Here is a 56,853-nt window from a genome sequence, read left to right as displayed (position 1 = left end):
GGCACCGCCTCCGCGCTGGCGATTGCCGCGGCCAGCCCCGCGCTGGCGCAGGACGCCGCCGCGACGGAAGAGGATCCCGCCGCCACGCCCGCAGCAGAGCCCGAGGCCGAGATCATCGTCACCGGCTTCCGCGCCTCGCTCAAGGGCGCGCAGGACATCAAGCGCAACGCCGACACCTTCGTCGACGCGATCACCGCCGAAGACATCGGCGCGCTGCCCGACCGTTCGGTCGCCGAAGCGCTGCAGCGCGTGCCCGGCGTCAATATCGGCCGCTTCGAGAAGCCCTCCGACCCCGACCGTTTCTCGGTTGAAGGCACCGGCGTGATCATCCGCGGCCTCGGTTTCGTGCGCTCCGAGCTCAACGGCCGCGACATCTTCTCGGCCAATGGCGGCACGGTGCTGAGCTTCAACGAGGTCTCGCCCGAACTGCTCGGCTCGGTGCTGGTGTTCAAGAACCTCACCGCCGACATGGTCGAAGGCGGCATCGCCGGGACGGTCAACCTGCGCACCCGCAAGCCGCTCGACCGGCGCGGTTTCCACATTTCGGGCACGCTCGAAACCAATGTCGGCGACCTCGCCGAAGAGTGGTCGCCCGGCGGGTCGGTGCTGCTTTCGAATACCTGGGAGACCGATGCCGGCACGCTCGGCTTCCAGTTCGGCTATGCCCGTTCGGAGCTGGTCAGCCGCACCGATGCCTCGCAGGTGGCCGACCCCTGCTACCGTCCGGCCAACCTCACCGGCTCGTGCTTCCGCGTGCGCCCTGTGGGCAGCGGCGGGATCAACAATGGCGTCAACCCCAACTTCACGCCCGACAACTTCCCGCCGCCCGGCGCGCTGGTCGTTCCCAAGGGTGCGGGCGTGCGCACCACCGATCTCGAGCGTGACCGCGAGGCCTTCTCCTCGGTCATCCAGTACGAGAGCCCCGATCGCAGCTTCCTGATGACCTTCGAATGGCTGCGCGCCGACACGACCTTCTTCACCAAGGAGAACGCCGCGATCGCGCTGGTCAACGACGATGCGCTGTTCCCCGTGCCCGCCGCGGGCAGCACCTGGGAGTTCAACGATCAGGGCCAGTTCGTCCGCGGCGTGCTCAGCCAGCGCATCGGCGATGCCTATGCCAACCCCTTCGGCCGTGGCGGCATCCCGCTCGAGCTGCTGCGCTTCGAGCGCGAGACCCGCTCCTCGACCGAGGACTTCTCCTTCGACGTCGACTGGAACATCACCGATCGCCTGCGCGTCAACTTCGAGGCGCAGCACATCCAGTCCGAGCTCGGGCAGGATTCGATCATCGCCAACATGGCGACCTGGGCGAATATCGACCTCGACCTGTCGGGCAAGGTGCCGCAGGTGCAGTTCCTCGCGCCTCCGGGCGCGCCGGCAGATTACTTCACCTCCGGGCGCAACACCTATTACTGGTTCCTGCTCGACTCGATCGCCCGCAACGAGGGCGAGCTCGACACGCTGCGCGCCGATCTCGAATACGACATTTCGGAAGACGGCTTCTTCAAGCAGGTCAAGTTCGGCGCACGCTGGTCGGATCGCGGGCAGACCACGCGCGACACCAATTTCAGCACCTGGGGCAACCTGTCGGCACCCTGGGCGGGCCGCGCGGGCTGCGCGCCCTGGGGTCAGGGCAACGGGTGCAGCGCGACTGCTCCGGGCGTGCTCGTCTATCCCGATTTCGATCCGGGCCGACGCTTCCCCGACCAGCGCACCAACGGCTTTGTGCCCGGGCGCTTCTTCACCGGCCTTCCCGGCCAGGAATTCGCGATCGCCGGCGGTGCCTTCGTCGACGACTTCCCGAACTACGCCAACCTGCGCTCGCCGTTCGATAACGGCTTCCAGCGCGGCAACGGCCCTTCGCCGCTGCCGGGCGGCGCGTTCTTCTTCGGCGGCGACAACTTCCTGCAGGAATATCTCTCGGGCGCTTCGGCCGAGCAGGCGCGCGAGATCAACACCTTCTCGCAGACCCCGAACCCCTTCTTCGGGGTGCGCAACCGCAGCTTCTTCAACAGCGTGACCCGGCAGACCTCTGCTTGCGATCCCTTCTGTCAGAACGAGATCAGCGAGGTTTCGGAAACCACCAAGGCGGCCTACGCCCGCGTCGATTACGGCACCGATTTCGACAACGGCTGGAAGCTCACCGGTAACTTCGGCCTGCGCTATATCGAGACCGAAGTGCTGGCGGTGGGCGAGGTCGGGTTCCCCAACCCGTTCTTCTTCGACACCGGCCCGGGCGGAAATCGTGACGGGGTTGTGCAGATTTCCGAGGTGAATGCGGCCTGCGCGCAATCGGCGCAGCAGCCGCCCGAACTGCAACCGGCCTATTGCCGCCTCTCGCCGCAGCGGCTCGCCCAGTTCGCGGCAGCACATACCGGCGAAGTCCTGATCGATGATCGCTCGGTCACCTTCGACAACTGGCTGCCGAGCTTCAACGCGCTGCTCGACACCGGCAACGGCCTTCTGTTCCGCGCCGCGGTCTCCAAGGGCATTTCGCGCCCCGACCTCGCCGCGTTCCGTTCGGGCGGCGGCATGGGCGACAACACCGGCGACCTGCGGTCCGAAGGCACGCTCGAGACCGGACCGCTGTTCCAGCTGTTCACCGGCAACCGCAACCTGCGCCCGATCGAGAGCTGGAACTACGACCTTTCGGTCGAGTGGTATTTCGACCGGGTCGGTTCGGTAACGCTCAATGCCTTTGCCAAGGACATCAAGGGCATCGTCAACAACGGGGCCGACATCGTCGACTTCACCTCGCCCAGCGGCGTCACGCTCGATGTCGAGGTCAACGGGCCGGACAACCGCCAGGACGGCCTGCTCAAGGGTGTCGAGCTGAGCTACCAGCAAACCTACGACTTCCTGCCCGGCCTGCTCAGCGGTCTGGGATCGCAGCTGACCTACACCTATGTCGACGGCAGCGATTTCCAGAACACCAACCTCGCCAACAACCAGAGCGATTTCGCGGCGTTCCAACCGCTCGCTGGCATCTCCAAGCACACCGTCAATGCGGTGCTGTTCTACGAGAAGGACTGGCTCTCGGCGCGCGCCGCCTACAACTGGCGCTCGGCGTTCCTGATCACCCCGCGCGACGACATCTTCCCCTTCTCGCCGATCTGGGGCGAGGAGACCGGGCAGCTTGACGCCTCGATCTTCGTCACCGTGCGAGACGGGCTCAAGCTGGGCGTGCAGGGCGTGAACCTGCTCGACGAGGTGTTCCGCACCAGCCAGGTGATCGACTTCGACGGGACCCGGGTGCAGCGCTCGGCCTTCCGCAACGACCGCCGCTTCACCTTCCTTGCCCGCTTCGACTTCTAAGAGGGCAAGGTCATGACAATCGCAGGGCTGCTGAAGGCGGGGACGCTGACGGCGGCCCTGCTGCTTTCGGGGGCCTCCTCGCCCCCGCCCGAACAACCGCTCGCCCCGCTGGAGGGCGCGGGGTGGGAGCTGGTGTGGGCCGACGAGTTCGAGGGCACCGCGCTCGACCGGACCAAGTGGACACCCGAGCAATCCTGCTGGGGCGGCGGCAACAACGAACGCCAGTGCTACACCGACCGGCCCGAGAACATCGCGGTCGAGGGCGGGATGCTGCTCCTGAAGGCGCGGAAAGAGCGCTTCGCCGGCCCCGCGCGCCCGCCCGAAATCGCGGAAGCGGTCAATCCCACGCAGGTCCAGTCGCACACCTCGGGCAAGGTCCGCACCATCGGCCTGCACGCCTGGCGCTACGGCCGGATCGAGGCGCGCGCCAAGGTGCCGCCGGGGCAGGGCACCTGGCCCGCGATCTGGATGATGCCCAACGATCCCGCCTACGGCCCCTGGCCGCGCTCGGGCGAGATCGACATTCTTGAAGCGGTCAATATCGGCGCCAAGTGCAAGGATTGCGCGGGCGGCGTGGGCGAGAACCGCACGATCAGCGCGCTGCACTTCGGCGATTTCGCGCCGCTCAACCGCTATGTCGACCACCGCAATGCCCTGCCGACCCTCGCGCTGCCCTCGGACGATTTCCACGTTTACGCCGTCGAATGGGGGGAGGGCGTGATCCGCTTCCTCGTCGATGACCGCGTGCACCTCACGGTCACCGCCGATCAGTGGAGCACCGCCGCGCGCAATGCCAAGGGCAACCCCGCCGCGCCCTTCGATCAGCCCTTCTACATCATGGCCAATCTTGCCGTGGGCGGGCGCCTGTCGGAAGAAAACAACGCCAAGGGGGTTGCAGCGAGCAGCTTTCCCGCGCAATTCGCAATCGATTGGATAAGGGTCTACCGCTGCGCCAGCGACCCGACAACGGGGCGGGCCTGCATCAGGTAGGCGGGACGGGAATAGGCGGGCCATGGCGCGGGTGCGCAAGACAGTGACGATCAGGGACGTCGCCGAGGAGGCGGGCGTCTCGCTCCAGACGGTGAGCCGCGTGGTCAACGGCGGCCCCAACGTGCGCCCGCAATTGCGCGACAAGGTGCAGGCGGCGATCGACCGGCTCGGCTATGTTCCCAGCCTCGCGGCCCAGCGCATGAGCGGTTCGCGCTCCTACATCATCCTCGCCATCAACGACCGCGAGCGCACGCTGGCCGACTGGCGCGAGCGGATGGGCACCGACTGGGTCGACCAGATGCTGCTGGGCGGAATCCTGACCTGCTCGAAGCATGGCTACCGGATGATGGTGGAACTGGTCGACACCCATTCCGACCATGTCGAACGCGAACTGGGCGCGGCGCTTTCGGCCTTGCAGCCCGACGGCGTGATCCTGACCCCGCCGCATTCGGAGAACGCGCTGATCACCGATCTGCTCGCAGCGCGCGGCATTCCCTTCGCCCGGATCGGCTCGGATGCGCCCGGGGCGGGGATCCGACTGACGATGGGCGATGAGGGCGCGGCACATCTTGCCACCACCCGGCTTGCCGATCTTGGCCATCGCCGCATCGCGATGATCGCGGGGCCGGCGCAATACAGCCTCTCGGGCTGGCGCATCGACGGCTGGCGCCGCGCGCTCGCCGAACGCGGGCTGGCGCACGAGGGCCTGCTCGAGGTGGGCGATTTCGGCTATGACAGCGGCACCCGCGCCGCTCACGCGCTGCTTGATCGCAACCCCGATCTCACCGCGATCATCGCCTCCTCCGACCAGATGGCGCTCGCCGCGCTCGAAGTCGCGCGCGAGCGGGGGCTCGAGGTGCCGCGCGATCTGTCGCTGATCTCCTTCGACAACACCCCGATCGTGCGCTTCACCCAGCCGCCGCTCACCGCGATCGACCAGCCCATCGCCGAGACCGTCAGCCGCGCCGTCGAGCAGCTGATCGCGCGCTCTCCCGATGCCGAAGACAGCGCAGTCATCGAGGTCGCCGCCGCGCTGGTCGAGCGCGCCTCGACCGCGCCTGCCCCCGGCCACGCTTGAGCGCGGAGCCTGCGCCCCCGCCCGAGCGCCAGCCGGTCTGGTTCCTCGCCCTCTTCGCGCTCGCCGCGGCGGGCGGCGCGGTCGCCTATGTGCCGCTGCTGACCGTCCTCCTACCCCAGCGCATCGTCGATCTGCGAGGCGGCGAAGATGTCGCCGCGCTGGCGCAGGTCAGCTTCCTCGGCGCGGTGATGGCGAGCATCGCCAATATCGGCATCGGGATGCTGAGTGACCGCGCAAGGATGCGGCGGCCGTTCATCATTGCCGGACTGGTGTTGTCGAACCTGCTGCTGCTTATGGTGGGAACCGCGACGAGCGTCGCGCAGATTGTCGGGCTGGTGATGGTCTGGCAGGTCGCGCTCAACCTGATGCTGAGCCCGCTGATGGCCTGGGCGGGCGATTGCTTTCCCGACGAGCAGAAAGGCGTGCTCGGCGGGGCGCTGGCGCTGTCTCCGGCGCTGGGGGCGCTGGCGGGCTCGCTGGTGACCTGGGACGGGTTGGTGGCCCCTCCGGCGCGGCTGGCGCTGGTCGCCGTGCTGGTGAGCGCTCTGGTGCTGCCTGCGGTGCTGCTGGGCAAGGGGCGCATCCGCCCCGCGCTGGTCGCCCCGGTTCCCGCCCCTGCCGAGCCCGTGCCGGTGCGCGAGCGGGTGGTGGCACGGATGTGGGCCGCGCGGCTGCTGGTGCAGGTCGCCGAAGGGGGAATGTTCGCCTTCCTGCTCTACTGGCTGCGCTCGATTGCGCCGGGCTATCCCGAGAACGGGGCGGCGAACATCTTCAGCCTAGTGCTGGCGAGCGCGGTGCCGCTGTCGCTGCTGCTGGGGCGCTGGTCGGACCGCCATGCGCGCCCCGTCGTGCCGCTGGTCGCCGCGGCGCTGCTGTGCGCCTGTGGGATGCTGGTGATGGCGGCGGCGCAGAGCCTCGCCTTTGCGATAGCGGGCTATGTGCTGTTCGGCCTCGCCGCTGCGGTCTTCCTTGCGCTCCATTCCGGCCAGACCCTGCGCGTCCTGCCCGCCCCCCAGCACCGCGGGCGCGACCTTGGCGTGTTCAACCTCACCAACACCGTTCCGGGGATGGTGATGCCGGGTTTGACGGTGATGCTGGTCCCGCAGTTCGGCTATGGCGCGCTGTTCGTGCTGTTCGCGGGCCTTTCGCTGGGGAGCGCAGCGCTGCTGGCCGGCTCGCTGCGCCGCACCTGAACGGCGCTGCTTGACGCTTGCCAAAGCGGGCGCGCGGCGGCATAGTTTGATAACGTTCTCAAGAAAAACAAGCAGGGTTCTGGGAGGGACTGGCGAGATGGCGCTTAAGGCAGTGGGTCAGCTGGTGTGCGGAGCGGCGCTTGGGGCGCTGGTGGCGGGTTGCAGCACGCAGGAGCAGGTCCGCTCGGCCAGCGCGCCCGTCGCCGAGGCTCCGGCGGTAGCGGCGGACACCCCCGAAGCCCTGCTCGCGCGGATGAGCCTCGAGCGCAAGGTCGCCCAGATCGTCCAGCCCGACATCGGCTCGATCACCCCCGAGGACGTGCGCCAATACCGCTTCGGCACGATCCTCAACGGCGGCAATTCCGGCCCCTTCGGCAACGACAAGGCGCCCGCGGCCGACTGGCTGAAGCTCGCCGATGCCTTCTGGGAGGCCTCGACCGCCCCGCTCCCGGACGGCGAGCCCGTGATCCCCGCGATCTGGGCGACCGACGCCGTCCACGGCCATGCCAATGTTCCCGGAGCGACCGTCTTTCCGCACAACATCGCCTTGGGCGCGACGGGTGACGCCGACCTCATCCGCCGCATCGGCGCCGCGACCGCCATCGAGATCGAGGTGACCGGGCTCGACTGGACCTTCGCGCCCACCGTCGCCGTGGCGCGCGATGATCGCTGGGGCCGCACCTACGAGAGCTATTCGGAAGACCCGGCGCTGGTGACGAAGCTCGGCGCGGCGATGATCGAGGGCCTTCAGGGCCGCCCGGGCGAGCCGGGCTATCTCGGCCCCGGCAAGGTCGCGGCGACCGCCAAGCACTATTTCGGCGACGGGGGCACATCGCAGGGCGTCGACCAGGGCGACGTCAACGGCGAGCTTGCCGACCTCATGGCGATCCACGCCGCGCCTTACCCCGCCGCGATCAACGCCGGGGTGGCGAGCGTCATGGCGAGCTTCAACTCGATCAACGGCACCAAGATGCACGGCAACAAGCCGCTGCTGACCGATGAGCTGCGCGGGAAGCTCGGCTTTGGCGGAGTGGTGGTCGGCGACTGGAACGGGCACGGCCAGATCAAGGGCTGCACCAATTCCGATTGCCCGCAGGCGCTGCTCGCCGGGCTCGACGTCTACATGGTGCCCGAGGACTGGAAGGCGCTCCATGCCACCCTCGTGCGGCAGGTGAAGGACGGCACGATCCCGATGGCGCGGCTCGACGAGGCGGTGCTGCGGGTGCTGCGGATGAAACAGGCGCTGGGCATCCTCGACGGCGAGGTGAAGCCCTCGGCGCGGCCCAATGGCGGCAAGTGGGCGCTGCTCGGCTCCCCCGAGCACCGCGCGCTGGCCCGCGAGGCGGTGGCCAAGTCGCAGGTGATCCTGAAGAACGCCGGTATCCTGCCCTTGAAGGCGGGCGCGAAGATCGAAGTGGCGGGCGCGGCTGCCGACAATGTGCCCCAGCAGGCTGGCGGCTGGTCGGTGACGTGGCAGGGCGGGGGTGATCTCACCGCGAAGGACTTCCCCGGCGCAACCTCGATCTTCGCCGGGATCGCCGAGGCGGCCCGCGCGGGCGGGGGCGAGGCGCGCCTGGCGCCCAAGGGCGATGCGGCGAGCAAGCCCGATATCGCGATCGTCGTGTTCGGCGAGCCGCCCTATGCCGAGTTTGTCGGCGACCGCAAGGACCTCGCCTTCCGCGACGAGGAGGGTCTCGCCCTGCTCAAGGCCTACAAGGCGCGCGGCGTGCCGACGGTGGCGGTGTTCCTCTCAGGGAGGCCCTTGTGGGTCAACCGCGAGCTCAACGCCGCCGATGCTTTCGTGGCCGCATGGCTCCCCGGCAGCGAGGGCGCGGGTGTGGCCGACGTGCTGTTCGGCAAGGCGCAGCCGACCGGGCGCCTCTCGTTCAGCTGGCCCGCGACCTGCGACGGCGCGCCGCTCAACGGGCCCGAGGGTGCGCTGTTCCCGCGCGGCTACGGCCTCGGTTTCGCCGCCCCGCGTATCGCGCAGATCCCGCTCGACGAGACCTGCAATGCGCTGACACAGGATGCAAGCGCGGCGTGGTTTGCCAGCGGCAAGCTCGGCGCGCGGGTGCAGGCGCTGGCCGACAATGCGCTGCTCCCCGATCTGCGCGGCAGCGGCAACGGCATCGTCGCCACCGGCGTCGACCGCCGCGCGCAGGAGGACGCGCGCCGCATCGCCTTCGGCCCGGGCGCGAAGCTCTCGCTCACCGGCCCGGCGAGCGGGGCGGCCTACCGGATCACCTATCTCGTCGCCAGGCGCCCGGCGGGGCCCGTCACCGTGACTGCGGGGGGCAAGGCGCTCGACATCACGCAGGGGCTCTCGGTCGCCGAGGGCAAGGGCTGGCGCGAGATGGTGCTGAGCGCAAAGTGCCTCGGCGAGACCGGCGGCAAGCTCACGTTCGCCTCCGAGGCGCCCTTTGCCTTCCAGATCGGCGAAGTCACCCGCGACGACAGCGCCGCGAGTGCGGAGTGTTCGTTCTAGCTCCGGATGATCCCGGATAGCGGCTTCGCGCTGCGTCCCGGGAACAGCCGCGCCATCGCCCGTTCGGGGTCGAGCCGCAGGTGCTCGGCGACCGCCCCTGCCAGCACGCTTTCGAGGGCGGTGGTCGGGGCAAGGTCGCGGCCCTCGAACAGCTGGCGCTCGGCAAGGCCGGGCCAGTCGGCGATCACGCGACCGCCGCGCACGCCGCCGCCCATCAGCAGCGCCGCGCCCGCCGTTCCGTGATCGGTTCCGCCCGTGCCGTTGAGCCTCGCGGTGCGGCCGAATTCGGTCGCCACTACCACCAGCGTATCGGCCCAGGCCGCGCCCATGCCGGTCTTGTAAGCCGCCAGCAGCGCGTCGAGCCCGCGGGCCGAACGGGCAAAGGCGCCGCGTTGGTTGGCGTGGGTGTCCCATCCGCCCAGTTCGATCATCCCGATCCGCGCGCCCCCCGCATCGCGCATCAGCGAGGCGGCAAGCTCTCCGGCAGCGCTCGCATCGCGCAGGTTCCGGAGGCCATCGTCCTCGGCCATCGCCTTGGTCTCGAGCGCGCGCTGCCATAAGGCGCCCAGCTCCCCGTCGGCGGCGTAGAGCTGGCTGACCCGCGCCAGCAGATCATCGGAGGCCGCGGGCAGGGCCGAGGGGGCGTAGTTGGAGACCGGCGCATCGCCGCGCAGGGCGAGCGGTACGGCCTGCGCAATCGCCAGCGCGCGCAGCGGCGTGGGCGCGCCTTCATTGAGCAGCGCGGTCAGCCGGTTGAGCCAGCCGTCGCGGGTGGCATAGGGTGCCGTGCCGCCGGTCTCGAGCAGGTTCTGCCCGTCGAAATGCGAGCGCTCGCGATAGGCGGTGGCGGCGGCGTGGACGAACAGCGCTTCGCCCGATTGCGCCGCGGCCGCGACTCCGGCGAGCGCTGGGTGGACGGCGAAGAAGCTGCCGAGCCGGCCTGCGCCCTCGTAATCGGCAAGGCTGGCACCGCGCAGGGCCTCGAGGCCCGGATCGCCCACGGGAGCGAGCATCGCCATCCCGTCGGCCGCGCCGCGCAGCAGCACAAACAGCAAGTTGCGGTGGCCAGCGCCTTGCGCAAAGGCGAGGCGGGGGAGGGCGAGGCCGCCTGCCCCCAGCACCAGTGATCCGGCGAGCAGACTGCGACGGTCGAGAGCGGTTATCATCGGGTTATCTCCGCATCATTTCGGGCGAGACCAGCAGCAGCGCGAGCGCCTGATGGCCGCTCTCGGCGCGCTTCAGCTGGGTGCGGGTCGCCTCGCCCAGCGCTCCGGGGAAAGCGGCTTCGGCGCGGGCGAGGATGTCGTCGGCAGGCACATTGCCCGCGATCCGCTCTGCCAGCTCGACCCGGCGCACCAGCGCATCGGGCCCGGCCCAGCTGGCGGCAAGGTCGTCATAGCCCGCAGGCGAGGGCGCACGCCACGGCACCTGGCCGAGCTGGTCGAGCGCGCCGACGATCCGCTGCGCCGGCAGTTTGGCGGCGCCCGTCAGGCGCAGGGCGCCGACCAGCCATTCAAAGGGCGTGCGGAACTTGACCGGCCCGGGCATCCACACCTCGGGGGCATCGATCAGGGTGCGCGTCAGGCTGGCGAGATCGCCGCCGGTCGCAAGGAAATCGGCCTCGAGCCGCGCCACCAGCGCAGGCGGGGGCGTGTCGCCGGCGAAGTGCCGCGCGAGCTTGGTCGCGATGTGCCGCGCGGTTGCGGGATGGGCGGCGAGGGTCTCGAGGATCGCCAGCGCCTGCCTGGCCTCGCCCGCGGGGTAGGTGCGGCCCAGCACCCGGCGCGCGCCGGGCTCGTGCACCAGCGCAACGAAGGCCGCGCCGCTCGGCTGATCCTCGGCAAAGCGGCCCACGCGCCCGATGCCGGGCACCGTCCAGCCGGTGAGCGCGCGCGCGAGCTCGGTTACGTCGGCCTGCGAGTAGCCGCCATCGACGCCGAGCGTGTGCAGTTCCAACACCTCGCGCGCGAGGTTCTCGTTAAGGCCGCGCGGCCGCTCGGGCCGATCCCCGCCGCGTCGCGTGCGCCTTTGCGCGAAGGGGGCATTGGGGCCGATCGACTGGAACTGGTCGAGATAGAGCAGCATCGCGGGGTGCAGCACCGCGGCCTTGAGCATGTCGGAAAACCGCCCCAGCACATGCGGCCGGATCGCGGTGAATTCGTGCGGGCCGACTTCGAACTGCGTGCCGAGCTTGCCGACCGAGACGCTGAAATGGTTCGACCAGAAATGCACCAGCCGCTCGACCATCGGGGTGGGGCTGGCCACCGCCAGCTGCGTGCGCGCGGCGACATCTGCCACCAGCACCTTGCGCGCTTCGGCGAGCTTGGTGCGATATTCGGGAGGAAGACCTTCCAGCGCGGCAGCGCGCGGGTCTTCGGCGGGTGCGTTCATCGCTTCGGGCGGCTCGGTCATGGCCATCGCCGCGCGGCGATCCTGCCGCAGCGATCGCACCAGCTCGACCATTTCGGCGGTTTCCCCGCGCGAGCGCATCCGCCCGGCGATTGCGACGGGTGCCGGATCATAGGCCTCGAGCTGCGCGAGCAGATAGCGGCGCGGGTCACCCGGCGGGGTGTCTCCAGCGGCGAGGCCATAGCCGAAGCGGCTGAGGGCGATGCTCGGCCGGCTCATCGCTCGCTCGTGCAGGGCAGGGTCACAGGCATGGGGCGGCGTACCTGGTTGCAGCAAGGGACAGGCGGGAGTGTGCCGTCTGCCACCTTGTCAACGCATGAACGCAGGCAACCCTTCGCGCTGCCCGCCGGATTGTCTCACGGCATCACGATATCGAAGCCGTGGGGCAGCGGGTCGAGGTTGTCGACCAGCGCCTGCAAGGTGGCCAGATCGCCCTCGATCGTGACGCCCGGCATCTTGGCCACAGTCTCGACCGGGACCTTGACGAAGAACAGCGCCAGCATCGCCCGGCGCGGGCCGCGGATGGTGACGGCAGGCTTGGCCGGCAGCACCCCTGCGCGCCCGATCATCACCTGCGTGCCGACATCCAGTGTCGCCGTCTCGCCGCGGTCGGGAATGTCGATCGCGACGGTGAAATTGCGCGGTCCCGGCTTCTCGGGGGCGAAGCGTGTGGCGGCGGAATCGAGCAGTTCCTGCGTCGTGATCGCGGCGACCATGTCGTTGCTTTGCGCCGCGCTGCTCTCTGGCCGCCCGCGCCTCAGGTCGTTCGCCGCCGAGAGGAACTGGTTGCGCCAGATCGCGCTCTCGGCCTGATAGCCCTGCTGTTCGTAGCTTGTCGCGAGCAGCGCCTTGGCCTCGGCGTTGGCGGGCTCGGCGAAGACGAGGTTCTGGAGCAGGTCCGAGGACCAGCGGTAGTCGCCCGCGGCGATGGCGTTGCGCGCCAGCGCGAGCGTGCGGTCGGCGCCGCCGAGGGCCTCGACCAGCTTCACCGCGCGCTCGACCGGCGGATAGGCGTGGAGGTTCGCCGGGACCGCGTCGTACCAGCCGAGATAGAACTGGTAGATCGCCTTGGCGTTGTGGCTGATCGTCCCATAGTAGCCGCGGGTCGACCATTCCGCACTGTTGCCCGGCGGGGGAGAGTTTTCCAGCGCCTCGGCGATCTCGGCCATGGTCTCGCCGCGGTTCATGCGGCGCACGGTCTGGTCGTGGAGCCAGCGGTAGTTATCGCGCTGGGCAGAAAGCCACGCGGTGCCTGCCTCGCGCCCGAAGATCGGCCAGCAGTGGCTCGAGATCACTGCATCGGATTGCGGTGCATAGCGGATCGCCGCCTCATCGAGATAATGCGCCCAGGCCCGCGCATCGCGCACCTTGGCCCCGCGCGGGGTGAGGATGTTGTGCAAGGAGCAGGTGGCGATCTCGGCCGCAAGGAAGGTTTTTTCCGGGCGGATCAGAACGTTGAATTCAGCCGGCGCCTCGGTGCCCGAGACGATCTGGAATTCGAGCGCGACGCCGTCCACCACCCGCGTCTCCCCGGTGGCGGCGATGGTGTCGGTCGGCGGGATCAGCGAGAGCGTCCCTACCGAAAGCCCCATGCCGATGCCGCTGCCCATTTGCCCGGTCGCGCCCGGCGTGAGTCCGGTGCCGAACTGGTAGGCGGCGCGCCGCTGCATTGCGCCGCCTGCCATGACGTTTTCCGAGGTGGCTTCCTCCATGAAGCCCTCGGGCGCGATCACCGGGACCCGCCCGGCCTTGACCTCGGCCTCGTCCACCACGCCGCGCACGCCGCCGAAATGGTCGCCGTGGCTGTGCGAATAGAGCACCGCCCTGACCGGCCGGGGCCCGAGCGTCGCATTGACCAGCTCCATCGCCGCCTTGGCCGCCTCGACGCTGGTGAGCGGGTCGATGATGATCCAGCCCGTTTGCCCGCGGATGACGGTCATGTTCGAAACATCGAACCCGCGCACCTGCCACACGTTCTTGGTCACCTCGAACAGGCCATGGCGCTTGAGGTGGCTCATGTGCCGCCACAGCGAGGGGTTGACCGTCTCGGGCGCGGGGCCGATGACGAAGGCATAGGCGTCGAGGTTCCAGACCGGCTTGCCGTTGGCGGCGAGGATCACCGGGTCCTTCCGCGTGGCGAGAAAGCCGCGCTGCGAATCCGCGCTGTCGCGGGTGCCCTCGGGCGGGAGGGTCTGCGCGACGGAACGTTGTTCGCTGCGGGTTGCCTCGCTGGCGGGTGCGGGGCCAGTCTGGGCCGTTCCGGTGCTCGCGGCGACGACGAGAGCCAGCGCCGCTGCGGCGCGCAAGCTTGCTGTGTTCATATGTGTGTTACCCCTCTTCTCCCGCTGCCGTGATGCCTGCGCGCGGGCGCGGTTTCAAGCGGGGCGGGGAGGAGACCGGCAGCGGCATCTTCTTACATTCAGAATATGGAACGTTTGCAAGCAAAGATTGAATTTTTCCGATTGAGCGCGCGCCGCTATCAGCCGGGTCCGCCTCTTCTTCCGCCCTCGCAAAGGATCCGGCGCATGGACCAGACAAGCCCGATTTCGGACGCCCTGTCGCTCGCCTCGCCTCGCGTCGTTCAGCATGGCCGCCCGCAACTGGCGCTGGTCGAGACGCGCTTGCGGCTGGTGCACCCGGCCGGAGAGATCCCGCAAGATTGGCGCGCGGCGCTGGGCGACCTGCTCGGCTGGGCCGGGATCGACGCCGAGATCATCCCTGCGGAGCGGCCGCGCGGCCTCAAGCGCCTTGCCGACTGGGCGGTCCCCGGAGGCGCACCCTTGTTTGCGCCCTGGCTCGGCTGGAGCCCTGCGGCGTTCCAGCACGGCGGCCTTGCCCACCTTCCCAAGGCGCAATTCGTTGTCAGCTACCTCGTTGACCACCTGCGCGCCGCGCCGCCGGGGCTAGGCGGGCTCGATCTCATGCTGATGAGCCCGCATCCGGCGCAATGCGTGGCCGAGGAGGCCGGCGGCGTGCCCGTGCCGCGGGCGGGAGCACTCACCGCGATGATCCGCGCTGCCCGTGGCCAGCAGCGCGAGCGGCTCGCGATCATCGTCACCGCCCGCCAGCGCAACGCCGTCGCCACGCTGTTGCTCGCTGCGGGCAAGGGGCTGAAGGGCGACGGGCTGACGCTCGACCTGCTTACGCTCGAAGAGGCGCTGCCCGCTCTGATGGGCGCGCGCTCGCCGTGGGATGCGGTGATCACCATGCCCGATCTGCGCAGCACGGTCTTCACTCTGCTCAGCCATGGCAGCGGCCTCTGCCGCGCCTGGCCGATGCTGTGGTATGCCGGCGAGGGCACGCGGGGTCTGCGGATGGTGACCAGCGAGGCGCCGGGCGAGGGGGCGAGCCACCTGCCGCTCGATGCCCACGCACTGATCCACACCCTCGCGCTGACGCTCCAGGCTGCCGGCGCCGCGCGTCAGGCCGCCCGGCTGCACGAGGCATGGGCGCTGCTGCGCGATGGCGGAGTGACCACTCCCGGCCACGGCCAAGGCGGTGCGCCCTATTCCAGCGAGGTTGCCGACAGCGCCTTTATCGGAATGCTGTGCCGCGGCGAGGCAGTCAGCAAGCGGCCGCAGCAGCCGTGGCGCGCCCTGCACAACGGCAAACAAAATGACAAAAATGCAATCGCCGGGAGCCAAACCGCATACTTGCGCGTTATCTCATCACAACAAAACATCATCACGGGCTAAAGGGGCACCATCATGCCAAGTCGTAAGATCGTCGCAACGGAACTGGCTCACGTCCTGCGGCAGATATCGCACCCTGATCGCATCCGGCTGTTGCTGAAGTTGCAGGCCGGCGAGCAGACCGTGAACGAGCTGGGCGACCTGCTCGAAATCTCGCCCACCCGTGTGTCGCAGCACCTCGGCGTGTTGCGTGCGGTGGCGCTGGTGGCGACCCAGACCCGCGGTCAGCAGCGCGTCTACAGCCTCGCCCAGCCCGAACTGGCGCACTGGCTGATCGAGGGGATCGACTTCATCGGTCACCGGCTGAGCCGCGCCACCCCGACCGATTTGCAGAACGCAAAGCAGCTGTGGCAGGCCGAGGGCGCCGAACCGGTCATCTGACCGCCGGCGCCCCCTCCGCTGACCTGCATCAGGCGGCGGGACGGATCATCAGCCCGGGTATCTCGGTCTTCTCTTCCGAACGGCGGCCATAGCGCTCGACCAGTTCGCTCCACTCGACCACGAGCGAGCCGCCGGTCGACTGGTGCAGCTTCTCCCACGAGGACAGCATCTCAAGGCAGGCGTGGTCGATATAGTCGAGCTTCTCGACATGGATGTGCACCTCCGACCCGAAGGGCGAGGACTCCAGCGCCTGGCCGAGCTGCGGGATCGAGAAGAAGGTGGCCGAACCCGTCATCCACAGGTCGACGCGGTTTCTGACAGTGTCATGCTCGCGCCGGATCTCGAGGTGCGAGAAGGTGTAGACCAGCTTCGCGGTCGCCAGCGCGAAGCCGAGGATCACGCCGGTCAGCAGGTCGATCGCGACCACCCCGATCAGCGTCGCGAAGTAGATCGCCAACTCCTGCTTGCCGAATTCCGCGATCTTGCGGATCTGGGCGACGTTGACCAGCTTGTAGCCGGTATAGACGAGGATCGCGGCGAGCACCGAGGTCGGGATTTCGTTGAGCACGAACGGGAAGGCGACGACCGCCAGCAGCAGCCAGCCGCCGTGCATGATCGCCGAAAAGCGCGTCGTCGCTCCGGCCTCGACATTGGCGGCCGAGCGCACGATCACCCCGGTCATCGGCAGCGCGCCGAGCCCGCCGCAGATCATGTTGCCGATCCCCTGCGCGCGCAATTCCTTGTCGTAATCGGTGCGCGTGCCAACGTGCATCTTGTCGACCGCGGTCGCGCACAGCAGCGTCTCGGCGCTGGCGACGAAGGCGAAGACAAGGCCGAGCGTCAGGATATCGGGGTTGGTGATCCCGGCGAAGGCTTCGCTGGTGGGAATGTTGAGCCCGCTCGCCAGCGTCTCGGGCAGGGCGACCAGCGTGATCGGCAGCGCGAAGGCGATGGCAAAGGCGGTGCCGACGATCACTCCGAGCAGCGGGCCGGGGATCAGCGCGAGGGCCTTGGGTTTGAACTGGTTCCACAGGACGATGGTGGCGATGGTGACGATCCCCGCCATGGCGGCAAGGTGGTGGACCGAACTGTCGGTCGGGATCGCCTTCATCACCGCCTCGGGGATCGCGGCGATATTGAGCAGGCCGTTGGCACGCGGCGCATCGTCGAGCATCACGTGGAGCTGCGAGGCGAAGATCAGCACGCCGATCCCCGCCAGCATCCCGTGGATCACCGAAGGCGAGATCGCGCGGAACCACTGGCCGAGCTTGAGCACGCCCGCGAGCAGCTGGAGCGCGCCCGCGATCAGGCCGACCACGCCGAGCATGATCAGCCCGTGCTCCTGCACCAGCTGGTAGACCAGCACCGCCATGCCCGCCGCCGGGCCGCTCACCTGCAAGGGCGATCCGGCGAGCGTGCCGACCACCAGCCCGCCGACGATCCCGGTGATGAGGCCGAGCGCAGGCGGCGCGCCCGAGGCGATCGCGATCCCCATGCACAGCGGCAGGGCGACAAGGAACACCACGATCGAGGCGAGAAAGTCGCGGCCGATTGCGGCTGACGTCGGACGTTCGGAAGGGACGGCGAGCATGGGGGGCGGCTCCGGTCGAAATGGGGGGTGGAGAAGCACACGGGGCCCGGGGGCGGGCCCTCGCGGCTCCGGATCAGCAGGCGTGGCTGTGGAGCATCGATCCGGCGAGGTCGGCAGCATAGCGTTCCTCGACCGAGACCCACGACATGCTCGCCTCGTCATAGGCCGAGACTTCGCCGGTCTTGATGTCATAGACCCAGCCGTGAAGCGTCAGCGCCTTCTGTGCCAGCGCGACGGCGACGGTGGGGTGGGTCTTCAAGTGCTGCAACTGCAGGATGACGTTCTGTTCGAGCAGCATCCGCATCTTCGCCTCGGGATCGAGGCCTGCGCCCATCGCTTCGGTGATGTCGACCGCGCCCTGCGAATAGCCCAGCCATTCGCGCACATGGGGCAGGGTGGTGAGGCCAGCGCGGTTCATCGCGCCCTTCATCGCCCCGCATTCGGTGTGGCCGCAGATCACGATGTGCGGGATCTTGAGCGCGCCGATGGCGAATTCGATCGAGGCGGTCATCCCGCCGGTCTGGTTGGTGTGCGGCGGCACGATGTTGCCCGCATTGCGGCAGATGAACAGCTCTCCCGGATCGGTCTGGGTCAGCATCGCGGTCTCGATCCGGCTGTCCGAGCAGGTGATGAACAGCGCCTCGGGGCTCTGGCCGGTGGCGAGCCGCTCGAACAGCTCGGCCTTTTCCGGGAAGACCTCGCGCTGGAACTTGACCACGCCTTGGGCGAAATGGGGCATCGGGGGGTATCCTTTCAGTGAGGGTTTCGGTCGGGCACGCCCCATAGGGCGCGCGCGGTGTCGATATGGTCGGCGTCTTCGAGCCGCTGGCGGATGTCGATGAAGGGCAGCGCGTCGAGCACCCAGTCGGCGAGGAAAGGGTGGGCGAGGCGGTAGAAGTGGTTGCGCCCGTCGCGGCGCTCCTCGACCAGCCGCTGGGCGCGCAGCAGCGCGAGGTGCTGAGAGACGCGGGTGGCGGGCAGATCGAGCGAATGGGCGATGCCGGTCACGTCCTTCTCGCCGCCGCGAAGGTCCTCGATCAGGCGCAGGCGGTCGGCATGGGCGAGCAGGCGGAACAGATCGGCGAGCTCTCGCGACACGATCAGCCGGCTCGGCATGTCCCTCTCCCATTACCTGCAAGATTTAGCAGACTTGCAAATGAGAAGGTATGCAGATTCAAGAATGACGTCAAGCGGTGGTGACACGCCGCGCGCGCTCCCGCGGGGCTGTGCAATCCGATACGTGACAGGCCGCGTAATGTGTGGTGTCAGGGGCCCCGGATACCCCCATGCAGGACAGGGACGAGAGAGACATGAATTTCGAGCTTGCCCACGAACACCAGATGCTCAAGGATCTGGTCGCCCATTTCGTGCGCGATAACCTGATGCCCTTCGAGCAGGCGGTGATCGCCCGCGAGAATGTCGGCCAGGGCACCTACCTCACCCCCGAAGAGACCGCCAAGGTCGATGCCGCGAGCCGCGAGCTCGGCCTGTGGGGCCTCGACGCGCCCGAGGAAGTGGGGGGCATGAACCTGCCGATGGTGGCGATGGTCGGCGTCTCTGAAGAGCTCGGCAAGACCGTGGTGCCCTACTACCTCCCGCCCGATTCCCCGAACCTGAGGATGCTGATGGTCGCCGCCGACGAGCGCCAGCGCGAGGCCTACCTCGAGCCCTATGTGCGCGGCGAGACGATCTCGGCGATCGGCATTTCCGAGCCCGGTGCGGGCGCCGACCCGCAGGGGATGCGCACCACCGCGGTGCAGGAGGGCGACGACTGGATCATCAACGGCCGCAAGATCTGGATCACCAAGGGCGCTGAGGCGGACTTCACCATCCTCATGGCGGTGACCGACAAGAACCCCAATGGCAGGAACGGCATGTCGGCCTTCCTCGTCGACAAGGGCACGCCCGGTTTCAACGTCACCCGCAAGATCCCGATGATCGACGGCACCGCGACCTACGAGATCGCGCTTGAGGATTGCCGGGTGCCGGGCTGGAAGCTGCTCGGCAAGCGCGGGCAGGGCTTCGCGCCGATGCAGGTGCGGCTCGGCACGCGGCGGATCGAGATGGCCTCATGGTCGATCGGCATGGCCCAGCGCGCGCTCGACATGATGATCGACTACGCGCCCCAGCGCAGCACTTTCGGCAAGCCGCTATCGGCGCGTCAGACGGTGCAGAACTGGATCAGTGACGCCGCGACCAAGATCCATGCGATGCGGCTGATGACCTATGACTGCGCGTGGAAGATCGACGAGGGGCGCGACACCCGCAGCGAAATCTCGATGATCAAGAGCTTCTGCACCGAGAGCGCCTACGAGATCGTCGACCATGCGATGCAGCTCTACGGCGGCATGGGCATGACCCGCGAGCTGCCGCTCTATCTCATGAGCAACAAGCTGCGCACCATGCGCATCTATGACGGCCCCTCCGAGATCCACAATTGGGTGGTCGCGCGCGGGCTGCTCGGCACCTACGAGTAGAAATGCGAAGGGGCGGGGCAGCCCGAAAGCCGCCCCGCCCCCTGCGTTGCCCGATGGGCCGACGTCACATCTTGGCGCGCAGACCCAGGAAGAAGTAGGTGCCCTCGGGGTTCACCGGGTAGGCCTGTTCGGTGACGAACGGCTTCTTGTTGAAGACGTTGTTCACCCCGCCATAGATTTCGAAATTGTCCGACGCTTCCCAGTCGAAGCTGATGTCATGGATGAAGGTGTCGCTGGACAGGCCGTTTTCCGGCGAGAAGGTGGCGGTGCCGTCATTGCCGACATCCTCGATCTCCACGCCGCGCAGGCCCTGCTTGTCGAGCCAGGTGGTCGCCCAGGTCAGGCTCACGCCCTTCCAGCTCCAGGTGAAGGCCCCGCGGGCAGCCCATTCGGGACGCTGGATTTCGCCCAGTTCGGGGTCGACCATCGTGGGATCGCCCGGATCGAAGAAGTTGTCGAGCTTTTCGACCCACGTCCCGGCGGCATCGAGCCGGAAGCTGTGTTCGCCGACATCGAAGCTGTAGCGCATCGATGCCTCGACCCCGGCGGTTTCCTGGCGCGCGAAGTTGACCGAGGTCTGGCGCAGGAAGGTGAAGCCGCCGGTATTGGGATTGCGCGTGATGAGACTGCAGAACCCGTTGTCGATGGTGGCGCTGTCGACGCAGTTGTCGACGATGTCCTGCGCCGCGACGGCGTTGATCGCGTCATCGATGCTGATGTTGTAGTAGTCCACGCTCGCCACGAAGCCGGGCAGGAAGCGCGGCGTGATCTGGGTGCCGACGGTCCAGGTGGTGGCGGTTTCCTCCTGCAGGTTGGGGTTGCCGCTGATGGTGCCCGAGAAGCGCGCGGTCAGGGGATCGACATAGGCATAGGTGTTGCCGCCCAGGTTCGGGTTGAAGCCGATTCGCTGGAAGAAGGCGGTGCAGTTGGCCTGCCGCAGCGCCGGATCGGGCGCGGTGGCGAGGTTGTTGACGTCGCACGGGTCGAAGGGCCGGAAAAAGGCGCCCTGCGCCGGGTTGAACAGCTCGTTGATGTTGGGCGCACGCACCGCGACGGCATAGGTGCCGCGGAAGCTGATGTCCTGGATCGGTGCATACACCCCGCCAACGTTCCATGTGAAAGTGCCGCCGACGGTCGAATAGTTCGAGTAGCGCGCTGCGCCGCTGATATCGAGCCGGTAGGCGAAGGGCACGTCCTTGAGCAGCGGGACGTTGAGTTCGCCGAACACGTCGTAGACGGTGTAGTCGCCGCCCGCATTGTTGATGATCGTCGAAGGGTCGAACACCAGCGAGTTCTGGGCAAAGCCGAGATCGCGCAGGAGCTGGCCTTTCTGTCCGGCGGCGGTGGTCACCGGCAGCACACCGCGCACCAGCGGATCGAACTGCGAGCTGCTCGTTTCCTTGCGGAACTCGAAGCCGGTGGCAAAGCCCACCGCACCGCCCGGCAGTTCGAGGAAGGCCCCGGTGTCGCCGGTGAAGATCATGTCGAACACCAGCTGCTCGAGCGCGAACTTGTTGACCACGGTGGTGGTGATGAAGTCGATCGCTTCCTGGCTGATGGCACCCACACCGCCGAGGATGTTCGCGGGCTTGCAGCTGCCGTCACCCGGGTTGAAGGTGAAGAAGCCCGGATCGCTCGCGGGAATGCCGAAAGGTGTGGTGGCCGAAGGGGTGGTGTTGAGATTGGAACGGCACACGATCTGCCCGTTGGGCGCGCGGACCGCATCGATTGCGGCAAACCAGCGGTCGGTGATGACGCGGTTGTTGTCGAAGGAGGTCTGCTCGAACCGGCCCCAGTTCGCGCTGATTTCGTAGGCGAAGTGGTCGGTGATGTCGCCCTCGATCCCGCCAACGAAGCGGAAGGTCTCGAACTCGTTGCGATCGCGGTTCGGACCGAGGTCGGCCGGGTCGCGGGTGATGTAGAAGCCGCGCGTCAGGCCGGTCGCGAACAGCGGGTCGAAGCCCGGGTTGGTGAAGCCGAGCTGCGGCGGCAGCAGTTCTTCGACGAAGGGGGCAAGCGCCGGCGTGATGAAGGCATTGTCTGCGCGCACGGTGAGCAGATCGTAGAAGGTGTTCGGCTGCGCCTGGAACTCGGCCGAGTTCGAGACATACTTGCCCTCGAAGAACACCTTGGCTTCGCTCGAGATTTCGAAGGAGGCATTGAGGTTGACCGACCAGCGCTCGGTCTCCGGAATGAGCGAGTTCTGGTTGAAGCCGTTGGGGATGCCGGGGCCGCCAAAGGCATTGAACAGGCCGGTGATAGTTCCATCCCGATAGACGCCGACCGAGCCGTCGGCGTTGATCACGGCGCAGCCGCCGGCCACCCCGAAGGCGCCCGGGCGGAAGGTCGAGTTGAAGCCGACCGAGCTCTCGAGACAGTCGGGAGTGCCATTGCCGTTGATGTCCGGCCCGTCCGAATCGCCGATACCGCCCGGCGCGACCACGCCGCCCGCAGCCGAAAGCGAGAAGGTCGGCTGGGAAGCGATGAACCGCCGCGGCGCATTGGCTGCACGGTCAATCAAAGCCTGCTCGGCCGCTGTCAGCGTCGGCGTTGTGCCGAAAGCGGCACGGAAGCGCGTAGCGAAGGTCGATGCCGAGGGAATCGGGAACCCGGTCGGGAAACCGCGCCCGCTCGTCGAGAAGAAGCGTGCGAAGTTGGGGGTGGTGGTGGCGTTGATGTCACCAGCCTGGAAACGCAGCGCCGGGTTGTCCTGGTCATCGGAGATGCCGTTGTTGCGCGAAAAGCTGCGGTCCCCGTCGCGCAGTTCGTCATTGCGCGCATACTCCGCCGAGATCGTGATGTTGCCCCTTCCGTCGGCGAAGTTGGTGCCCCAGGTCAGATCGCCATTGATGCGCCAGGCATCGCCCTTGGACGAAATGCCGGTCTGGATATTGCCTTGCAGACCTTCGAAATCGTCCTTGAGCACGAAGTTGACAACGCCCGTGACCGCGTCCGCACCGTAGATCGACGAGGCCCCGCCGGTCAGCGTCTCGATGCGCTCGATCAGTGCGGCGGGGATCGAGTTGATGTCGACCGCCTGATCGCCCGCGACGCCCGAGACGTGGCGCTTGCCGTTGACCAGCACCAGCGTGCGCTGCGAGCCAAGGCCGCGCAGGTTGAGGATCGACTGGCCGACCGCTTCATTGAACACGCCGTCGAGCGAACCGGCGGTCGAGGTCGAGGTGGAAAGTGCGGGAATGTCGCGCAGGGTGTCGACCACGTCGGAATTGCCCGAACGTTGCAGTTCCTCGACAGTCACCGAAATGATCGGCGCGGGCGAGCCGACATTGGGGTCGCGAGCGATGCGCGAGCCGGTGACGACGATCGCTTCGCCCGGTTCGGCGGGGTCCTCTTCGGCAGCGGCGAGGTCTTCTGCGGTGACTTCGTCCTCGGCGGCACTGGCCTGTGCGGGCGCGACCCCGGCGATCAGCAGCGCGGCGGCAAGGGCGGGAAGCGACGACGACTGGAGAGAGAGCTTGGTAATGCGCATGTTATGTCCTCGCGGTAAAAGGTCGGGACAGGGACGGAAACCGCGCGTGCATGCGGTGCCGGGCCGTGCCGTGTTCGCCAGGTGCATCCGCCATCGGGCTCAAGCCCTTGCGGTGCGTCCTGTGCGGTCCTTCCTGCGCGAGGTCAGATGTCGGGAGTTTGCGGCCCCTGCTTGTCTGCCCCCAGACGAACGCAGCGCCAGTTATCTGGCTGCTACCTCTCCGGTATTACGAACCGGCGATTTCGTGGTTAGTGGCCATTCGACGTAGTTCGTCGCACGCGGGGCGATGTGTGATGGAATGGCAACAGGCCCGCCCGGCACCGCCAAATTGCAGGGCTGGCGAGGGCGCGCGGCTCTGCTAGCTACCCGTCATGAGCGATTGGATGACAGCGGCGCGCGCGGCGCTCGGGGCGGCGCGGGACTATTGCGAGAGCGTGCGGCAGGCGGTGGCGGCGGTGGTCGCGCCGCAGGGCACGCCCGATCCGGCCCTGCTGACGCGCGAGCAGCACCGCGTGCACGGCTTTGCCTGGGTCGCCGCGCAGATCGCCGCGCTCGAGGCGACGGCGGACTGGGCGCAGCGCGCCGAGCGGGCGGGGCGATTCGGTCCGGCGGAGGAACTCACCCTGCGCATCGGCTTTGGCGAATACCTCGCGCAGATCGCCTATGGCCTGCCGATGAGCGCGCAGGAGGTGGTCCGCCCCGCCGCACTCGGCACCGAGGCTGCGGCGCGCGCGCTGGCCGCGCATCCGGCGGTGGCGCGCTTCCTAGCCGATGGCAGCACGCCCGAAACCCGCAGCCGCCTCGCCGCGCTGCTGGCGGATGGCCTGCGGCCCGACGAGGGGCTGGGCGACGAGGCGCTCGACCTTGTGCGCGACCAGATACGCGGCTTCACCGCCGCCGCGATCACGCCCCACGCGCACCAGTGGCACCTTGCCGACGCGCTGATCCCGGACAGCGTGATCGCCGAAATGGCCGCGCTCGGCGTGTTCGGGGTATGCATCCCCGAAAGCCATGGCGGGTTCGGTCTCGGCAAGCTGGCGATGGCGGTGGTCTCGGAGGAATTGTCGCGCGGGTGGATTTGCGCCGGGAGCCTCGGCACCCGCTCGGAAATCGCGGGCGAGCTGATCGGGGAGAACGGCACCCCCGAGCAGAAGGCCAAGTGGCTGCCGCGCATCGCCGACGGCTCGTGCCTGCCGACCGCGGTCTTCACCGAACCGGACACGGGGAGCGATCTGGCCGCCGTGCGCACGCGGGGCGAGCGGCAGCCGGACGGCAGCTGGCGGGTGACGGGGGCGAAGACCTGGATCACCCACGCCGCGCGCGCGGACCTGATGACGATGCTGGTGCGCACCGACCCGTCGCAGCCGGGCTATGCCGGCCTCTCCATGCTGCTCGCCGAGAAGACTCGCGGCACCGATGCCGTGCCGTTCCCCGACGCCGGGATCGAGGGCAGCGAGATCGAAGTGCTCGGCTATCGCGGGATGAAGGAATATGCGCTCGGGCTCGATGGCTTTGCGGTGGTGGCCGATGGCTTGCTGGGCGGGCGCGAGGGGCAGGGGTTCAAGCAATTGATGCGCACCTTCGAAGGCGCGCGCATCCAGACCGCCGCGCGCGCGGTGGGGGTGGCGTGGAACGCCTTCGACCTCGCGATGGATTACGCGCTGGGCCGCAAGCAGTTCGGCGAGGCGCTGGTGACCTTTCCGAGGGTGGCCGACAAACTCGCGCTGATGGCGGTCGAGACGGTCATGGCCCGCGAACTCACCTATGCCGCCGCGCGTGCGAAGGATTCGGGCGCGCGCTGCGATATCGAGGCGGGGATGGCCAAGCTGCTCGCGGCGCGCGCGGCGTGGGGCGCGGCTGACAATGCGGTACAGATCCACGGCGGCAATGGCTATGCGCTCGAATATCCCATCAGCCGCGTGCTGTGCGACGCGCGGATTCTCAACATCTTCGAAGGCGCGGCCGAGATTCAGGCGCAGGTTATCGGGCGCGGGCTGCTCGCCGGGCAGGCGAAGGCTGCGGCGGCCTAAAGAACGCGGCGGTAGGCCTCGGCGGGGAGCACCGCGCGCATCGGATCGGGCAGCACCGCGCTCTTGAGGTCGACATGGCGCGGACGATCACCGCGCAGCTTCAGGATGCGCCGCACCCGGGCGACCAGATCGGCCGGCTCGAAGGGCTTGGAGACGAAATCCTGCGCCCCGGCATAGATCGCCTGCAACTGGTCCTGCTCGCCGTTCATCGCTGTGAACATCATCACCGGCAGATCGTAGAGCACGCTCGAACGTCGCAGCCGGCGCAGCAGGGTCATGCCGGATTCGCCCGGCATCGACTGGTCGAGCAGCAGCAGATCGGGGCGCTTCTTCTGCACGCAGGTCCACGCGGCCGCCGCGCTGGTCACCCAGCCGCAGGCATAGCCCGCATCGATCAGCACCTCGCTCGCGAGTTCCGCGATCAGTTCGTCGTCATCGGCAATCAGGATGCGGGGCATGGGTGGGGGTCGTCCGGCTTGAAGTTGGCAAATGCCCGGTTAACCAAGAGCGGGTTTTGGCGGGGCTGCCGCAGCCCTCCGGAGCAACCCCTAGCGGCGTGCTTGCTCGCGCCGGGTCACGCTGTAAGGGTCGCGCGCAATGACCAGCGATTCTCTCCGCGAGGCCCCCGCGGCCGCCCGCATCGGCCCCTTCTATGTCACCGAGGGCATTCACAATCTGCGCGATTATGGCGGCTATGCCGTGCCGGGCGTCGGGCGCGTGCGGACCGGCGTGCTGCTGCGCTCGGGCCAGCACATGGAGGCGTCCGATGCCGATCTTGCACTGATCGATGCGCTAGACATCCGCACCGTGATAGACCTGCGCGGCACCAGTGAGCGCGAGGGCTTTCCGTGCCGGCGCCATGTCAACTTCGCCGCGCAAGTCATTGCCTATGATGGCGAAACCTCGAACTCCCCGCCGCACGAGGGCGGGGGCGGGAAGATCGTGATGACCCCCGAGAAGGCGCGCGAGCGGATGCTGGCGGTCTATACCCGGATGCCGGTCAACCCTGCGATGATCTGGGTGTTCCGCGAATATTTCAATGCCCTGGACGCGAACGAGGGCGGCAGTCTTGTCCACTGCTTTGCCGGCAAGGACCGCACCGGCATCGCCGCGAGCCTGCTGCTCCACGTCCTCGGCGTCCACCGCGACGATGTTGTCGCCGAATTTCTGCTGACCAACGAGGCACCGACCCGCGCGATCCTCGAGCGCCAGTCGCTCCCGCGAATGGAGGCGCATTACGGCACGATCGAGCCTGAGGCGCTCCACAACCTGATGGGCGTTCTGCCCGAATATATCGAGACTTACATCGGACAAGCGACAGCAGATCACGGCTCGCTCGATGCTTACCTTGCGACAATCTTAGGTGTGGATGGCCCAAGAAAAGAGCGTCTGCGCGCCAAGCTCGTGGCGTGACAATCAAGCCGCCAGACCCCATATCGCTCCCCTGAGATTCCCTTTCGAGGCACCGCAACAATGGCGACCCACACCACCAAGATGCTCATCATCGGCTCCGGCCCGGCCGGCTACTCGGCCGCGATCTATGCCGCGCGCGCGATGCTCGAGCCGATCGTCGTCCAGGGCCTCCAGCCCGGCGGCCAGCTTACCATCACCACCGATGTCGAGAACTACCCCGGCTTCCGCGACGTGGTTCAAGGCCCGTGGCTGATGGAGGAAATGCGCGCGCAGGCCGAACATGTCGGCACGCGGATGATCTGGGACACGATCGTCAGCGTCGATCTCGAGAACGGCTCGCCCTTCCGCGCGGTGGGGGACAGCGGGGACGAATACATCGCCGATTGCGTGGTCATCTGCACCGGCGCGCAGGCCAAGTGGCTGGGCGTGCCTGGCGAGCAGGCGCTGGGCGGCAAGGGCGTCAGCGCCTGCGCGACCTGCGACGGGTTCTTCTACCGCGGCAAGCGCGTCGCGGTGATCGGCGGCGGCAACACCGCCGTGGAAGAGGCGCTCTACCTCACCAACCACTCGGACAACGTCACTCTGATCCACCGCCGCGACAGCCTGCGCGCTGAGAAGATCCTGCAGGAGCGGCTGTTCGCCAATCCCAAGATCACCGTGCTGTGGAACAAGGCGGTGGACAGCTTCGAGGCAGGCGAGAACGGGCTCCTGCACCACCTCGCGCTCACCGACACGGTGACCGGCGCGGCGAGCACTCTGGAAACCGACGGGGCCTTCGTCGCCATCGGCCATGCGCCGGCGACCTCGCTGTTCGTGGGCAAGCTGCCGATGGACGAGAGCGGCTATCTGCTGACCGAGCCCGGCACGCCCAAGACCGCGATCCCCGGAGTCTTCGCTGCGGGCGACGTGACCGATCACGTCTACCGCCAGGCCGTGACGGCTGCGGGCATGGGCTGCATGGCCGCGCTCGATGCGGAACGCTGGCTCGCCTCACGCGCCCATGCCGGGTTGCAGGCCGAGGCGGCGGAGTAACCAATTCCCACCCCTAACCCCTCCCGCAGGCGCGGGATGGGGACTGAAGAGCGCTGGTTCTCCCCTCCCGCTTGCGGGAGGGGCCGGGGGTGGGCCTGCTCGACCTCAGAACACCCCGATCGCTGCGTGCAGGATCAGCGCCATCAGCGCGAGGCTCGACAGCGCGAACAGGGCAAAGCGCACCGCGACCTTGTTCCACGTCGCCTGCACGATCGAATGCAGCACCCGGCAGGCGACATAGGCCCAGGCGAGCGTGGTGTTGAACCCGTCGCCCTGACCGATGATCGCCAGCACGATCGCGACCGCGTAGAACAGCGTCGGCGCCTCGTGGAGGTGGTTGTAGTTGTCCGCTTTCCAGCTGACCGTGTCGGGCAGCTGCGCGCGCAGCGAGGCGCCGGTGGTGCCGACCATCCCCTTGGCATCGAGCCCCGCCTTGAGCATCGCCGGGATGCGGGTCGCGTACATCCAGAGCCACATCACCATCGTCCACGCCAGCAGCGCGACGACAGGCTGAAGAATGTCCATTCCGATCATTGTCCGGGTCTCCTTATGCCGGAAGCGCCGAGGGGTCGGCGAGCAGCGTCACCGCGCAGGCCCGAAGGGCGAGCGCCACCAGCACCAGCGTGCTGGTAATGAACAGGAGGAACCGCACCGGAATCCTGTTCACGGTCGCCTGCCACACCGAATGGATGATGCGCAGAGCCACATAGGCCCAGGCAAGCCCCACATCGAGCGCGCCCGCCCCCATGATCGCGAGGATCACGACCGTCGGGTAGAACACCGTCGGCTGTTCCATCAGATGCGCGTAGTTGTGCGCCGGCCAGTTCACTTTCGGCTCCAGCACGCCTTCGAGGTCCTGACCGCGTCCGCCGGGCATCTTGCCCATGTCGAGCCCGGCTTTCTTCATCGCCGGAAGGCGCGCGCCCGCCACCCAGAAACACATTATCAGCGACCACACCACCAGCACGGCGGCGGGCGCGAGCATTTGCGCTTGCATCGAATGATCCCCTTCGAGCCTCTCTTCGTCGTGCAGACTGCGAGGGCGGGAATGGATTGTCAAATGCAACCCACCCGCTAGCCTTGCGCCCCATGCACCTTGTCCACGATCCCGCCGCTCCCCCGGCCGAGCCCATCACCTTCGATGACTTCCAGCGGGTCGACATCCGCGCCGGGCGGATCATCCGCGCCGAGCCCTTCCCCGAGGCGAGGAAGCCCTCGCTCAAGCTCACCATCGATTTCGGCGAGGGCGTCGGCGTGAAACGCTCCTCGGCGCAGATCGCCGATCTCTACCAGCCCGAGATGCTCGAGGGCCGGATGGTCGCAGCCGTGGTCAACTTCCCCCCGCGCCAGATCGGCAAGTTCATGTCCGAGGTGCTCACACTGGGCTTCCCCGACGCCGAGGGCCGCGTGGTGCTGTTCCAGCCCGACAGCGCGGTGCCGCTCGGCGCAAGGCTGTTCTGAGCAGCCCGGACCAAACCGCAATTGCGGCTTTCCTGCCTGAATTGCCCTCGGCGCCATCTGCCGTCCGGACTTGGGCGAGACGCGCCACGAAGGCCATGATAGACGAATGCGAATATCGCTCGGGGGTAGGCGATGACGAGTCTGGCCGATTTCGACGAATGGATGCAGACAGGGCGCCTCAGCCAATATGTGCTGGCGCGCAAGTCAGCCGGTCAGGCGATAAGCCTTTACGAGGCCGCGCAACCGGCCGGCGATATGTCCGATCCGCCCAATTCCAGTCTGGTGCTGGTTCAGCTGCTGAGCAATGGCGTCAAGCAAATCAGCAATTTCGGCGGCGGCAGGCGGGACGCGGCGCCCGGGATCGGCAAGTACATCCTTGTGCCTCCGGCTTTCGCGACCGAGTTCGAGGTCTTCGTGCCGCACCGGATCAGGGTGGTGGGCTTTGCAGCCGAGCGGTATCGTCCGCTGCTCGAGGCCGCCCGGCCAGGCGGGGATCCCTTCGATTTCGGCCGCCTCCATGCCGCACCCTTCATCGCGCCCCGGCTGGCGGAGCTGCTTGATGCGATGTGGGCCGACGCGGCCGACCAGGGAGGCGGGCGGCTGCTGGCCGAGACGCTCGCGCTCAAGGTGCTAACGCAGCTGGCCGCCGCAGCCGATGGCGCAGCCGCGCAAGCCCGTGGGGGCCTCGCGCCCTGGGCCGAGCGGCGGGTGCGCGACTATCTCGAGGACAATCTGATGCACGACACCTCGCTCGCCGAACTGGCGGCGCTGGTCGGGCTCTCGCCTTTCCACTTCAACCGGATGTTCAAGCAATCGACCGGTGTCTCGCCCTATTCCTACCTGCGGCACGTCCGCGTCGGCCGCGCCCGCGCGCTGCTGGCGTCGGGCGATTTGCCGGTGATCGAGATCGCCCTCGCCGTGGGCTACGGCACGCCGCAGGCCTTTGCCCGCATGTTCCGGGCCGAAACCGGGATGAGTCCCACTCGGTGGCGGCGGATGCACCGTGGCAGCAGCGCGCTCTAGAGAGGCTTCCTCGCCGCAGGGCTGCCTGCCCACTTAACCGGAATTGCGGTTATCCGGCCGGACGCAGCCCTGCCGGGTTCACTGGTGCTCTTGCAGGCGAGACGGGCAATGGCCCGGCATGATATTCCTTGGCCCCGGCTGGCTTTGGGGGCGCTGATGGGAACCGGTCTCAAATTCGACGAATGGATGCGCTCGGGGCGACCCGGCAGCTATGTCACCGAACGCAAGTCGGGCGGTGACGGGATCAAGCTGTTCGAATGCGCGCAGCCCGCCGGGGATTTGTCCGATCGGGGCAGCAACAGCCTCGTGCTGGTCCAGCTCCGCAGCGACCATGTGCCTCAGCGCAGCAACTTCGGCGGCGGGCGGCGCGAGTTCGTGGGCACCCATGGCCAGTTTTCCCTCGTGCCGCCCGGCTTCGCCAGCGAGATTCAGGTCTTTGCCGCGCAGCGCATCCGGATCGTCAGCTTCGATGCCGCCTGCTTTCGCGGCATCCTTCAGGATGCCCGCCCGCGCCGTCAGCCGTTCGATTTCGGACCGCTGCATGTGGGCGCCTTCTCGCTCCCGCATCTGGGTGCGGTGATCGAGCGGATGTGGGCCGAGGCCGCCGATGCGGGCGCAGGCCGGTTGCTCGCGCAGGGCGCTGCCATGCAGATTCTGGCCCTGCTCGCCCGGGCGGCGCAGCAGGAAGCGGTGATGGTGCGCGGGGGGCTTGCGCCGTGGGCGGAACGGCGGGTCCGCGAGTTCCTCGAGGCGCACTACGCCTCCGACATATCGCTGACCGAACTGGCGGCGCTGGTCGGGCTGTCCCCGTTCCACTTCCTGCGCATGTTCAAGCAGACCACCGGGGTCACGCCCTATGCCTATCTGCGGGCCTTGCGGGTCGAGCGGGCGCAGCGCCTGCTGGCCGCCAGCAATCTTCCGGTCACCGAGGTGGCTGCACGCGTGGGCTACGAGACCCCGCAAGCCTTCGCCCGGATGTTCCGCGTCGAGACCGGAACGAGCCCGAGCCATTGGCGGCGTCTCCACGATCGCGGCGACTAGAGCGGAAACCTCTACCCACGGGCGTGGCGGCGTCGCCATTCCGACGGCGTCATGCCGTGCTGCTGGACGAACACCCGCGCCAGCGCCTGCGGGGTCTCGTAGCCCACCGCCAGCGCGACCTCGATGATCCGCATGTCGCTCGCCGCCAGCAGCTCGGCCGCGCGCGCGATCCTGAGCTGCTGCTGGTAGCGGTAGGGCGGCATGCCCATGGTGCGGGCAAAGGCGCGCGAAAAGTGGAAGGGCGAGAGCCGGGCGATCGCGGCGAGTTCCCCCAATGGCACGCGGCGCTCGATATTGGCTGCGAGGAAATCGGCGGTGCGCCGCGCCTGCCACGGGGCGAGGCCTCCGCGCGCCTCGCCCTGCTGCCGCCGCTCGCCCGCAAGCAGCAGCAGTCGCCACAGCAATACATGGCGCAGGGATTCGAGCAGCAGGGGATCGGGCACCGCCTCGCCCGCGACCAGGGTATGGATCATCGCGGCGAGCGTGTGGGCTTCGGGGTCGGTGATCGCGGGCAGGGGCTCGAACCGCATCGCATGCGCGCTTTCGGCAGCGGCGAGGAAGGCGGCGTCGAAGGCAATCGCGAACCAGTTGCTGCCCTCGGTCGGCGCGGGCGGCCCGGCGACCCGCAGCGCCCGGCCCGCGACGCGGCGGTCGATGCCCTCGGAGCCGCTCACCCGGAACAGCGCCAGCGCGTGGTCACGGCGGGGGACAGCAGCGAGCGGCGCGGGGGCCGAGGCGGGGCGGTCCTGTGCGGGACGCGGGATCGGGATGGTCGCGAGCTGGGTCATGGGGAGCCGTCCTTCGCCCGCATTGTCCGCCGCACGGGCCCGCACGGCAAGGCTCGGGCCCACGATCTTTCGGGGGGTCTGCCGCTCACCCGATGAGGGTGGCGGGAAGGGCGACAGGCGGGGGAGAACGGCCCCCCTTTGGCAAGGTCAGGACTGCGGGGCGCTGGGCCCGGGCGCTTGCTCCCACCCGCCGCCGAGCGCCCTGAACACGCTCACCTGCGCGGCTGCGCGGGCGCCTGCGGCCTCGGCGAAGGCGGCCTCGGCGGCGCGCCATTGGCGCTGGACCTCGATCAGCCGCAGCGCATCGTCCGCCCCGGCCTTGTAGCGCAGTTCGGTGAGCCGCGCGGTCTCGCGCGCGGCATCGGCCGCCTCGCGCAGCCGCGCCTCGGCCGCGAGCGCTCCGGCGAGCCGCGCGAGCGCCTGCTCGGTCTCCTGCAAGGCCGTCAGCACCGCCGCATCGAAGCGGGCGAGCGCGGCTTCGCTGTCGGCCCGCGCGGCGCGCACCTGGGCACGGGCGGCGCCGTTGAAGGGGAAGTTCCAGCTGATCAGCGGCCCGAGCGAGAAGCCGAAGCTCGCCGAATTGCCGAGATCGCCGGGCCGAGCCGCGCCCAGCGAGGGGGTGCCGAGCAGACTGATCCGGGGGTAGAGCGCCGCCACCGCCACGCCGATGCGCTCGGTATCGCGGGCGAGCTGGCGCTCGGCAACGCGGATGTCGGGGCGGCGGGCGAGCAGGGCCTGCCCGTCACCCACCGGCAGCGGGGCGGCAAGGCCGGGCACCGCGGCGCAGGCGGCGGCATCCGGCGAGATGTCCTCGGGCGGATCGCCGGTCAGGAAGGCGAGCGCGTAGAGCGAGGCGCGCCGCTCGGCGACGAGCTGCGGCAGCGCGGCCTCGGCCTGGGCGAGCACTGTGCGCGCGGCGGCGACGTCGCGGGCATCGGCAGCGCCCGCGCGCCGCGTCGCATCGACCAGCGCGAGCGAGCGGCGGGAAAGCGCGACGGTCTCCTCGGCCGTCCGCACCCGCACGGCGAGCGCGCAGCCTTCGGCATAGGTGCGCGCGGTTTCGGCAGCGACCGCGACTCGCGCGGCATCGACCTGCGCCTGCGCGGCCTGCGCATCGGCGACCGCGGCGCGCACGGCGCGGTTCACACCGCCGAACAGGTCGATCTCGTAACTCGCGTCGATACCGGTGGTGTAGAAATCGGTGGTCACGACAGGCACGTTGCCGATCGCGTTGAACACCTGCCCGCCGAAGCGCTGGCGGACATATTGGGCGTTCAGAGTGGTCGAGGGCAGCTGCCCGGCTCGCGCCTCCGATACCAGCGCGCGGGCGCGCTGGAGGTTGGCGGCGGCGACGCGCAGGTCGGTATTGCGCTCGAGGGCGCGGGTGACGAGGCCGTCGAGCACCGGGTCGCCGAACAGCCGCCACCATTGCGGCGGGAGCGGGGTCGGCGCGGTCGTGGCAGCATCAGCCTCGAGCAGCTGCGGCGCTTCGCCACCGGGGGCAGGGGGCACGGCATAGTCGGGGCCAACCATGCAGGCGCCGAGGCTGAGCGCCGCTGCGAGCGGGAGAAGGGCGCGCACGGGGCTCATGCGCCGGGCTCCGGCTGGGGCTGCGCCGGGGGCGCCTCGCCTGCGGCTTCGGCGGGGGGCTTGCGGCGGCGCAGCTTCTTGCCCGCCCAGTCGCCGAACATGCGCGCGATGACGTAGAAGGCCGGGGTGAAGATCAGGCCGAAGATGGTGACGCCGAGCATCCCGAAGAACACCGCCACACCGAGCGCCTGCCGCATCTCCGAGCCCGGCCCCTGCCCGAGAACCAGCGGCAGCACGCCGAGGATGAAGGCGATCGAGGTCATCAGGATCGGACGCAGCCGCAGCCGCGCGGCATCGATCGCCGCCTGGCGCAGCTCCTTGCCCTCTTCCTCGTTCTGGCGCGCGAATTCGACGATCAGGATCGCGTTCTTGGCCGCGAGCCCGATCAGCACCACGAGGCCGATCTGGGTGAGGATATTGTTGTCGAGCCCCATGACATTCACGCCGAGGAAGGCGGCCAGAAGGCACATCGGCACGATCAGGATCACCGCCAGCGGCAGCACCAGGCTTTCGTATTGCGCCGCCAGCAGCAGGAAGACGAACACCACCGCCAGCGCAAAGGCGATACTGCCGGTATTGCCGGCCTGCTTCTGCTCGAAGGCGAGCTCGGTCCAGTCGAAGGCGAAGCCCTGCGGCAGGGTCTCGGCGGCGAGGCCCTCCATCGTGGCGAGCGACTGGCCCGAGGAAAAGCCGGGCAGCGTGTTCCCCTGCAATTCGGCCGCCGGATAGAGGTTGTAGCGCACCACGCGGTAGGGCCCGCCCTCGTTGCGGATGGTCATGATCGCCGAGAGCGGCACCATCGCTCCCGAATCCGAGCGCACGCGCAGCCGCAAGATGTCCGCCGCGCTCTCGCGGAAGGGCGCGTCGGCCTGCGCGGTGACGCGGAAGGTGCGGCCCAGGAGGTTGAAGTCGTTGACATAGGTCGAGCCGAGGTATGTCGCCAATGTCGCGAAGACGTTCTCGAGCGGCACGCCGAGCTGCTCGGCGCGCTCGCGGTCGATGTCGGCGTAGAGGCGCGGGGTGCGGGTGTTGAAGGTGGTGAAGGCCCCGCCCACGCCGGGCGCCTGGTTGGCCTTGGCCATCATCGTGAAGGCGACCGTCTCGAGCGCCTGGTAGCCTGCCCCGCCGCGGTCCTCGAGCATCATCTTGAAGCCCCCGCCGGTGCCGATCCCCGACACGGGGGGCGGGGGGATGACGAAGATGTTGCCGGCGGTGATCTGGCTCAGCGCGCCGTTCAACTCGCCGAGCAACTGGTTGGCGCCCGCGCGCTGGTCCTTGGGCTTGAGCGAGATGAACATCGCCGCCGCGTTGGGCGCATTGGTGAAGGTCGCCCCGTCGAAGCCCCCGAAGGCGACGGTGCTCGCGGTCGCCGGATTGGCGAGCGCGATCTGCTGCGCCTGCTCGAGCGTCTCGGTGGTCCGCTCGAGCGAGGTGCCCGGCGGCATCTGGAGCACCGCGATCAGATAGCCCTGGTCCTGCGCCGGAATGAAGCCGGTCGGCGTCTCGGCGAAGCGCCACATGGTGAGGCCGATCAGCGCGGCATAGGCGATGCCGATCACCGCCAGCGCCCGAACGGCGCGCGCGGTGAACCGCCCGTAGCGGTCCGAGAGCTTGTTGAACCCGCGGTTGAACCCGCGCGCGAACCGCGTTCCCCAGCCGCGCCAGCCCGGCGCAGGGGGCGTGTCCTCATGCGCCTTGGGTTTCAGTAGCAGCGCTGCGAGCGCGGGCGACAGGGTCAGCGAGACGAAGGCCGAAATCGCCGTCGCGCTCATGATGGTGAGCGCGAACTGGCGGTAGAACTGGCCCGAGATACCGGGGATGAAGGCGGTCGGCAGGAACACGCCGATCAAGACCAGCGCAATCGCGATCAGCGCGCCCGAGACCTCGTCCATCGACTTGTGCGCCGCCTCGCGCGGGGAGAGGCCCTCTTCCTCCATCAGGCGCTCGACATTCTCGACCACCACGATCGCATCGTCGACCACGATGCCGATCGCGAGCACCAGCCCGAACAGCGAAAGGTTGTTGAGGCTAAAGCCGAAGGCGGCAAGGAAGGCGAAGGAGCCGACCAGCGACACGGGGATGGCAATGATCGGCACGATCGCCGCGCGCCAGGACTGGAGGAACACCAGCACCACCAGCGCGACCAGCACGATCGCCTCGAACAGCGTGTCCTCGACCGCTGCGATCGAGGCCTCGATGTAGGTCGTGGGGGCATAGGGGATCGCGTAATCGAGCCCCGGGGGGAAATCGCGCTTCGCCGTTTCGAGTTCGGCCCGCACCGCCTCTGCGGTGGCCAGAGCGTTGGAGCCGGGGAGCTGCGAGACCACCACCGCCACCGTCGGCTGCCCCGAATTGAAGGCATTGACGCTGTAATCCTGCGCGCCCAGCTCGATCCGCGCCACGTCGGTCAGGCGGATCAGGCGGCCATCGTCGAAGCGCTTGACGATGATGTCGCCGAACTGCTCGGGCGTGACGAGCCGCCCCTCGGTCTGGATGTTGAGCTGGAACGCTGTGCCGCCGGTGTTGTAGGGCGGCTGGCCCACCGCGCCGGCGGCGACCTGCACGTTCTGCGCGCGCACCGCGGCGACAATCTCGGCGGCATCGAGGTTGAGCGATGTCGCGCGGTCAGGATCGATCCACACCCGCATCGAATAGTCGCGCCCGCCGAAGATGCGCACGCTCCCCACACCCTCGACGCGGCTCAGCCGGTCGACCAGCTGGAGCGTGGCGTAGTTCGAGAGATATTGCTGGTTGTAGCGCTTGTCGGGCGAGATCAGCGTCGCCACCAGCAGCAGGTCGGGCGAGTTCTTGCGCACCGTGACACCGAGGCGCCGCACTTCCTCGGGCAGGCGCGGCTCGGCGGTGGCGACGCGGTTCTGCACCAGCACCTGCGCCTGGTCGACATCCGTCCCTTGCGCGAAGGTCACGGTGATCGACACGTTCCCGTCCCCGGTCGAGGAGGAAGACATGTAGAGCATGTCCTCCACCCCGTTGATCTGCTCCTCCAAGGGCGCGGCGACGGTCTCCGCCAGCGTCTCGGCCGAAGCGCCGGGGAAGCTCGCCGAGACCACCACGGTGGGCGGCGCGATCTCGGGATACTGGGCGATCGGAAGGACCGGATAGGCGATCGCGCCGACGATCACGATCAGGATCGAGAGCACCGCCGCGAAGATCGGGCGGTTGATGAAGAAGTGGGGGAAGTTCACGCGCGCGCCCCCCGCCTTACTGCGACTTGGCTTCGGCGGGCGGCGGCGCGGTGACAGGGAGCGCGACCGGGGCGGCGTTCTTCGCACGCGGCTTGATCGTGCCCGCCTTGGGGCTGACCACCGCACCCGGCTGGAGCCGCGCGAGGCCGTCGAGCACCACCTTGTCGCCCGCCTTCAGCCCCTTGCGGACCACGCGCAGGCCCTCGACCATAGGGCCGAGTTCGACATTGCGCATCTCGACCTTGTTGTCCTTGCCCAGCACGAAGACCGCGCGGCGGGTCTGGTCGGTGATCACCGCCTCGTCGGGCACCAGCAGACCGGGATAGGCGCCCGAACCCAGCAGCCGCGCGCGGCCGAAGAGGCCGGGGACCAGGAAGCCGTCGGGGTTGGCGATTTCGGCACGCGCCTTGATCGTGCCTGAGCGCGGGTCGACCGCATTGTCGACGAACACCATCTTGCCGCGCCAGCGATAGTCCTCCTCGTCGGCGAGCTGGATCTCGACCGGGTTGGGGGCATAGCGCGAAGACTGGCGCTCTCCGCTCGCGTCTTGGCGGACATATTTGAGGTAGAAGCTCTCCGCCCCATCGAAGGTGAACCAGATCGGATCGACCGAGACCACGCGGGTGAGCACGGTTTGCCCGGCGGTGACGTAGTCGCCCAGTGAGGCGCGGCGGTCCGAGACCCGCCCGGCGACGGGGGCGCGCACCTGCGTGAAGCCGAGGTCGAGCCGCCGCGCATCGGCCGCCGCGCGCGCGGCACCGAGCGCAGCCTGCGCCGCCTTGGCCGCCGCCTGCTTCTGTTCATAGGCCTCCTTGCTGATCGCCTCCTCGGGCAGCAGGGTGGCGGCGCGGGCGAGCTCGCTCTGCGCGACTGCAGCATTGGCGCGGGCGCGCGCGACCTCGGCCTCGGCCTGCGCGAGCGCGGCGCGGAACGGGCGCGGGTCGATCTCGTAGAGCAGCTGGCCCTTGCCGACCGTCAGCCCCTCGCGGAAGGCGATGCGGGTGATGTTGCCCGAGACGCGGGGCACGACCTCGACATCCTCGATCGCCTCGAACCGGCCGACATAGTCGTCCCAGTCGGTGATCGAGCGTTGCAGCGGTTGGGCCACCACCACCGTTGGCGGCGGGGGCGCGGGCGGGGCCGATTGCGAGCAGGCCGCGGCGACAAGCAGCGTGGCGGCGGCGAAGAGGTTGCGTGGTGCCATCAGCTCTCTCAATGCACGGACCCTCACTTGAGACGACAACTTAAGTTGGTCTGGCGCATTTGGCCGCAAGCGGCGTGCCGGATGCGCAAGTCCGGTGCCTAAGTCTATCCGCGCCATGACAACCGCGCCATGAGCAGGATGGCGGGGATGCCGACCGCGGCGAGCCCAAGCCACACCTGTGCGAGCGCACCGCAAGCGCAGCCGAGCGCGAATCCGGCGACCGCGCGCATCATCTTGGCCTCGGTGCCGGTTGCGGGGGCGGGCGGGGCGAGGTGGAGGACTTGCGCCGCGCGGATCGCGAGTGCGGCGACATTGCCGGTCATCAGCGCGAAGGGCGGGCCCATCGCCGGATTGAGCCGGTGCGCGGCGTTGAGCATGCCCATCGCCGCGATCAGCACCACCGCACTGGCGGTGTCCCAAGGGCCTGCCCCCAGCCATGCGCTCGCCCCGGCGACGGCGGCGGTGAGCAGGCTGGCGCTCCACAGGATGACCTTGAGACCGCGCTCGGCGGAGAGGCGGTAGGCGAGCGCGCCGGTCAGCATCGCGGCGGTGAAGAAGATCGGCAGGGCGGCGAGTTGCAGGATGTGCGGCCCCTTCTCGCCGATGGCGCCCCCGGTCGCCAGTGCCGCGCCGAGCAGCACGAAGTTGCCGGTGACATGGGCGACAAACAGCCCCGACATGTGGATGAAGGCGGCAGTGTCGACGAAGCCCGAGAGGAAGGCGAGCAGGCTCGCAAGGCCGGGGGCAGCGGCGGGCTGGCCGTCACTCATGCCGCGCGCGTCCGGGCGAGAAAGGCGGCAAGGCCGAGCCCGGCGATGAGGCCAATATGCTCGAAGAAGGTGGTCGCATCCCGTATCGCGAGGCCTGCGGGCTTGTTCCAGAAATCATGCGCGGCAAAGGTCGCCGCCAGTGTGAAGGCCGCAAGAATCGCCGCGCCGAGCCATACCGCGCGGCCCCTCGCGAGCAGCAGCGCCGACCCGCCGAGCTGCACCGCGATCACCGCTGCGGCGAACACCGGGGCAGGCTCGAGCCCGGTGAGCCCGCGCACCTCGCCGGTCGCTCCTGCAAAGTCTGCCGCCTTGGTGATTCCGCTCAGCAGAAAGGGCGAGGCCAGCGCGAGACGGGCGAGAAACAGCAGCACGCTCACACCGCCCAGCACGCGCAGCCGAGCGCGCCCCAGAAGCTCTTGAGATCGCCGACCGGAAGGCCCGCGCCCCAGCTCTTTGCATGATCGTGACCGTGCACGCCGCAGCTTGTGGCGCATCCGCATGACGAAGCCGCGACTCTCGAAAGCGATGCCGCATCGGGCGCCGTCTTGTTGTAGCCGCCGTAGATATTGACCGGCGACCAGTCGGGCATGGCGGGCGGGAGTGGTGGGGCGAGCCCCTCGAACCCTTCGGCGCCGTAGACGGGCTTGCCGTCGACGATGGTGAGCACCGAGGTGATCTGCCGGATCTCGTCCCCCGGCACGGCGAAATAGTCGCGGTTGAGCACGGCGAGGTCGGCGAGCATTCCGGCTTCGATCCGGCCCTTCCTGCCTTCCTCGTTCGAGAACCAGGTGGTGTTTTCGGTCCACATCCTGAGCGCGGTCTCGCGGTCGAGGAGGTTGCGCTGCGGGTAGAGTCCGGTGCCGCCCAGCGTCTTGCCGGTGACGAGCCAGCTGAGAGAGACCCACGGATCATAGGAGGCCACGCGGGTCGCATCCGTGCCGGCCGAGGTCTTCACGCCTGCCTCCAGCACCCGCTTGAACGGCGGCGTCGCCTCGGCCGCGCGGGCGCCGTAGCGTTCGACGAAATATTCGCCCTGATAGGCCATGCGGTGCTGGAATGCGATCCCGCCGCCGAGCGCCGCCACACGGTCGATGGAACGTTCGCTGATCGTCTCGGCGTGGTCGAAGAACCAGTGGATGCCGTCCAGCGGGATGTCGCGGTTGACTTTCTCAAAGACGTCTAGCGCGCGGGTGATCGTCTCGTCGTAAGTGGCGTGCAGCCGCCACGGCCAGCGGTTCTGCGCGAGGATGCGGATCACGCCTTCGAGGTCACCCTCCATGTTCGCGGGCATGTCGGGGCGCGGCATGCGGAAGTCCTCGAAGTCGGCCGCCGAGAAGACCAGCATTTCGCCCGCGCCGTTCAGGCGGAAATAGTCGTCGCCCTGATGGTATTTCGCGCTTCCCGTCCAGCGCAGGAAGTCCTCCTTCTCCTCGCCCGCCTTCTGGGTGAACAGGTTGTAGGCGATGCGGATCGTCAGCTGGCCCTCGTCGTGGAGCTGCTGGATCACGGCGTAATCGTCGGGATAGTTCTGGAAGCCGCCCCCTGCGTCGATCACGCTCGTCACCCCCAGCCGGTTGAGGTCGCGCATGAAATGGCGGGTGGAGTTGAGCTGGTATTCCAACGGCAGCTTGGGGCCCTTGGCGAGAGTCGAATAGAGGATGCCGGCATTGGGCGACGCGATCAGCAGGCCCGTGGGGTTGCCGTTCGCGTCGCGCTGGATCTCGCCGCCCGGCGGGTTGGGGGTGTCCCTGGTGTAGCCCACTGCCCGCAGCGCCGAGGCGTTCAGCAGCGCGCGGTCGTAGAGGTGGAGGATGAAGACCGGCGTATCGGGCGCGGCGGCGTTGATCTCGTCGAGGGTCGGCAGGCGCTTCTCCGCAAACTGGTGCTCGGAGAAACCGCCCACCACCCGCACCCATTGCGGCGCGGGCGTGCGGGCGACCTGCGCGCGCAGCATCGCCATCGCGTCCGACAGGCTTGTGAGCCCGTCCCAGCGCAGCTCCATGTTGAAGTTGAGCCCGCCGCGGATGATGTGGATGTGGTTGTCGGCAAGGCCGGGAATGACCCGCCGCCCGCCGCAGTCGATCACCCGCGTGTCGGGTCCGGCGAGCGCCATGGTTGCGGCCCGGTCACCCACCGCGGCAAAGCGGTTGCCGGTGATCGCGACCGCCTCGGGCGCGGGGTTGGCGCGGTCGAGTGTCGTGAACTTGCCGTTCACCAGAATGATGTCGGCGGTGGTCGGGGCAGCGTGCATCGGCGATCCCTTGAACAGCGGGGCGAGCCCGGCGAGCGCGATCCCCGCGCTGGCGGTGCGGCGGTCGATCATGCGTCCTGCCCGTCGCGCTTCAGCCCGGGGCGGGCGGGGAGCGGGCCGAGGATATGCTCGGCGCAATCGGCGCGGGTCTCGGCCACCACGTCCGGCTGGCCGTGCCACAACCGCTTGGCGAGCGGCACGATCTGCTCGCCCAGCAGGATGCCGAGCAGGCCGACCAGCGCGATCACCGGCGGCGCGGGCGAGCGGACATTGAGCAGGCTGTAGACGATCCCGACCAGCAGGCCGGCGCCGAGGGCGGCAAGATAGGGCTTCATGGCTCGCGGCTCCTTGCGCCAGAGGGGAGGGGCCGGCCGCCCACGGGGACTGGCGGCCGGCCCGGGGCGCGCGCCGCCTCCCGGGGTCGCGGGAGGCGGGACGCGGCGGGGAGAAACGGGCGGCCCGCCTCAGCCCTCGTGCGCGTCGGCGCCGAGGATCGACTTGGCGTAGATGATGCCGAGGCCGTAGGCCCCGCCATAGATCTTGGCCGTGCCGGTGACCGCGTCGTAGGTCGCGGCCCGCGCCCAGTCGCGCTGGAGCTCGAGCATGTATTGCAGCGAAGTGATCGGCCGCGCACCGGCCTGCACCATGCGCTGCATCGCGCGCTCGTGCGCCTCGTCGGAAACGTCGCCGCAGGCATCGGCGATGACATAGACCTCGTAGCCCTGATCCAGCGCCGAGAGCGCCGGGCCGACGATGCACACGCTGGTCCACAGCCCGGCGAGCACGATCCGCCCCTTGCCGCTCGCATTGACGGCGGCGATGACGTTTTCGTCCTCCCAGCAGTTCATCGTCGTGCGGTCGATGATCGGCGCGCCGGGAAACTCGCGCTTGATCTCGTCATAGATCGGGCCGGAGAAGGACTTCTCGGCGACGGTGGTGAGGATCGTCGCCACATCGAAGATGCGCGCGGCGTTGCTGACGAGGGCGGCGTTGTTCCTCAGCATGATCGCATCGATCGACTTGGTGGCAAAGCTCATCTGCGACTGGTGGTCGATCATGATCAGCAGGTGATCGGCAGGCGCGAGCAGCGAGGCGCCGGGGGTGGCGGAGGCGATAGGCATGGGAGGGTGTCCTTGCGGCTGGGTTGTCGTTGCCGCGATCCTATTCGGCCTGCCATGCTCGCGCGCCGCAGGACTTGCGGCGAGTGGACCGAAATTGCGGTCAAGCAAGTGCTGTTCGGGAAAGTGCGGGCGTCAGCCGCCTTTGTGCCGCCGCCGCCAATCCGAGGGCGTCATGCCCTGCGCCTGGGTGAACACCCGCGCCAGCGCCTGCGGGCTTTCATATCCCACCATCAAGGCGACATCGATGATCCGCATTTCGCTGCGCGCGAGCAGCTCGCAGGCGCGCTCGATCCGCAGTTTGCGCTGGTAACGGTAGGGCGGCATCCCGACAGACCGGGTGAAGGCGCGCGCGAAATGGAACGGCGAAAGCCGCGCCACCGCCGCCAGCTCGTCCAGCGACACGCGGCGGCCGAGATTGTCTGCGAGATATTCGGTGGTGCGCCGCACCTGCCACGGGGCAAGGCCGCCGCGGGGCAGGACCTTTCCCTGCGCCGCCGGGCCGAGCCGCGACAGCCGCCAGATCAGCACATGCCCAAGCGATTGCCACAAGAGCGGACCGGGTGCCTCGCCTGATCCGGCAAGGTCGAAGAACATCTGCGCCACCGCCGCGATGGCCGGGTCGGAGACGAAGGGAATCGTGGTCAGCGCGCCGCCCGCGCCGTCGGCGAGACGGTCCAGCGCCGCGGGGCTGAAATTGATGTGGAACCAGCCGCCCACCGGATCGCCTCCGGTCAGCCAGCGGCTGTGGGTGCCGGGCGCCATCAGACAGCCTTCCCCAACGCGGTAATCGCGGCGCACCGGCTGCCCGGGCAGGTCGATCTGCGGCCGCATGCCACTGCCGACCCGCACCAGCAGTACCGCGCAATCGAGCTCCGGCACGGTCGCCTCCAGCCGTTCGCTCTGGCCGATCCGGGCGGACTGGAGCACGGTGGCGATGCCGTCGGCGGCGCGAACATGATCGATATAGGGCCGCCTTCCGTCCCAGCTTACACAGTGGAGCGGGCTCGCGCGCAGTTCGGCGGGGGAGGATTGAAGCGGCATACCCATGCAAGGTGATCCTTCCGGCTGTGTGATCCCTTGCAACCGCTGCGAGCGCGCTTGCGACGCGGGACTATAGGTCAAGGCCGGAAGGGGAGAAACATTTTCGCCTTTGCCGTCACAAAGCGGTCATTTGCGGGTCATGTCCGACACGGTGACTGCGCCGGACTTGCGGTGGGCGGACCAACCTTGCGGTCAAGCGCGCGCATTTCGTCGCGCTTGCCTCGACCGGCCTTGCACGGGCGGCATTCCGCAATAATCTGCAATCCGTGACCGGGATCGTCACCCGCCGCAAATATGCCGGAAACGGGGTCTAACCCTTTGCGGCACCAACGGGTCAGTACCGATGACGACACCGCCATTCCTCTCATCCGGACAAAACGGCAGGACGCGGGGCGAACGCTTTGCGGCGAGCTATCAGGCGGGCGAGCATGGCCGCTTCGTGCGCGATGCTGCCGCGATCGGCTCTTTCGGGGCCAATGCCCTGCTGATCGACCAGCCCGCGGGCCATTACGAGACCGGCGGGAGCGATGATCTGGTGATGTGCTCGCTGATCGGAAACCCGGTCGCCGCGGCGATCGATTTCGGCGCGGGGCGGTTCCATTTCCAGAGCGGCGAGACGCCCTTCTTCCTCAGCCCGCCGCAATCGCCCTCGGTCTTCGCGGTCGAGAACCACCATGTCGCGCGGCTGCTGGCGGTGCCGATGCACGAGGTGCGCGAACTGCTGGGGCGCCACGGGTTTCGCGCCGATGACGAGCTCGAGCCGTTGTTTGCCGGCGGCTTCGAGGACCCCTTCCTCGCCAGCCTCATGCCGCAGCTCGGCCAGACGCTGGCCTTCGAGGGGCGCACGGGGCTGCTGCTGCAGGATTCGGTGCTGGTGACGATCATCCTCGCGCTCCAGCGTGTCGGCGGATCGGCGCGCACCGCGCGGCTGCGGCTGGTGGGCGGGCTGAGCCCGGCGATGATGCGCAAGGCGACCGCCTTCCTGATGGACGGGATCGCCGAGCCCAAGGGGCTGAAGGCGCTCGCCGAGCATTGCGGGATGTCGGAATTCCACCTGCACCGCGCCTTCACCCGCTCGCTGGGCTGCTCGCCGCACCGCTGGCAGTTCCTGCGCCGGATGGAGATGGCGTGCGAACTGCTGCGCCAGCCGAAACTGAGCGTGATCGAAGTCGCGCTCGCGGTCGGCTACGAGAGCGCGCAGGGCTTTTCGCGGGTGTTCCGGCGGCATTACGGCTGCACGCCGATGGAGTATCGCAGCGCCATGCAATAGGCGCGCCGGAGCGCTTCAGGCGCCTTCGGGTTCCCACTCGGGCGGGACAGTGAAGGCGTCGGCCCATTCGGGATGCTTGCGATACTGCGCGCGGACATAGGGGCAGATTGGGATGACCCGGAAGCCCCGCGCCCGCGCGTCGGCGACCAGATATTCGACCAGCGCAAAGGCCGCGCCCGTGCCCTTGAGGCTGTCCGGCGCAATGGTGTGATCGGCGCTGATCACGCCCTCCTCACGGTGGGTGAAGGCAATGTAGGCCTCGCCCTCGCGGCCTGCGACAGTGGCGATGTAGCGGCCCTTGCGGCCTCTATCGTCCAAGCGGATGGTGACTTCGGACATCGCGTCAGACCCCCTTGAATTCGGGCAGCGGGGTGAATTCGACGCTGTCCCCGTCCGGCAGCTTCATGCGGCCCGCCTTCCAGTCCTCGGCGGCCTGCGCGATGCGCTCCTTGCGCGAGGAGACGAAGTTCCAGAACATGAAGCGCTCCCCCACCGGCTCGCCGCCGAGCACCATGACGGTTGCCTCGGACTGCGCGACCACGGGGACATCGGCACCGGGGACGAGCACCGCCATCATCCCGGCGGAGAGGGCTTCACCGCCGACTTGGGCCGTGCCCGCAGCGACATAGACCGCGCGTTCGGTGTAGCTGGCAGGCAGCACCCGCCGCGCGCCCGGCTGCATCTGCCAATGGGCGTAGAACTGCGGCGAGTGGACCGGGGTCCCTGCGCGCATCCCCTCGAGCTCGCCCGCGATCAGGCGGCCGCTAAGGCCCGGCTCGTCCCACGCGGGAAGCTCCGCCCCGGCGTGGTGCGAGAAGGCTGGGTCGACCTCCTCGGCCTCCGCAGGCAGCGCCACCCAGGCCTGGATGCCGTGCATGTGCGCGCCGTGCGCGCGGGCATATTCGAAGCGCTCGGAATGGGTGATGCCGCTCCCGGCGATCATCCAGTTGACCTCGCCCGGGCGGATCTCCTGATGGTAGCCGAGGCTGTCGCGGTGGGTCAGCGCGCCGTCGAACAGGTAGGTGACGGTCGCAAGGCCGATATGTGGATGGGGGCGCACGTCGAGGCTCTGCGGGATGCCCGGCGCAAGGTCTACGGGTCCGATATGGTCGAAGAAGATATAGGGCCCGACCATCCGCCGCGCGTGGAAGGGCAGCACCCGCCCGACCTCGAACCCGCCGCCGAGGTCGTGCGCGCGTTTGGTGATGATGCGTTCGATCATGGCGGGAGGCTCCTTATCTGAGGGGGCAAGATAGGCGGTCAGAAGGTGAATTGCAGCGTCGCTTCGACAAAATCGGACGGATCGGCGGGGCCGGTCGCGCGGATGAAGCCCTGCGGCTGCGAGCGGGTGGCGACGAGGCTGAGGAGCAGCCCCTTGCGCGGGGTCCACTCGATCACGCCCGAGAGCGCCGCGTCGACAAAGCGTCGGTTCGATCCGCCGGGCGCGCGGATCAACCCGCCTTGCGGGCTGTAGACCCCGTCCGTGCGCTCGAGCCGCCAGAACAGGTTGAGGTCGAGGCCCACGGTCAGGTCCGGGTTTGGTCGCAGCTTCACATAGGGGTGGAGATTGAAAAAGTTCGCCGGGCCGAGAACCGCGTTTTCCGAGAAGTAGCTGGCATTGGGATAGAGCGCGTTGAAGGTGCCAAGCCTCCCGTCGCCGCGCGTGCCGTCGCCCGAGGCGATATTGGCCGAGAGCATCACTTCGGGCTGCCATGCGGCGGCTTGCCAGCGGTAGCCGGTCTTGGTCGCGAGCGTCCAGGCGGCGATCTTTCCGCCCGCGAAGCGACCGGTCTGGTAGACCGCCTCCCAGTCCCAGAACCATCCCGCCGCTTCGCCGTGGGCGCGCAAGCCGAACGAGTGGCGGCGTTCGTCGCCCGTGCCCTCGATGGTATGGCGGTCGTCCTGCTTGGCGAGCAGCCAGTAGGCCTCGAGGTTGCCGAGGGGTGCGGGGAAGCTCGCCTGCACACCGGCAAGATCGCGGCCCTCATTGCGGCCGTCGTTGAACACGCCCTCGGGCCGCACCGCGACCAGCCGAAGCGCGAAGGCATCGAGCGTCACTGTGCCCAGCACCGCATGGCCGCGCACGCCGTCCCACGTACGGCGAACCGTCGTCCCGTCGCGCACCGCGATCAGCCGCTGCGAGCCGAGGCGGATTTCCTGCCGACCGAGCCGCAGGAAGGCGCGCTCGGGGCCAAGTTCGATAAAGGCCTCCTGCAGGTCGAGCACATTGCGTTCGACGGGGCTCTCTTCGCTTTCGCCCTCGATCAGCGCGCTGACCATCGCAGCCCGCACACGCACCGAGGGCGCGATCAGGGCATCGGCGGCCAGCGCTATGCGCTGCGTCCAGAACAGCCCCGCATCCGGGTCCGCGCTGTCGAAGGCGAGCGCCGATTGCCACGTCACCCGTTCGCGCACTTCGCCCGAAAGCCTGATGGCAGGCGGCAGCGCGAGGCTTGAGGGTGCTGAAGCAGGCGCCGGCGGCTGTGCCGCCGGCGCCTGCTTCAGCACGCTCGGCTCATCTCCGGCGAGGGCGGGGGGCGCCGCCGCTGCCGCATAGAGCCCCGCCGCCAGCGCCGCCGCGCTCAGGCGGCGGGGTCGAGATGGGCTTCGACGAACCACAGCTGCTTGTCGGTCTCGCGGCTGATGCCGGTGAAGAGGTCGGCGGTGTCCTGATCGCCCGCTTCCGCCGCCGCGTCGATGCCGCCGCGCACCAGCTTGCCGAATTCGCCGAGCGAACCCGCGACCGCCTTCAGATGCGCCTCGCCCCCGCGCGCTTCGAGCGGATATTCGTAAAGGTGGCTGGTCGTCGCCACGGTCTGCACCCGCCCGTCGGCGATGCCGCCCAGCGCGGCGATGCGCTCGGCGATGGTGTCGACGAACTCCTCGACGATGGTGTGGACGCTGTCGAACAACTCGTGGAGCTGCATGAAGTCCTTGCCGCGCACGTTCCAGTGCGCCTGCTTCATCTGCGCCTCGAGATCGATCGCATCGACGAGGCGCGCCTGCAGCAGGTCGATCACCGGCTTGGTGACGGCGCGGGGCAGATCGAGGCGGGAGGTGTAGGTCATCGGGGTCTCCTTGGAAGCGGGGGTCAGAGCTGCGCGGGGCGGCGGTGGACGCGCACGAAGGCGCCCGGGGTCACGCCGAAATGGCGCTTGAACATCGCATTGAGGTGGCTCTGCGAGGAAAAGCCCGCGGCATAGGCGACCGCGGCGATGCTTTCGTCACTGCGGGCAAGGAGCTGGCGGGCATGCTCGACGCGCCGCGCGAGGACATATTGCAGCGGGCTCGATCCGGTGGCGCGCTTGAAGCAGCGCAGGAAGTGAAAGCGCGAGAGCCCGACCTGCGCGGCGAGATCGTCGATCCTGACGACGTGCTCGATATTGCGGTCGATGTAGCGGTCGATCGCAGCGATGTGGTGCGGCTGGAGCCGTGCGCCGCGCGGGCGCGGGGCAGGGGCGGGCACGGCCCTGAAGGCCCGCGGGGGAGCGGGCGGGGTGTGGAACGCGGCGGGACTGACTGGCGCGTGCATCGAATTCTCCTCGTCGGACCCTCCCGTCGGGGATGTGCGCCGCAAGGTTCCGGACAGGGCACCGACGGCAGTCAGGGTCTAACCCGCGCGAGGGGCCTCGTGCTGTGCAGGAATTGCTGCATGAGAGCCTTGCTTGCCACGAAGCGGTGGGCTCCGCGGTGTAGGCGGGCGGGCTTGCGGGAAAATCAGGCGGCGGCGGGCAGCAGCGGGACCGTGATCGAGCGCTCGCCGCCGAAATCCTCGCGCACCACGATCCGGCCCTGCCGCTCGAGATGGTCGAGCAGCCGCCGCACGCGGCTCGGCGAGGCGCTGCCGTAGAGGCGGCCGAGTTCGTCCTCTTGCGGCATGGCCGCGCCGGTGTGGGCGGCGATCAGGATGGCGAGATAGGGGGCGAGGCAATCGTCATCGACCCCCTCGGCGGCCTGCGCGATCGCCGCCTGTGCGTCGTCGGCAAGCTGGTCGAGCCCGCTGACGGCATGGGCGAAGATGCGGCGGAAACGGGCGATGTCGATGTGGGCGCTGGCGATTCCGGCCTGTCGGCAGCGGATCGCGAAATCGCGAAACAGCGTCGCGGCGGGGCGATAGGTCGCGTCTTCGGCGAGCGCGATCTGCCGCACGATGTCCTCGGGCGTGGTGCCGCTCTCGTTGGCAGGCGGGGGCGCGGGCCGGGGCGTGGGGGCAGGCGCGGGAGCTTCGCTGAGCGGCGCGAGCGGTTCGGGCGCGCGGGTGACTTTGGGCAGGGCGCGCGGGCGGGCGAGGGCTTGTTCAATGTCGGCGCGCGGGCTCGCGGGCGGGGGCGCGCGGCGCACCGGCTGGGGCGCGGCGGCTGCCTCGGTCAGGCGATCGGTGAGCAGCGCCTCCATCGCGTCCCCGGCGGCTTCGGGGAGCGGGATCAGCCCCTGACCGCCCCCGCGCCCGGCTGTCTGCACCGCGCCGACATGGACCGCGACCGGCCGCCTGCTGATCGCCGGGCCGAGGCCGAGGAACTGGCCGCGCTGCAAATCGCGGATTCGCTCGGCCTGCCGCCGGTCCATGCCGAGCAGGTCGGCGGCGCGTTGCATGTCGATGTCGAGGAAGGTCCGCCCCATCAGGAAGTTCGAGGCTTCGGCCGCGACGTTCTTGGCGAGCTTGGCGAGGCGCTGGGTGGCGACGATCCCGGCCAGGCCGCGCTTGCGCCCGCGGCACATCAGGTTGGTCATCGCCGCGAGCGTAAGCCGGCGGGTCTCGTCGTTCATCTCGCCCGCGGCGGCAGGGGCGAACATCTGCGCCTCGTCGACCACCACGAGCGCGGGATACCAATGCTCGCGCGGGGCATCGAAGAGGGCGGTGAGGAACAGCGCGGCGCAGCGGATTTGCGCCTCGACCTCGAGCTCGTCCAGCGCCAGCACCACCGAGGCGCGGTGCTGGCGAACGCGCGCGGCCAGTTCCTCGATTTCGCGCGGGGAATAGGCCCCGGCATCGATCACCACATGGCCGAAGGCATCGGCGAGGGTAACGAAATCGCCCTCGGGATCGATGATGATCTGCTGCACCTGCCCCGCGCATTCCTCGAGCAACCGGCGCAGCAAGTGCGACTTGCCCGAGCCCGAATTGCCCTGCACCAGCAGGCGCGTGGCGAGGAGTTCGGCCAGGTCGATGCCGATCGCCTCTCCCTGAGGCCCGCGTCCGATGTCGATGGTGGCTGTCACGCCCAAGGGATTAGGCAGGCGGCGCGCCGCGCGCAAAGGCGGGGGGCGAGTTTTCCAGCGTTTAGCGCGCGGCGGCGCGCTCCGGCCCCAGCATGAGTGCTGCTACATCGCCGCGGGTCAGCAGCGACTGGACCAGCAGATAGACCGACATGAACATCATCCCCCCGAGCACCGCGACGAGGCCAAGGGCAAGGCCTGCGGGACGGAAGTGGTGGCGCCACGCGGTCCAGATTCCCGCCAGCAGCAGAAAGCACATGAAGTCGAGGTTGAACTGCCCCGGCCACGCCATTTTCGCCATGTCGCCGAAGAAGATCGGCACGAGGTTCCAGCCATGATTGGCGATGGTGACCGAGGTGTAGCCGATGATCGTCACCATGCAGGCGAAAAGGAACATGCGGAACAGGGTCATGGCGCATTCTCTCCCACAGTCTTGTTTTCGATGGGTGTAGCGAATGCTACGCAATCCGCAAGCGACCGTTTGACATGATAGATGTAATGTGAAATTCGGGACGCTAAGCGCGAAGGGAGAGACTCGCATGAATCGCTCCGAACGGAAGGCCGCGACGCGGGCGGCGATTCTCGATCTGGCGGCAGCGCGGTTGCGCACGGAAGGGTTGGCGGGCAATGGCGTCCAGCGGCTGATGCGCGATCTCGGGCTCACCCACGGCGGCTTCTATGCCCATTTCCAGAGCAAGGAGGCGCTCGAGGTGGCCGCGCTCGAGGCTGCGGTGGCCGAGCGCACAAAGCGCCTCGGCGCGCAGCCGCAGGGCCTCCCTCGCCCCGAGCGGCGCAAGCTGCGCGCCCGCTCCTACCTTTCGCGCACCCACCGCGACCATCCCGAGACCGGCTGCCCGCTCGCCGCGCTGCTGAGCGAGGCGCCGCGCGCCGCGCCGGCGGTGCGCGAGAGCTTTCAGGCGATGCTCGCCGCGGTCGTCACCGACAGCGACAATCCGCAAGACGCCGCGTCCCCGTCCGAGGAACTGGCGCTGCTGGCGCTTGCGGCAGGCGGTCTCGCGCTCGCCCGCGCGGTGCCCGATTCCGGCTTGTCCGACGCCATCCTCGCCGCCTGCCGCGATGCCGCGGGCGTGCTCGCCGATGCCTACGCCCGAAGGGAAGGAGACCCGCAATGAGTGACTGGAAACCCACCGCCTGCCTGATCTGCTCCCTCAATTGCGGGATCGAGGTCCAGACCGAGGGCGGCCACATCACCCGCGTGCGGGCCGACAAGAACCACCCCGTCAGCCAGGGCTACCTGTGCGAGAAGGCGCAGCGGATGGACGCCTACCAGCAGGGCCGCGACCGCCTCTCTTCGCCAATGCGCCGCCGGGCCGACGGCTCTTACGAGGCGATCGACTGGGACACCGCGATCAGCGAAATCGCGGGCAAGCTTGCGGCGGTGCGCGATCAGCATGGGGGCGAGAGCATCTTCTATTACGGCGGCGGGGCGCAGGGGAACCATCTCCCGGGCGTCTATTCGCAGAGCACGCTGGCGGCATTGGGCGTGCGCTACCGTTCCAACGCGCTGGCGCAGGAGAAGACGGGCGAAGCCTGGGTGCAGGCGCGCATGTTCGGCTGCGGCATCCACCACGATTTCGAGCATGCCGAGGTGGGCTTGCTGATCGGCAAGAACCCGTGGCAATCGCACGGCTTCCCGCGCGCAAGGCTGGTCCTGCGCGAGATCGCCGCCGATCCGAACCGCGCGCTGATCGTGATCGACCCGCGCAAGAGCGAGACCGCGGCGATGGCCGATTTCCATCTGGCGATCCGCCCGGGGACCGACGCGTGGTGCCTCGGCGCGCTCGCCGCGATCCTCGTTCAGGACGGCCTCGCCAACCGCGACTGGATGGCAGACCACGTCGCCAATGCCGAGCCGGTGCTCGAGGCCCTCGCGCGCATCCCGGTGAGCCAGTTCGCCGAGGTCTGCGGCGTGGACGAGGCGCTGCTGCGCGCTGCCGCCCGGCGGATGGCGGGGGCCGAGACCATGGCCTCGATGGAGGACCTGGGCATGCAGATGGGCGTCCACTCGACGCTCGGCTCCTACCTCCACCGCCTGATCATCGGCCTCACCGGCGCCTTCGGGCGGAAGGGGACGAGCTATGCCTTCATCCCCTTCCGCCCGCTGGGCGCTGGCGGGGGCGGGGCGAGCAGCAAGACCTCGGGAGAGCGCAATTTCCGCCGCTCGCCCGTCACCGGCTTCCCGGTCGTCATGGGCCTCATCCCCTGCAACGCGATCACCGAGGAAATCCTCACCGATCACCCGCACCGCTTCCGCGCGATGATTGTCGAGAGCGCCAACCCGGTCCACTCGCTGGCGGATTCGGCGCGGATGCGCGAGGCCCTGCGCGCGCTCGATGTCAGCGTGGTGATCGACGTCGCCATGACCGAGACCGCGCGCGCGGCCGATTACGTGCTCCCCGCCAGCAGCCAGTTCGAGAAGGCCGAAGCGAGCTTCTTCAACTTCGAGCCCGAGGCCAACGCCTTCCAGCTGCGCCATCCGCTGTTCCCCCCGCGCGAGGGCACCCTCGAGGAGGGCGAGATCCACGCCCGCCTGTGCGAGGCATTGGGCGTGTTCGGCGAGGCCGAGGTGGCGCCCTTGCGCGCCGCGGCGGAGAAGGGTCTCGATCACCTCGCGATGGCATTCATGCAGACCATCGGCGCCAACCCCGCGCTGATGCCGGTCGCCTCGGTGCTGCTCTACCGCGCATTGCGCAAAGTGCTGCCCGAGGGGATGAGCAATGCAGCAGGCGTTTGGGGCGTGGCGCAGCTGTTCGTGCAAGCCTTCCCCGAGGAAGCGGCGCGCGCCGGGCACACCGGGCCACTCGCGGGCAACCGCCTGTTCGAGGCGATTCTCGGCTCGCCCTCGGGCACGGTCTTCGCGCGGCAGGATGCCGAGGACAGCTGGAAGCGGCTGCGCAGTCCGGGGCAGCAGATCAACCTCCACATCCCCGAGATGATCGACGCGCTGCTCGCGCTCGATCCGGCAGGCCCGCCGCGCGATGCCGAATACCCCTTCATCCTCTCGGCCGGCGAGCGGCGAACCGAGACCAGCAACACCTCGATCCGCAACCCCGACTGGCTGCGGAAAGGCGAGCTCGAGAGCACCTTGCGCATCCACCCCGAGGATGCCGCAGCGCTGGGCCTCGCCGATGGCGCGCCGGTCGAGGTCGTCTCGCGCCGCGCCCGCGCGAGGACGGTGGTGGAGTGCCACGAGGGGAGCCGCCGCGGCCATGTCTCGCTGCCGAACGGGCTGGGGCTGGACGTTGTGGGCGAGGATGGCACGGTCAAGCGCCACGGGGTCGCGCTCAATGAACTCACCGATTACCGCTGGCGCGATTCCGTGGTGGGGACGCCGTGGCACAAATATGTGCCCGTGCGGCTCGAGCCGGTGGGCTGAGGCGCGGCCTAGCTGGTCTCTTCGTGGTAGAGGATCGCCAGCTCGGTCCGGCTCTTCACGTCGAGTTTCTCGAAGATGGTGTGGAGGTAGACCTTGATCGAGCCTTCGCTCATCGACAGTTCCTCGCCGATCTGGCGGTTGCGCAGGCCCCGGGCGACCCGCTCGACGATTTCCCGCTCGCGCCGGGCGAGCGCGTCGATCCGGCGCGCGGGACTATCGCCCGAGGTCAGCTCGGCGATCCGCGAGGTGAGCCGCGGGTCGATGGTCTTCTCGCCCTTGCTGGCGGCGCGGATGCAATCGATGAGGAAGTCCTCGGCGTCCTCCTTGAGGACGATTCCGCAGGCGCCGTGATGGATCGCGGCGAGGAGCTGGCGGTCGTCGATATGCGCCGTCAGGATTACCACCGGGCGCTGGTCCCCGCGCTCGCGCAGCGCGGCGAGGGTTGCGACCCCGTCGCGCCCGGGCATCGCCACATCGAGCACCACCACGTCGGGATCCTCCCCGGCGATGGCGGCGAGCGCAGCGTCGCCATCCCCGACCGAGGCCACCACCGCCATGCCGGCGGTCCGCAACACCGCCTCGAGCCCGGCCCGCAGAAAGGGATGGTCGTCGGCGACAAGGACATTGATCATGGTTCGCTCCGGTCGGGCAGGCTGATCGTGAGATGCGCGCCCGCAGCCGAGGCGCATACCGCAAGTCGCCCGCCATTGGCACGTGCTCTTTCCTCGAGCGTGCGGGGATGGGGCGGGGGGGTGCCGGTGAAGCCGGTCCCGTCGTCGCGGATGTCGAGCTCGATCCCCGCAGGCTTGCGCGACACGGCGATCGTGAAGCGCCCAGCCTTGCCGTGCCGCACCCCGTTCGCCACCGCCTCGCGCGCGATCTGCTGGATCTCGTAGGCGAGCGCCACCGGCACCGTCAGGGCCTGCGGCGTGGTCGTCACCTCGACCGCGGCCCCCCAGTTGCGGGTCAGCTCGCCGGCGACCCGCTGCATCTGCTCGGCGAGCCGCACCGTCGCGGGCTCCAGATCGGTGCGGCGCAGGCGTTCGATCATCTCGCGCAGGTTTCGGTGCTCGCTGCTGAGGCTCGCCTTCATCTCGTCGAACTGGGCGTCGGCATCGGCGCCCGCGCGCACCTGCGCGCGCAGCGCCTCGATCCGGAAGCGCACCCCGGCGAGGGTCTGGGCGACGCTGTCATGAAGGTCGCGCGCGAGGGTGGAGCGCAGCTGCGCCACCGCCGCCTCGCGCGAGATATGCGACAGCAGCAAGCGGTCGAGCGCGGCCGCGATCTCCTGCGCGATGGCGGGCGCCATGGCGAGGTCGTCGATGCTGAGCCCCGGATTGCAGCCGAGGATCAGCAAGCCCCGGCCCGAGGAGCTGCGGAGCGGGATCACCAGCCCCTCGGCAACCGCGAAGTGGTCGGCGAGCGGCAGGGCGAGGGCTTCGCGCCGTGCGGTCACCCGGCCATCGGTGCTTGCCACCAGCATCCGCGCGCGCGGACGGTCGAACAGGGCGAAGGGGATGCCCGCGGGTTCCGGCAGCGCCTCGGGCGCAAGGTGCCGGATCTCCCGCTCGCCGTCGGCCACCTTGCACAGCAGGACGTGCGGATCCTCGTTGCTCCACCACCCCAGATGGAGGCACGGCGAGCCGGTCGCTGTCATCGCATAGGCGGCGATTTCGGCGACGGGCAGCGCGCCGGTGTCATCGCTCGCAAAGTCGAGGCGGGCCACCGCGCGCACCCGGCGCTGGAGCCCGAACCACACGAGGATCAGCGACAGCAGGATCATGTAGGTGCCGCGCCGGCCGAAGCGGTAGAGCTCGACATCGAAGCCGGCCCAGTCGAGCCAAACCCCGGCGGCCAGATAGCTCGCGCTCAGCACGGTCGCGGCGATCGCCATCCCGGGCCACCCCCAGCGCACGGTGGCGGCAAGAATGATGAAGATAAAGGACGACAGGAACGGGCTGGTGAAGTCGGTCGACGTGCTCTCGGTGAGGTAGATGGCGATCAGGAAGATCGCGCCATCGAGCACCAGCGCCGGGATCCGCAGCGTGACATCGAGCCACCAGCTGTTCCAGATCATTGCCAGCAGCGCGAGCGAGAGCACGGCATAGGCGCCGAGGAAGAGAAAACCCTCGGCAGCGTTGCGCACCGGCTGGTCGGGATCGGCGTAGAGAACGAGCAGGAACACCAGCGCAAGCGCAAGCCTGCACAGGGCAATGGCGCGGCCCGAATGGTAATCGAGAATGCGCTTCAGCATGCGCCTGCTATTCGTCCCGTTGGCCGGTGTTCCGGCGTGCGCCCTTTTGTGTCGATTGCGCTTCAAGCACAAAGCACAAGGGTTTTGAAGTGCGCTAGCTGCCGTCGGCTGCCACCAGCACGAAGGGGCTCCAGGCTGCGGGGTGGGCCCAGTATTCCTTCCATCCCGGCAGCGCCGATCCGTCGGCGCGCTGGCCCGTGCGCACCGCGATCATCGCCTGGCGCAGGGCCTCGGCCTTGGGCAGGTCGGTGCGCGACAGGCGCAGCGTCTCCACCGTCAGCACCGCAGTCACCTCGTCCGAGACCCGCCAGTGGCTCACCAGCATCGCCTTGGCTCCGGCATGGAGGAAGGCGCGGGCGAGGCCGGAGAGGCTTTGCGAACCGGGCGTGCCGTCCGAGGCAGCGGTGTTGCAGGCCGACAGGATCAGCCACTCGGCGGCGAGAGAAAGCCGGGCCGCCTCGCTTGCAGTGAGGAGGCCGTCGTCCAATGCGCTGGCGGTGGCGGGCGGGGTGAAGACCAGCCCCGGCTCGCCCCCGCGCCCGACTTCCTTGGGCAGCAGGCCGTGGGTGGCAAAGGCGATGATCTGCGCGCTGGCGAGGCGGTCGTCCTGCTTGAGCGCGGCCTCGGTCGCATCGGACCCGAGCCTCAGGCCGCCGATCGGTGCATCGAGCGCGGCGGCCATGCTCTTCAACTCGATCTCCGTGCCCGGCAGCGGGGAGAGCTTGCGCAGCGCCTCGGGCGAGGCAGTGGCGACCGGCTGCAAGGCGGCGCGCGTCAGGCGGCGGCCGCCCTGCTCGACCGAGCGCGCCGCCCCCGCGCTGCCTTCGAGCGCGGGCGCGCCATAGCCGAGAAAGCCGTTGCGGGGGGCGGCGGCTTCCGCCTGCGGTCGCACGATCCGCAGCGCCGAGACCGCGGGCAGGGTGATGAAGGCGTAGCGGTCGCCCAGCCATGCCGATTGCTTGAGGGTCTCCGCATCGCCCGCATCGGCCTTGTCCTTCGCCGGATCGAAATCGGTGACCAGCACGGGCAGCGGCAGGCCGCCGAGCGGCCCCGCGACCGTGACGAAAACACGCTTGGCCTTGCCCAGCGCCGGCTCGATCGGCTGGACAATCGTGGTGTAGAGCCTGTGCGCCGCCGCGCGGTCGAAGCGCGGGAAAAAGGCGTCGATCCCCTCGAGCGCGCCGGTCTGGTCGGAGGTCACGTCGAGGTCCGCGTCGGAGAGGCACGTGGCCTCGTCCATCCGGCAGCGCAGCCGCGCGACCAGCCGGGTGACCGGCTCGGTGGCCTTGTCGAGGACCACAACCTCCTCGCGGTCGGGGGCCACCGCAAAGACATAGGTGTCGGCCCCGTTGGGGACGATCAGGACCAGTGCCTCGTCGGCGGCGAGCCGCGCCTTGACGTCCGCCAGCGACAGCGCGGCGGGCGAGACGAGCTCCTCGAATTCGGGGAAGGACCGCTTCAACTGCGCATCCGTCTCCGCCAGCTCCCGCGTCACCTGCGCCAGCGCGCTGCGCTTTTCCGCGAGACCAGCCGCTTCGCTCGCGAGGATGCTGGCCGTGACCGCAAGGTTGAGCGCGCGGGCGCGGTCGGCGAGCTGCTGCTTGCGGGTGATGAGTGCGCCCAGTGGCCCGTCGCCCGCCATC

At 68.9% G+C, this 56,853-nt stretch carries 47 protein-coding genes (2 of these 47 only partly in view); 17 read left to right on the top strand and 30 right to left on the bottom strand.

Features of this window, described 5'->3' with window-relative positions; genetic code table 11:
• The 5 genes from PFX90_RS13085 to PFX90_RS13065 form a co-directional block, all read left to right on the top strand.
• Window positions 1-3,315, top strand: partial view of a TonB-dependent receptor domain-containing protein gene (locus PFX90_RS13085; protein WP_285712973.1) — the 3' portion only. It extends 45 nt beyond the left edge of the window; the window shows 3,315 of its 3,360 coding nt (coding positions 46-3,360); its start codon lies beyond the left edge, outside the window; its stop codon occupies window positions 3,313-3,315.
• A 12-nt stretch (window positions 3,316-3,327) separates the two neighbouring features.
• Window positions 3,328-4,305, top strand: coding sequence for a glycoside hydrolase family 16 protein (locus PFX90_RS13080; protein WP_285712972.1), 978 nt, complete (start codon window positions 3,328-3,330; stop codon window positions 4,303-4,305).
• Window positions 4,306-4,327: 22 nt separating this feature from the next.
• Window positions 4,328-5,383 carry a LacI family DNA-binding transcriptional regulator gene (locus tag PFX90_RS13075; RefSeq protein WP_285712971.1) on the top strand — a complete coding sequence of 352 codons (1,056 nt, stop codon included), beginning with the start codon at window positions 4,328-4,330 and terminating at the stop codon, window positions 5,381-5,383.
• Window positions 5,380-6,576 carry an MFS transporter gene (locus tag PFX90_RS13070; RefSeq protein WP_285712969.1) on the top strand — a complete coding sequence of 399 codons (1,197 nt, stop codon included), beginning with the start codon at window positions 5,380-5,382 and terminating at the stop codon, window positions 6,574-6,576. Before PFX90_RS13075 ends, PFX90_RS13070 begins: the two co-directional genes overlap by 4 nt.
• Window positions 6,577-6,673: 97 nt before the next feature.
• On the top strand, window positions 6,674-9,061 hold the full coding sequence (locus tag PFX90_RS13065; RefSeq protein WP_285712968.1) for a glycoside hydrolase family 3 protein: 2,388 nt from the start codon (window positions 6,674-6,676) through the stop codon (window positions 9,059-9,061).
• On the opposite strand, the gene PFX90_RS13060 is transcribed toward PFX90_RS13065, so the two are convergent.
• The 3 genes from PFX90_RS13060 to PFX90_RS13050 form a co-directional block, all read right to left on the bottom strand.
• Window positions 9,058-10,227: a DUF1501 domain-containing protein gene (locus PFX90_RS13060; RefSeq protein ID WP_285712967.1), complete on the bottom strand. Its 1,170-nt coding sequence runs from the start codon at window positions 10,225-10,227 to the stop codon at window positions 9,058-9,060. The genes PFX90_RS13065 and PFX90_RS13060 overlap by 4 nt on opposite strands.
• Before the next feature lie 4 nt (window positions 10,228-10,231).
• On the bottom strand, window positions 10,232-11,689 hold the full coding sequence (locus PFX90_RS13055) for a DUF1800 domain-containing protein (RefSeq protein ID WP_285712966.1): 1,458 nt from the start codon (window positions 11,687-11,689) through the stop codon (window positions 10,232-10,234).
• Between the two features lie 137 nt (window positions 11,690-11,826).
• On the bottom strand, window positions 11,827-13,791 hold the full coding sequence (locus PFX90_RS13050; protein ID WP_285712965.1) for an alkyl/aryl-sulfatase: 1,965 nt from the start codon (window positions 13,789-13,791) through the stop codon (window positions 11,827-11,829).
• Window positions 13,792-13,995: 204 nt separating this feature from the next.
• Here PFX90_RS13050 and PFX90_RS13045 point away from each other — a divergent pair, with 204 nt between their 5' ends.
• Window positions 13,996-15,165 carry a hypothetical protein gene (locus PFX90_RS13045; protein ID WP_285712964.1) on the top strand — a complete coding sequence of 390 codons (1,170 nt, stop codon included), beginning with the start codon at window positions 13,996-13,998 and terminating at the stop codon, window positions 15,163-15,165.
• A gap of 12 nt (window positions 15,166-15,177) precedes the next feature.
• Window positions 15,178-15,543 (top strand): ArsR/SmtB family transcription factor, encoded by a 366-nt coding sequence (locus PFX90_RS13040; RefSeq protein ID WP_285712963.1) that lies wholly within the window; start codon window positions 15,178-15,180, stop codon window positions 15,541-15,543.
• Between the two features lie 28 nt (window positions 15,544-15,571).
• Here PFX90_RS13040 and PFX90_RS13035 read toward each other — a convergent pair whose 3' ends face one another.
• The 3 genes from PFX90_RS13035 to PFX90_RS13025 form a co-directional block, all read right to left on the bottom strand.
• A complete protein-coding gene (locus PFX90_RS13035) occupies window positions 15,572-17,134 on the bottom strand; it encodes a SulP family inorganic anion transporter (protein ID WP_285712961.1) in 1,563 nt (520 codons plus the stop codon).
• 73 nt (window positions 17,135-17,207) lie between these two features.
• Window positions 17,208-17,873 carry a carbonic anhydrase gene (locus tag PFX90_RS13030; RefSeq protein WP_285712960.1) on the bottom strand — a complete coding sequence of 222 codons (666 nt, stop codon included), beginning with the start codon at window positions 17,871-17,873 and terminating at the stop codon, window positions 17,208-17,210.
• A 14-nt stretch (window positions 17,874-17,887) separates the two neighbouring features.
• Window positions 17,888-18,250, bottom strand: a complete 363-nt coding sequence (locus PFX90_RS13025; RefSeq protein ID WP_285712959.1) for an ArsR/SmtB family transcription factor — start codon at window positions 18,248-18,250, stop codon at window positions 17,888-17,890.
• Window positions 18,251-18,444: 194 nt separating this feature from the next.
• Here PFX90_RS13025 and PFX90_RS13020 point away from each other — a divergent pair, with 194 nt between their 5' ends.
• Window positions 18,445-19,611, top strand: coding sequence for an acyl-CoA dehydrogenase family protein (locus tag PFX90_RS13020; RefSeq protein WP_285712958.1), 1,167 nt, complete (start codon window positions 18,445-18,447; stop codon window positions 19,609-19,611).
• A gap of 64 nt (window positions 19,612-19,675) precedes the next feature.
• On the opposite strand, the gene PFX90_RS13015 is transcribed toward PFX90_RS13020, so the two are convergent.
• A complete protein-coding gene (locus PFX90_RS13015; protein ID WP_285712957.1) occupies window positions 19,676-23,101 on the bottom strand; it encodes a TonB-dependent receptor domain-containing protein in 3,426 nt (1,141 codons plus the stop codon).
• Between the two features lie 371 nt (window positions 23,102-23,472).
• Between PFX90_RS13015 and PFX90_RS13010 the strand changes: the two genes are divergently transcribed.
• Complete coding sequence (locus tag PFX90_RS13010; RefSeq protein ID WP_285712956.1) at window positions 23,473-25,131, top strand: acyl-CoA dehydrogenase family protein; 1,659 nt, start codon at window positions 23,473-23,475, stop codon at window positions 25,129-25,131.
• Here the strand turns inward: PFX90_RS13010 and PFX90_RS13005 are convergent.
• A complete protein-coding gene (locus PFX90_RS13005) occupies window positions 25,128-25,589 on the bottom strand; it encodes a response regulator transcription factor (RefSeq protein ID WP_285712955.1) in 462 nt (153 codons plus the stop codon). The genes PFX90_RS13010 and PFX90_RS13005 overlap by 4 nt on opposite strands.
• 139 nt (window positions 25,590-25,728) lie before the next feature.
• Here PFX90_RS13005 and PFX90_RS13000 point away from each other — a divergent pair, with 139 nt between their 5' ends.
• The gene (locus PFX90_RS13000) at window positions 25,729-26,544 is read left to right on the top strand and encodes a tyrosine-protein phosphatase (RefSeq protein WP_285712954.1); all 816 of its coding nucleotides are present in this window, start codon (window positions 25,729-25,731) and stop codon (window positions 26,542-26,544) included.
• A gap of 60 nt (window positions 26,545-26,604) precedes the next feature.
• Complete coding sequence (trxB, locus tag PFX90_RS12995; RefSeq protein ID WP_285712953.1) at window positions 26,605-27,576, top strand: thioredoxin-disulfide reductase; 972 nt, start codon at window positions 26,605-26,607, stop codon at window positions 27,574-27,576.
• A 105-nt stretch (window positions 27,577-27,681) separates the two neighbouring features.
• On the opposite strand, the gene PFX90_RS12990 is transcribed toward trxB, so the two are convergent.
• Window positions 27,682-28,110 (bottom strand): MAPEG family protein, encoded by a 429-nt coding sequence (locus PFX90_RS12990; RefSeq protein ID WP_285712952.1) that lies wholly within the window; start codon window positions 28,108-28,110, stop codon window positions 27,682-27,684.
• A gap of 13 nt (window positions 28,111-28,123) precedes the next feature.
• The gene (locus PFX90_RS12985; protein ID WP_285712951.1) at window positions 28,124-28,573 is read right to left on the bottom strand and encodes an MAPEG family protein; all 450 of its coding nucleotides are present in this window, start codon (window positions 28,571-28,573) and stop codon (window positions 28,124-28,126) included.
• A gap of 92 nt (window positions 28,574-28,665) precedes the next feature.
• Between PFX90_RS12985 and PFX90_RS12980 the strand changes: the two genes are divergently transcribed.
• The 3 genes from PFX90_RS12980 (at window position 28,666) to PFX90_RS12970 (ending at window position 31,101) form a co-directional block, all read left to right on the top strand.
• Window positions 28,666-29,037, top strand: coding sequence for a tRNA-binding protein (locus PFX90_RS12980; protein WP_285712950.1), 372 nt, complete (start codon window positions 28,666-28,668; stop codon window positions 29,035-29,037).
• Window positions 29,038-29,169: 132 nt separating this feature from the next.
• Window positions 29,170-30,060 carry an AraC family transcriptional regulator gene (locus PFX90_RS12975; RefSeq protein ID WP_285712949.1) on the top strand — a complete coding sequence of 297 codons (891 nt, stop codon included), beginning with the start codon at window positions 29,170-29,172 and terminating at the stop codon, window positions 30,058-30,060.
• 156 nt (window positions 30,061-30,216) lie between these two features.
• Window positions 30,217-31,101: an AraC family transcriptional regulator gene (locus PFX90_RS12970; RefSeq protein WP_285712947.1), complete on the top strand. Its 885-nt coding sequence runs from the start codon at window positions 30,217-30,219 to the stop codon at window positions 31,099-31,101.
• 11 nt (window positions 31,102-31,112) lie between these two features.
• On the opposite strand, the gene PFX90_RS12965 is transcribed toward PFX90_RS12970, so the two are convergent.
• The 10 genes from PFX90_RS12965 to PFX90_RS12920 form a co-directional block, all read right to left on the bottom strand.
• Window positions 31,113-31,889, bottom strand: coding sequence for a helix-turn-helix domain-containing protein (locus PFX90_RS12965; RefSeq protein WP_285712945.1), 777 nt, complete (start codon window positions 31,887-31,889; stop codon window positions 31,113-31,115).
• A 147-nt stretch (window positions 31,890-32,036) separates the two neighbouring features.
• Window positions 32,037-33,479 (bottom strand): efflux transporter outer membrane subunit, encoded by a 1,443-nt coding sequence (locus tag PFX90_RS12960; protein WP_285712944.1) that lies wholly within the window; start codon window positions 33,477-33,479, stop codon window positions 32,037-32,039.
• Complete coding sequence (locus PFX90_RS12955) at window positions 33,476-36,685, bottom strand: efflux RND transporter permease subunit (protein WP_285712943.1); 3,210 nt, start codon at window positions 36,683-36,685, stop codon at window positions 33,476-33,478. Before PFX90_RS12955 ends, PFX90_RS12960 begins: the two co-directional genes overlap by 4 nt.
• A 16-nt stretch (window positions 36,686-36,701) precedes the next feature.
• Window positions 36,702-37,889: an efflux RND transporter periplasmic adaptor subunit gene (locus PFX90_RS12950; protein WP_285712942.1), complete on the bottom strand. Its 1,188-nt coding sequence runs from the start codon at window positions 37,887-37,889 to the stop codon at window positions 36,702-36,704.
• Window positions 37,890-37,993: 104 nt separating this feature from the next.
• Complete coding sequence (locus tag PFX90_RS12945; protein WP_285712941.1) at window positions 37,994-38,659, bottom strand: YoaK family protein; 666 nt, start codon at window positions 38,657-38,659, stop codon at window positions 37,994-37,996.
• Entirely contained in the window at window positions 38,656-39,048 is a 393-nt protein-coding gene (locus PFX90_RS12940) for a DoxX family membrane protein (RefSeq protein WP_285712940.1), read from the bottom strand. The genes PFX90_RS12945 and PFX90_RS12940 overlap by 4 nt, the downstream gene beginning before the upstream one ends.
• Window positions 39,033-40,910, bottom strand: a complete 1,878-nt coding sequence (locus PFX90_RS12935) for an amidohydrolase (protein ID WP_285713591.1) — start codon at window positions 40,908-40,910, stop codon at window positions 39,033-39,035. Before PFX90_RS12935 ends, PFX90_RS12940 begins: the two co-directional genes overlap by 16 nt.
• A gap of 68 nt (window positions 40,911-40,978) precedes the next feature.
• The gene (locus tag PFX90_RS12930; protein WP_285712939.1) at window positions 40,979-41,245 is read right to left on the bottom strand and encodes a DUF1427 family protein; all 267 of its coding nucleotides are present in this window, start codon (window positions 41,243-41,245) and stop codon (window positions 40,979-40,981) included.
• A gap of 129 nt (window positions 41,246-41,374) precedes the next feature.
• Entirely contained in the window at window positions 41,375-42,031 is a 657-nt protein-coding gene (locus PFX90_RS12925) for a hydrolase (RefSeq protein WP_285712937.1), read from the bottom strand.
• A gap of 132 nt (window positions 42,032-42,163) precedes the next feature.
• Entirely contained in the window at window positions 42,164-43,078 is a 915-nt protein-coding gene (locus PFX90_RS12920; protein ID WP_285712936.1) for an AraC family transcriptional regulator, read from the bottom strand.
• 337 nt (window positions 43,079-43,415) lie between these two features.
• Here PFX90_RS12920 and PFX90_RS12915 point away from each other — a divergent pair, with 337 nt between their 5' ends.
• Window positions 43,416-44,342, top strand: a complete 927-nt coding sequence (locus PFX90_RS12915) for a helix-turn-helix transcriptional regulator (RefSeq protein ID WP_285712935.1) — start codon at window positions 43,416-43,418, stop codon at window positions 44,340-44,342.
• A 15-nt stretch (window positions 44,343-44,357) separates the two neighbouring features.
• On the opposite strand, the gene PFX90_RS12910 is transcribed toward PFX90_RS12915, so the two are convergent.
• From PFX90_RS12910 to PFX90_RS12880, 7 genes are all read right to left on the bottom strand, one after another.
• Window positions 44,358-44,681, bottom strand: coding sequence for a GNAT family N-acetyltransferase (locus PFX90_RS12910; RefSeq protein ID WP_285712934.1), 324 nt, complete (start codon window positions 44,679-44,681; stop codon window positions 44,358-44,360).
• A gap of 4 nt (window positions 44,682-44,685) precedes the next feature.
• Entirely contained in the window at window positions 44,686-45,564 is an 879-nt protein-coding gene (locus PFX90_RS12905; RefSeq protein ID WP_285712933.1) for a pirin family protein, read from the bottom strand.
• 38 nt (window positions 45,565-45,602) lie between these two features.
• Complete coding sequence (locus PFX90_RS12900; protein ID WP_285712932.1) at window positions 45,603-46,850, bottom strand: alginate export family protein; 1,248 nt, start codon at window positions 46,848-46,850, stop codon at window positions 45,603-45,605.
• A 74-nt stretch (window positions 46,851-46,924) separates the two neighbouring features.
• Complete coding sequence (gene dps, locus PFX90_RS12895) at window positions 46,925-47,410, bottom strand: DNA starvation/stationary phase protection protein Dps (RefSeq protein WP_285712931.1); 486 nt, start codon at window positions 47,408-47,410, stop codon at window positions 46,925-46,927.
• Window positions 47,411-47,433: 23 nt separating this feature from the next.
• Window positions 47,434-47,874: a helix-turn-helix transcriptional regulator gene (locus tag PFX90_RS12890; RefSeq protein ID WP_285712929.1), complete on the bottom strand. Its 441-nt coding sequence runs from the start codon at window positions 47,872-47,874 to the stop codon at window positions 47,434-47,436.
• A 185-nt stretch (window positions 47,875-48,059) separates the two neighbouring features.
• A complete protein-coding gene (locus tag PFX90_RS12885) occupies window positions 48,060-49,562 on the bottom strand; it encodes a helicase HerA domain-containing protein (protein ID WP_285712928.1) in 1,503 nt (500 codons plus the stop codon).
• A gap of 61 nt (window positions 49,563-49,623) precedes the next feature.
• The gene (locus PFX90_RS12880; RefSeq protein ID WP_285712927.1) at window positions 49,624-49,971 is read right to left on the bottom strand and encodes a hypothetical protein; all 348 of its coding nucleotides are present in this window, start codon (window positions 49,969-49,971) and stop codon (window positions 49,624-49,626) included.
• A gap of 127 nt (window positions 49,972-50,098) precedes the next feature.
• Between PFX90_RS12880 and PFX90_RS12875 the strand changes: the two genes are divergently transcribed.
• On the top strand, window positions 50,099-50,692 hold the full coding sequence (locus tag PFX90_RS12875) for a TetR/AcrR family transcriptional regulator (protein WP_285712926.1): 594 nt from the start codon (window positions 50,099-50,101) through the stop codon (window positions 50,690-50,692).
• Window positions 50,689-52,956 (top strand): molybdopterin-dependent oxidoreductase, encoded by a 2,268-nt coding sequence (locus PFX90_RS12870; protein WP_285712925.1) that lies wholly within the window; start codon window positions 50,689-50,691, stop codon window positions 52,954-52,956. Before PFX90_RS12875 ends, PFX90_RS12870 begins: the two co-directional genes overlap by 4 nt.
• Window positions 52,957-52,964: 8 nt before the next feature.
• On the opposite strand, the gene PFX90_RS12865 is transcribed toward PFX90_RS12870, so the two are convergent.
• The 3 genes from PFX90_RS12865 to PFX90_RS12855 all read right to left on the bottom strand — a co-directional run.
• Window positions 52,965-53,588 carry a response regulator gene (locus PFX90_RS12865; protein ID WP_285712924.1) on the bottom strand — a complete coding sequence of 208 codons (624 nt, stop codon included), beginning with the start codon at window positions 53,586-53,588 and terminating at the stop codon, window positions 52,965-52,967.
• Window positions 53,585-55,210 carry a sensor histidine kinase gene (locus tag PFX90_RS12860; RefSeq protein ID WP_285712923.1) on the bottom strand — a complete coding sequence of 542 codons (1,626 nt, stop codon included), beginning with the start codon at window positions 55,208-55,210 and terminating at the stop codon, window positions 53,585-53,587. The genes PFX90_RS12865 and PFX90_RS12860 overlap by 4 nt, the downstream gene beginning before the upstream one ends.
• 94 nt (window positions 55,211-55,304) lie before the next feature.
• A protein-coding gene (locus PFX90_RS12855) for a CHAT domain-containing protein (RefSeq protein WP_285712922.1) crosses the window boundary here: on the bottom strand, window positions 55,305-56,853 show its 3' end. The gene runs 1,583 nt beyond the window's last position; the window shows 1,549 of its 3,132 coding nt (coding positions 1,584-3,132); its start codon lies beyond the right edge, outside the window — the gene reads right to left on this strand; its stop codon occupies window positions 55,305-55,307.

The organism is Erythrobacter oryzae (assembly GCF_030271515.1).
Lineage (GTDB): Bacteria > Pseudomonadota > Alphaproteobacteria > Sphingomonadales > Sphingomonadaceae > Erythrobacter > Erythrobacter oryzae.
This window is presented reverse-complemented; position numbering and strand designations above follow the sequence as displayed.

Bases quoted from the DNA above. Each gene is read 5' to 3' on its own strand.
- PFX90_RS13035 (WP_285712961.1), bottom strand. From the start codon at position 17,134: ATGCTCGCCGTCCCTTCCGAACGTCCGACGTCAGCCGCAATCGGCCGC.
- PFX90_RS12925 (WP_285712937.1), bottom strand. From the start codon at position 42,031: ATGCCTATCGCCTCCGCCACCCCCGGCGCCTCGCTGCTCGCGCCTGCC.
- PFX90_RS12905 (WP_285712933.1), bottom strand. From the start codon at position 45,564: ATGATCGAACGCATCATCACCAAACGCGCGCACGACCTCGGCGGCGGG.
- PFX90_RS12980 (WP_285712950.1), top strand. From the start codon at position 28,666: ATGCACCTTGTCCACGATCCCGCCGCTCCCCCGGCCGAGCCCATCACC.
- PFX90_RS13055 (WP_285712966.1), bottom strand. From the start codon at position 11,689: ATGAGCCGGCCGAGCATCGCCCTCAGCCGCTTCGGCTATGGCCTCGCC.
- PFX90_RS13040 (WP_285712963.1), top strand. From the start codon at position 15,178: ATGCCAAGTCGTAAGATCGTCGCAACGGAACTGGCTCACGTCCTGCGG.
- PFX90_RS13020 (WP_285712958.1), top strand. From the start codon at position 18,445: ATGAATTTCGAGCTTGCCCACGAACACCAGATGCTCAAGGATCTGGTC.
- PFX90_RS12910 (WP_285712934.1), bottom strand. From the start codon at position 44,681: ATGTCCGAAGTCACCATCCGCTTGGACGATAGAGGCCGCAAGGGCCGC.
- PFX90_RS13080 (WP_285712972.1), top strand. From the start codon at position 3,328: ATGACAATCGCAGGGCTGCTGAAGGCGGGGACGCTGACGGCGGCCCTG.
- PFX90_RS12930 (WP_285712939.1), bottom strand. From the start codon at position 41,245: ATGAAGCCCTATCTTGCCGCCCTCGGCGCCGGCCTGCTGGTCGGGATC.
- PFX90_RS12960 (WP_285712944.1), bottom strand. From the start codon at position 33,479: ATGAGCCCCGTGCGCGCCCTTCTCCCGCTCGCAGCGGCGCTCAGCCTC.
- PFX90_RS12860 (WP_285712923.1), bottom strand. From the start codon at position 55,210: ATGCTGAAGCGCATTCTCGATTACCATTCGGGCCGCGCCATTGCCCTG.
- PFX90_RS13025 (WP_285712959.1), bottom strand. From the start codon at position 18,250: ATGCCGAGCCGGCTGATCGTGTCGCGAGAGCTCGCCGATCTGTTCCGC.
- trxB (WP_285712953.1), top strand. From the start codon at position 26,605: ATGGCGACCCACACCACCAAGATGCTCATCATCGGCTCCGGCCCGGCC.
- PFX90_RS13045 (WP_285712964.1), top strand. From the start codon at position 13,996: ATGGACCAGACAAGCCCGATTTCGGACGCCCTGTCGCTCGCCTCGCCT.
- PFX90_RS13065 (WP_285712968.1), top strand. From the start codon at position 6,674: ATGGCGCTTAAGGCAGTGGGTCAGCTGGTGTGCGGAGCGGCGCTTGGG.
- PFX90_RS13050 (WP_285712965.1), bottom strand. From the start codon at position 13,791: ATGAACACAGCAAGCTTGCGCGCCGCAGCGGCGCTGGCTCTCGTCGTC.
- PFX90_RS12965 (WP_285712945.1), bottom strand. From the start codon at position 31,889: ATGACCCAGCTCGCGACCATCCCGATCCCGCGTCCCGCACAGGACCGC.
- PFX90_RS12975 (WP_285712949.1), top strand. From the start codon at position 29,170: ATGACGAGTCTGGCCGATTTCGACGAATGGATGCAGACAGGGCGCCTC.
- PFX90_RS12920 (WP_285712936.1), bottom strand. From the start codon at position 43,078: ATGGGTATGCCGCTTCAATCCTCCCCCGCCGAACTGCGCGCGAGCCCG.
- PFX90_RS12945 (WP_285712941.1), bottom strand. From the start codon at position 38,659: ATGAGTGACGGCCAGCCCGCCGCTGCCCCCGGCCTTGCGAGCCTGCTC.
- PFX90_RS12950 (WP_285712942.1), bottom strand. From the start codon at position 37,889: ATGGCACCACGCAACCTCTTCGCCGCCGCCACGCTGCTTGTCGCCGCG.
- PFX90_RS12870 (WP_285712925.1), top strand. From the start codon at position 50,689: ATGAGTGACTGGAAACCCACCGCCTGCCTGATCTGCTCCCTCAATTGC.
- PFX90_RS12970 (WP_285712947.1), top strand. From the start codon at position 30,217: ATGGGAACCGGTCTCAAATTCGACGAATGGATGCGCTCGGGGCGACCC.
- PFX90_RS13060 (WP_285712967.1), bottom strand. From the start codon at position 10,227: ATGATAACCGCTCTCGACCGTCGCAGTCTGCTCGCCGGATCACTGGTG.
- PFX90_RS13015 (WP_285712957.1), bottom strand. From the start codon at position 23,101: ATGCGCATTACCAAGCTCTCTCTCCAGTCGTCGTCGCTTCCCGCCCTT.
- PFX90_RS13010 (WP_285712956.1), top strand. From the start codon at position 23,473: ATGAGCGATTGGATGACAGCGGCGCGCGCGGCGCTCGGGGCGGCGCGG.
- PFX90_RS12890 (WP_285712929.1), bottom strand. From the start codon at position 47,874: ATGCACGCGCCAGTCAGTCCCGCCGCGTTCCACACCCCGCCCGCTCCC.
- PFX90_RS13000 (WP_285712954.1), top strand. From the start codon at position 25,729: ATGACCAGCGATTCTCTCCGCGAGGCCCCCGCGGCCGCCCGCATCGGC.
- PFX90_RS13030 (WP_285712960.1), bottom strand. From the start codon at position 17,873: ATGCCCCATTTCGCCCAAGGCGTGGTCAAGTTCCAGCGCGAGGTCTTC.
- PFX90_RS13075 (WP_285712971.1), top strand. From the start codon at position 4,328: ATGGCGCGGGTGCGCAAGACAGTGACGATCAGGGACGTCGCCGAGGAG.
- PFX90_RS13005 (WP_285712955.1), bottom strand. From the start codon at position 25,589: ATGCCCCGCATCCTGATTGCCGATGACGACGAACTGATCGCGGAACTC.
- PFX90_RS12875 (WP_285712926.1), top strand. From the start codon at position 50,099: ATGAATCGCTCCGAACGGAAGGCCGCGACGCGGGCGGCGATTCTCGAT.
- dps (WP_285712931.1), bottom strand. From the start codon at position 47,410: ATGACCTACACCTCCCGCCTCGATCTGCCCCGCGCCGTCACCAAGCCG.
- PFX90_RS12935 (WP_285713591.1), bottom strand. From the start codon at position 40,910: ATGCACGCTGCCCCGACCACCGCCGACATCATTCTGGTGAACGGCAAG.
- PFX90_RS12915 (WP_285712935.1), top strand. From the start codon at position 43,416: ATGACGACACCGCCATTCCTCTCATCCGGACAAAACGGCAGGACGCGG.
- PFX90_RS12990 (WP_285712952.1), bottom strand. From the start codon at position 28,110: ATGATCGGAATGGACATTCTTCAGCCTGTCGTCGCGCTGCTGGCGTGG.
- PFX90_RS12865 (WP_285712924.1), bottom strand. From the start codon at position 53,588: ATGATCAATGTCCTTGTCGCCGACGACCATCCCTTTCTGCGGGCCGGG.
- PFX90_RS12985 (WP_285712951.1), bottom strand. From the start codon at position 28,573: ATGCAAGCGCAAATGCTCGCGCCCGCCGCCGTGCTGGTGGTGTGGTCG.
- PFX90_RS12880 (WP_285712927.1), bottom strand. From the start codon at position 49,971: ATGACCCTGTTCCGCATGTTCCTTTTCGCCTGCATGGTGACGATCATC.